Below are 55,827 nucleotides of genomic sequence, written 5' to 3' on the forward strand. Positions count from 1 at the left end.
GAGCCTAAAACGCAGCTTATGCGATGGGGCGAAGAAGGGCGATTTTACGAAGCCTCGGGCGTGGGTGAGCAACGGCGGGGCCTTGTCGCGCCAGTTCCGGGCCCGATCTCTTCACGCTTCGGCATGCGTCGCCACCCCATTCTTGGCATTCGCCGCCTTCACGCTGGCATGGATTACCGAGCCCGTCATGGAACGCCGATTGTCGCGGTGACTGATGGGCAAGTGACGTCTGCTGGTCGGGCCGGAGGCTGCGGGATCACAGTTCGCCTTCGTCACGGAGGCGGGCTTGATACACGTTATTGCCATATGAGCCGGATGGCGGTGCGTCGGGGCCAACAGGTTCGCCGGGGTCAGGTGATCGGCTATGTCGGTTCAACCGGCCTCTCAACCGGGCCGCATTTGCACTATGAGATGTATCGCAATGGCCGTGCGATTAACCCGGCTAGCGTCGATTATGTCACGCGCGCAGTGCTTTCTGGCACCGAACTTATTGATTTCCGGCGGCAGCTTATCGAGCTGCGCGGGGTTGAGCCGGGCGTTGCACTGGAAGATTTGGAGCAGCTTGCAACCGAGATCGAAGAGCCAGTTCGGGAGATCGAGAAGATCGCACCGGGCGCGGCTTCCGATTGAATTTCACCTGACAGATCTGCGCGTCAACATGCGTTGATTGCTTAGGCAAATTCGGGCAACTACCTCTTCCATGAATGCAAGCTATCCCAACACTCGCCTGCGCCGCACTCGGGCCACCTCGTGGAGCCGCTCTCTTCACAGAGAGTACCTAGTCACACCCGCTGACCTGATTTGGCCGATGTTTGTGACCGAAGGGCAGGCGCAAGAAGAGCCTATTGGTTCTCTTCCTGGCGTCTCTCGCTGGTCAGTGGATGGCATTGTGGCGCAGGCCAAAGAAGCGGTGGCGCTCGGCATCCCGGTGGTCGCGCTGTTCCCCAATACGCAGCCCGATCGGCGGTCGGATGACGGGGCTGAGGCGCACAATCCCGACAACCTTATGTGCCGAGCTATCGCCGCGATTAAAGATGCATGCGGGGATGAGCTGGGCGTCCTTACCGATGTAGCGCTGGACCCATACACCAGCCACGGGCAAGACGGGCTGCTTGATGATTCGGGCTATGTCGCCAATGATGATACGGTCGCGGTGCTGGTTGATCAGGCCTTGAACCAAGCGGCAGCTGGCGCCGACATTATCGCCCCATCGGACATGATGGATGGACGGGTTCACGCCATTCGCATGGCCTTGGAGATGAACGGTCATCCCAACATTCAAATCATGAGCTATGCCGCCAAATACGCTTCTGCCTTCTATGGCCCTTTCCGCGATGCCGTGGGATCGGGAGGATTGCTGAAGGGCGACAAGAAGACCTACCAAATGGACCCTGCGAATGGCGAAGAGGCTTTGCGCGAGGTTGAAATGGACTTGGCCGAAGGCGCAGACAGCGTGATGGTCAAACCCGGCCTTGCCTATCTCGACATTGTCCGCCTTGTAAAAGAGGCGTTCGGCGTTCCGACCTTCGTGTACCAAGTGTCCGGCGAATACGCGATGATTGAGGCGGCTGCTGCGGCTGGCGCTGGCGACCGTGATGCGCTTGTTTTGGAGACATTGCTCGCCTTCAAACGCGCCGGAGCATCAGGTGTGCTTACCTATCACGCGCCGCTTGCCGCGCGCCTTCTCAATGGTTGAGGATTGTCAGCCTTTTTACCATGAGACGGATCGCCTGATCCTACGCGATTGGCGCGAGGGGGATTGGGGACCGTTCTGGGAAGGCACGAACACGCCTGCGGTCATGGAATGGTTGGGCGGACTGGCAGACGAAGAGACCCGCAAGAGCGCTCAGGAAAGGCTCGAAAGTTATCGCCGCGATCACGGCCACACCTTTTGGCCGATTGAGCGCAAAGAGGATGGCGCGATCCTTGGCTTTTGCGGCCTCAAACGGTGCACCGATAAGAACGGGCCCTTTGGTATGATGGAGGCTGGATGGCGCCTGCGTGAAGATGCATGGGGCAAAGGCTACGCCAAGGAAGCGGCGATTGCGACGCTGGATCTGTCTTTCGTTCGCTTTGGCGCGGATCAAACCATCGCCATGACGGTGGAAGGCAATACCGGGAGTTGGGGGTTGATGTGCCGTCTAGGCATGGAACGGCGGCCTGACCTTGATTTCCCTGAGACCTTTTGGTCGCAGGACTACGGCATGGTCATCGTCTATTCGATCACGCGCGCGGCTTGGGAAGCACACCGCTTGACGTTAACGAGCGCGAATTGATGGGCGACATCGTCCTTGATTTCCTCACCAAAGCTCAATGGGAACACAAACAATGACTTCTTATCCCGGCGTAAACATCGTGCCGATCCACGGCAAAACGCCCAAGATTCACGAAACCGCCTTTATCGCGCCCGGATGCACGATCATTGGCGATGTTGAGATCGGGGCGGGCTCCTCGATCTGGTACAATTGCGTGGTGCGCGCTGACGTCTACAAAATCCGTATCGGCGAACGCACCAATGTCCAAGACGGGAGCGTCTTGCACTGCGATCCGCCCCGCCCGGGAGATGAGGACGGCTCTCCGCTTATTATCGGTGATGATGTGCTGATCGGCCATATGGCGATGGTTCACGGATGCATCATTCATGACCGCGGCTTTGTTGGGCTTGGCGCGATAGCGATGAACAAATCGGTGATCGGGTCAGATGCTATGCTGGGCGCAGGTGCAATGCTCACCGAACGTAAAGTTATGGGCGAACGCGAGCTTTGGGCAGGGCGTCCGGCAAAGAAGCTCAAAGAGCTGAATGATGCCGCGATTGCCGGAATGCGCATCGGCGTTGCACATTATGCTGAGAACGCAAAGCACCACGCGGACGCGGTGGCAGAAGCTTTGAATTAAGAAGGAGATTTCGGATGACGTTCAATTACATCACATTGGGGTCCAATGATCTCGACAAATCGCGCGGCTATTATGACGCGGTCATGGCGGAATTGGGTGCAAAGCTTGAAGCCGAATATGAGGGCATGACCTTCGCCTATAAACTCGCCGATGGTTTTACGGTCTGGGTGACCAAGCCCCAAAACGGCGAAGCCGCAGCCGCTGGTAATGGCCACACGGCTGGTTTCTTTGTCGCAACCCCTCAAATGGTCGATGCAGCCCACGCCGCAGCCCTTGCCAACGGGGGCAGCGACGAAGGCGCACCGGGGCCAAGGCCGTTATACGGCCCTGACTTTTACGGCGCCTATGCCCGCGATCCCGACGGCAACAAGATGAGTTTTGTGACCTCGGTTAAATCAGACGGCTAATCGATCAGCTGGGCGCTTTGAAATAGGCCATCATGTGCGGAATGAAGTCCGCCTTGCCAATTTCCAAACCCTTCATGCGTAAAATCGCATAGGCCATCGAGAGATGGAAATAGAAATTGGGCAGCGAAAACTCGCGTACATATTCCTCGTCGCTCATCTCGAAATTGTAGGCGCCATCGCCGATCGAAAACTCCACCCGCGCGTCTGGTGAAGGCAGGTCTTCGCGGGAAATCCCATCAAGCATCTCAGATGTTTGAGCGATAAGCGCCTTCGCCTCAGAAAAAGAGGTCGGCGGCTCCATGCTCCAATCGTTATCGGCAAGGCCCAAACGTTTCGCCGTGTCACCCGGAATGTTGGTCACAAACTTAATCTGCATCGCTAAAGGGTGCATATCATCAGACAGCTTCGCCTGAAGCAGCGCTTCTCCAGCCTCGTGCGCCTCGGCTTTTGCGAGCATCGCGGACAAAGTGCTTAGGCGCGAGCGGTAAGTGGCAACAGATTGATCGTATAGGTTCATGGATTGTCTCTCCTCGAGATCCCCCATAACGCCTCCCACGCAGGTGCCAACCCAATCCCCTACCAGCGGGCGCAAAGCCTCCGTTCGGCCGGCTTCATCGCAGTGACAGGTGCAATCCCTAAAGGACTGTGCCAAGATACAATTTTTTGCCTATTCTTTGAGGAATCCAACATCATGAAAATGCTTCACGCTGCCGCCTTGGCGATTGCTCCTGTTCTCGCCTCTGCCGCTGTTTTTTCGGCAACCCCCGTTTTGGCCGAGGACGGAAAGAAGGCGACTCTTTCCATCGAAAGTTCGATTGAAACGCTGATGGCGAATGAAGCGGCGAAAGCGGTTGTGCTCAAACATCTTGGCCCGCTGGATCAGCATCCCTTCTACGACCAGATCAAGAACATGACTCTGCCACAGGTACAGCCGATGTCTGGTGGTCAGATCACCGATGATATGATCGCCAACATTACAAAAGACCTCGCAGCATTGAGCTAAAGTTGGTCGGTGGGGACGATTTGCGCGCCCTAGAGGTGCGGTTTCGTCCGTGAAAACGGCGCGCTCATTGCTGGCATAAACCGATGAGCGCGCTGACCGGTCGCAACTATTCAGCTTCCTTGCCGGTTCGATATTTGTCGAACCAAGCAATCACGCTCGCCGTGCGCGCAGCCTGTTGGCTGGGGCTTTGCGAGAGGTTGTTGTGGCTGGAATCGGGGGTGACAACCAAAGCGGTGTCCACGCCCACCAACTTAAGCGCGGCGTAGAATTGCTCCGCCTCGCTGCGCGGTGTGCGGTAATCATCAGCACCCACCAAAACCAGCGTTGGCGTGGTTACATTGGCCATATTGCTCAAAGGTCCGCGCTCCCAATATTCCTCTGGCTTTTCCCATGGAAGGCCGCCCAGCCAATAACGCGGGATGAGGGTGGGCAGGTCAGACATCAGCCCTTGGCTCACCCAGTTGATGACAGGTTTGTGCGCAGCCGCGGCTTTGAATCGGTCGGTCTTGCCCACGACATAAGCGGTGAGAATGCCCCCGCCAGAACCGCCTGTGACAAACAGGTTTTCTTCGTCAGAGAACCCTTGAGCAACCGCTGCATCAACCACGGCCATCAGTTCAGGCACATTGCTGATCGGGTAATTGTCTTCAATCCGGTCGGCAAATTCCTCGCCATAACCGGTTGAGCCGCCCGGATTGGCAAAAACAACAGCATAGCCCGCCGTCCCATAGAGCTGATAATCGATCGAGAATTCAGGGCCATAAGCGGCATAGGGTCCGCCGTGCATCTCAAGGATGGTGGGGACTTTATCGCCCGCCTTATATCCCGGTGGCAGCATGATCCATGCAGGGATGACGGTGCCATCTTCCATAGTGACCGCAAGTTCGCGGGTTTCACCCATTTCCTTGCCGCCAAGGCTGACGGCGTTGAGCGAGGTGAGGGTGCGGATACCGCGCCGGGTTTGTACGGCCACATCCGGCGGTGCAACGGCGCTTTGGGTGGTAAATGCAAGGCTGCCATTGCCGCTCACCGACCATTCGCCGCCCGTATAGGGAAGCGCGACATAACCGCTGCCAACACGCGCATCCAAAGGCGTGGCGGTGGAGGCATTGAGGCCGATGCGGGCAACGCGGTGCTCGCCATCATCCTCATAACTGGCCAATAGGCCCGCCTCGGTCCATTCCACCGTATCAAAGCTGCGGTCGAGCGATGGTACAAGCTGGCGCGAGCCGCTGCCATCGGCGTTCATCACATAGAGATTGGTTTGATCGAACGCATTGCCTTGATCATCAAAACCTAGATAGGCGATTTTTGAACCATCGGGTGAGACTTGCGGCGCGCCATCTGGGCCATCGCGGGCCGTGAGCGCAGTGATTTCCCCGCTTGCAACATCGAGAGAGTAAACCTCGCTGCCAAAGATCTGAAGCTCCCAATCTTCGCGGCGATTGGCCGAGAAATACAAGGTTGATCCATCGGGTGACCACTCCACCGCACCGCCATTGGAGTATTCGCCAAAGGTAAGCTGGCGAGGGGCTCCGCCGATTGCACTGACGACGAAAAGCTGCGCCGTGCCGGGTTTCACATAAGAGCCGCCATCGCGGCGATAGACCAAACGGTCGATCACTTGGAGCGGTTTGCCCCACTGTGCGCCTTCGGGTTTTGCAGGGGGGCTGCCCAAAGTGAGCCCCTTGCCCGGAACGCGCGCCGTGTAAGCGATTTGGTTGCCATCGGGCGACCAAGCAATACCGCCGGGACCTTCGGCAAGGGCAGTGATATTGGCGCTTTCCCCGCTGTCCATCCAGCGCACATGCAATTCAGGTCCGCCGCCGCTTTCGGTCGAGATATAGGCAAGCCGGTCCCCATTTGGCGACCAACGCGGGGACACATGCGTGCCCGCACCCGTCACCAATGGGGTTTCTGCCCCCGAGCTTACATCAATGAGCCAGATTGAGGAGACCGCGCGGTCGGTCATAATGTCATTGGTGCGCCGCACGTAAGCGATTTTAGAGCCATCGGGACTGATCTGCGGGTCAGCTGCGACAGTGAGGCCGAAAATATCGGCCCCGGCAAAGTGCTTTTCAGGACCGGATGCCTCTGTAGCCATATCGTCCGCTGCCAAAGGCGGAACCAGCGGCCCAGCCAACGTCAAGGCGCTTACTGCCCAAAGCGATCTAAGTCCAAAATTGTGAGGGATCATGTTCGGCTCCAAACAAGAATATTGGAGCCGAACAATGACGGTTTTTGAAAGCTTGTCCAGCGCTAGTCGAAAGCGCCGACCAAGCAGAGGCGATTAGCCTTCTTTATCGCTATCCGATGCCTCGGGCTTTGGATCGTCCTTCTTTGCAGGAGGCGCCTTTTTCGCAGCCGGTTTGCGCTTGGGCTTTGGCTTGGCTCCTGAAGCTTTTTGGGTCTTTGGCGCAGCTGGCGTGAGTTCGAACGAGGGTTTGCCGTCCTTCATCGTCACCGACACCTCGCCGCCATCGGCAAGCTTACCAAAGAGCAATTCTTCCGCGAGCGGCTGTTTGATCTTATCTTGGATAAGGCGGCCCATTGGGCGTGCACCAAAGAGACGATCATAGCCTTTGTCCGCGAGCCATCCACGTGCCTCGCTGTCGAACTGGATGTGGACGTTTTGTTCGGCCAATTGCAGTTCAAGCTGAAGGATGAATTTGTCGACGACGCGCGCGACGGTGTCTTTGCCAAGGTAGGCAAACGGCACAATCGAATCCAAACGGTTGCGGAATTCTGGGGTGAACATCTTGTTCACGGCCTCGGTCCCGGCATCCTCTTTGGAGATATCGCCAAAGCCGATGCCGCTCTTCGCCATGTCCGCCGCGCCCGCATTGGTGGTCATGATCAGCACGACATTGCGAAAATCGACCGTCTTGCCGTGGTGGTCGGTAAGGCGGCCATTATCCATGACTTGGAGCAAGATGTTGAAGAGATCCGGATGCGCTTTTTCTATCTCATCGAGGAGCAGAACACAGTGCGGGTTCTGATCGACGGCATCGGTCAATAGACCGCCCTGATCGTACCCTACATAGCCCGGAGGCGCGCCGATCAGACGGCTAACCGAGTGACGCTCCATATATTCGGACATGTCAAAGCGCTTGAGCTCAATCCCCATGATCGAGGAAAGCTGACGTGCAACTTCCGTTTTACCCACACCCGTGGGGCCGGAGAAGAGGAAAGAGCCGATGGGCTTGTCCGGATCGCGAAGGCCAGCGCGCGATAGTTTCATCGCGGTGGCAACGCGGGTGATCGCCTCATCCTGACCAAAGACAACGTGTTTCAGATCGCGGTCGAGGTTTTCGAGTGCTTTCTTATCGTCCTTGCTCACAGACTTTGGCGGGATGCGCGCCATGGTTGCAATGACCTGCTCGATCTCACGCGCGGTGATTTTCTTTTTGCGGCGGCTGGGCGGGACCAGCATTTGCATCGCGCCCACTTCGTCAATCACGTCGATTGCCTTGTCGGGCAATTTGCGGTCGTTAATGTAACGCGCGGACAGCTCGACCGCGGTTTTCAGCGCGTCGGGCGTGTATTTCACGCCGTGGTGATCTTCGAATGCTGTGCGCAGGCCTTTGAGAATTTTGATCGTATCCTCAATCGTGGGTTCGTTCACATCAATCTTTTGGAAACGGCGCAGCAAAGCCCGGTCTTTTTCGAAGTGATTGCGGAATTCTTTGTAAGTGGTCGAACCCACACAGCGGATCGTCCCGCCCGAAAGTGCCGGTTTCAAAAGGTTTGAGGCATCCATAGCCCCGCCGCTGGTCGCGCCTGCGCCAATAACGGTGTGAATTTCATCAATGAAGAGAATGGCATCAGGCATCGCTTCAAGCTCGGTGACAACCTGTTTCAAACGCTCTTCAAAATCGCCGCGATACCGCGTGCCAGCCAGCAATGCGCCCATGTCTAGCGAGTAGATCACCGCAGGCTCAAGCACTTCTGGCACATCGCCTTCGACGATTTTGCGTGCCAGACCTTCTGCAATTGCGGTTTTACCAACGCCGGGATCACCGACATAAAGCGGGTTGTTCTTTGAACGGCGGCACAGGATTTGGACCGTGCGGTCCACTTCTGGCCCGCGGCCAATCAGCGGGTCGACTTTGCCGTCTTCTGCCTTCTTGTTGAGGTTGACGGTAAACTGGTCGAGCGCGGTTTCTTTTTTGTTGCCACCATCCTTGGCTGCTTCTGCGTCGTTTGGCGCGCTCTCTTCGCTGCCGCTCGCATTGCTCGATTCGATCTGGCGACCGCCTTTGCCGATGCCATGGCTGATGTAGCTGACGGCATCGAGGCGGCTCATATCCTGTTGTTGCAAGAAATAGACCGCATAAGAATCGCGCTCTGAGAACAGGGCAACCAACACATTGGCGCCTGTTACAGTGTCTTTGCCCGAAGATTGCACATGTAAGATCGCGCGTTGGATCACCCGCTGGAAACCGGCGGTCGGTTGCGGATCGGCGTCTTCTTCGGTCTTAAGTGATTGATATTCCTGATCAAGATATTGCTTCACCACCTCACCAAGCTCGGCAAGGTCCACACCGCAAGCGCCCATAACTGCGGCGCCGTCCTCATCATCGATGAGCGCGAGCAGCAAGTGCTCCAAGGTCGCATATTCATGGCGCCGCTCAGAGGCATGAGCGAGCGCATTGTGAAGTGTGCGTTCCAGATTCTGGGCAAAACTAGGCATGTGAAATCTCTACAGGGGGTGAGAAATGCGGCGGGACACCGCTGGGTTTACCGCAATATGGGGCGCTTTTGTCTAAATACGACTCCGAATTGGCCATAGATGGTAAGCCGATCATGATGGCGAACCCTTAAACAATGCATCTGCTGCGGCACGGTGCTTTGCGGCGCTTTCGCTATGTGATTGAACACGCGCAATTTCCGCCTCAAGCAATGCGATACGATGCGCCAACTCATCTTGAGAATAAGGTGCGAGATCTTCGCTTGCGAGCTTGCTCGCAGCGTCTCCTTTTGTTCGTGGTAGATCGTGTTCATCCATTGATTGGCATGATCACTCGCTGTTCCGCTTGCTGTCAATGCTCAACGCAGGTATTTGCGCCAATAGATTGGACATGGCGCATTTGTGCCATGAAATGCGCAGATGCGGATCTTGGGGAAGAGTGAATGGTCGGGGCGACTAATCCAGAACTACCAAAAACGATGCAGGCAATAGGCTTTGCTGCGCCAGGTGGACCAGACGTGCTGAAGATCGAAGAGGCCGAGACGCCTCAGGCCAGTCCCTCAGATGTCCTTATTAAAGTGGCATTTGCCGGGGTCAATCGCCCCGATTGCATCCAGCGCGCGGGCAATTATCCAGCGCCTCCGGGGGCATCTCCGATCCTAGGCCTTGAGGTTGCAGGCGAAGTGGTCGCCGTGGGCAGCGATGTGCCGCGCGAAATGTTGGGTAGTGTGGTCGCGGCATTAACACCGGGCGGTGGTTATGCCGAATATTGCACCGCGCCTTGGCAGCATTGCCTTCCCGTTCCCGAAGGCATGGATTTAAGACAAGCCGCGGCCTTGCCAGAGACGCTATTCACAGTGTGGCATAACGTGTTTGAGCGCGGCCTTGCCCGTGATGGAGAAACGTTGCTCGTCCACGGCGGTACCAGCGGCATTGGCACGATGGCTATTATGCTCGCTAAAGCGTTTGATCTCAAAGTCATCACGACTTGCGGCGACGAGGCTAAGTGCGAGGCAGCTCGTGGGTTGGGCGCTGATGTTGCAATCAATTATCGCGAGGATGATTTTGTCGCAGCGGTCAATGAACATACAGGTGGAAAAGGCGTCGATATCGTGCTCGATATGGTCTCGGGCGAATATGTACCTCGCAATCTTCAATGCCTCGCCGAAGATGGCCGCCATGTAACTATCGCTGTGCTGGGCGGCGCCAAAGCTGAGCTCTTTATTCCCTTGGTGATGATGAAGCGGCTGACCCTAACCGGCTCAACCCTTCGTCCGCGTACTGATGCGTTCAAGGCCGCCTTGGCCGATGAGATCGCTGACAATGTTTGGGACCTGTTTACCGGCGGAGAACTTGCGCCGGTCATGGATCAGACCTTCCCTCTGGCCGAAGCGGCAGCAGCCCATGCGCGGATGGAATCATCGGCGCATATCGGCAAAATTGTGCTGGAGGTCGCTGGTGCCTGATAAGCTCACCCTCCATGAATATTCAAAGAGCGGGAATTGCTACAAGATAAGGCTTACCGCTGCCATTCTTGGTGTTCCGCTTGAGACCAGGCAATATGACATTCTCAAAGGCGAAACCCGGACGCCCGAATTCCTCAAAAATGTGAACTCCAACGGGCGCATCCCGGTCCTTCAGATCGGTGAGGGTGAAGACGTGCGCTTCCTGCCGGAAAGCAATGCGGCGTGCTGGTACCTTGCCTCGGGCTCTGACCTGATCCCTCAAGACCGGTTCGCTCAGGCGGATATGCTTCGCTGGATGTTCTTTGAGCAATACAACCACGAGCCGAATGTTGCGACATTGCGGTTCTGGCTGTGCTTTGTGGGTGACGACAACCTATCCTACGAACAGCGCGCGCAAATACCCACGAAACGCGCCAATGGTCTGGCGGCGCTCGAACTGATGGACGGTGAGCTGGCGGATCGACCGTTTTTATGCGGTGAGAATGCAACGCTCGCGGACATTACGCTATTTGCGTACTCCCATGTGGCGCATGAAGCAGGCTTTGAGCTGAACGCCCTAACCAACCTGAGTGCATGGATCGCGCGCATGAAAGCAATGCCGGGTTTTACCCCGATGGATTGATCGTGGCGATGCTTTGCGCGGGCCTGCAAGCATTTCCTTGCCCCGCGCGCGACTATCGCCTATCAGAATCCTCGCAACGGCCGCTCCGCAAGGGGCGGCCCTTATTATTTCTGATGGAGATTTCACCCCATGGCTTCCAAGGAACAGCCAAAGCCGCTGATGCCTCACGCCACCGCGACCTGGCTCGTTGACCACACCGGTCTTTCTTTCGAGCAGATCGCTGAATTTTGCGGCCTTCACATCCTTGAAGTGCAGGCAATGGCCGATGACCTTGCAGGCAGCAAATACACTGGCCGTGACCCTGTGCACGCAGGTGAGCTGACGCTTGGAGAGATCAAGACGGGCGAAGAAGACGCCGAGTATTCTCTCAAAATGCACAAGGCTCCGGTAGAAGTCACCCGCACCAAGGGTCCGCGCTACACGCCAGTGTCCAAGCGCCAGGATAAGCCGGATGGCATCGCTTGGCTCTTGCGCAACCACCCAGAGGTGTCTGATGCGCAGATCGGCAAGCTGATCGGCACAACGCGTAACACCATTGGCGCTATTCGTGAGCGGTCTCACTGGAACATCCAGAACATTCAGCCAAAAGATCCTGTGACCCTTGGCCTTTGTGCTCAGCGTGAATTGGACGCGGTTGTCGCCAAGGCGGCGAAGCGTGCAGGTGTTACCGAAGATGCACCTGTCGCCGACGAAACGGTGCTCGACACGCGTTCTGATAAAGACAAATTGATCGAAGAACTGCGCGCTGAACGTGCAGCAAACGAAAAGGCTGCCGCCCAAGCTGCGCAAGAGGCCGAAGCCGAAGCGTGGCTGGCGGATAAACGTGCGGCTGAAGAAGCAAGCGCAGAGGAAGTTGTGGACGTAGAAGCGGCATTCGCGGCTCCCGAATCGGCACCTGCTGAAGAAGAAGCCGAAGCACCCGCCGAAGGTGCAGAAGGTGATGACAGCCAAGGCTAATACCTGGTTGAAAAGCAAAGATGGGCGGCCTGCATTCGTGCAAGGCCGCCTTTTTTGCGTCCGCTTGCTATGTTTCAGGGCCAATCTCCCTTGCACCATGCTCTCGTTTCGCGCATTCTATTGACATGTATGTAAATAGCGCCGCTTACCACCACCCCACTGCGTGGGACACGACGTTTGAGCCTCTGACGCTGCCGGCGTTGTTAGAGCGCACACTCACCCATGATCCAGACGCACCATTCCTGCACTTTATGGGCCGCACCTTCTCCTATCGCGTGATGCACGCAGAAGCGGTGAAGTTTGCGAGCGGCCTGATCGAAATGGGAGTGAAGCCTGGCGATCGGGTAGGTCTATTCCTCCCTAATGTGCCCATCTATGCCTCCGCCTATTACGGCGCGATGATGGCCGGCGCAGTGGTCGTCAATTTCTCACCGCTTTACTCGGTCGAAGAACTCGCCTGGCAAGTGGCTGATAGCGGCACGCGCGCGCTTGTGACTGTCGATGTGCCAGAGCTTTATGAGACGGCTTCCAAAGTTCTCGAGGCATCTGAACTTGAGACTCTGATTGTGGGTTCATTGGGCTCAATGCTGCCCTTTGCCAAAAGCATCGCTTTCAACCTATTCAAACGCAGCCAGATCGCGAAGGTCGCGTGGAGCGGTTCGGTGCGCCGCTGGGACGATGTGCTGAGCGATGAGGGGGTCGATCTTCCTGCGATCACCTCAGATGACCTCGCATTGCTCCAATATACCGGCGGCACCACCGGCCGTCCTAAAGGCGCCATGCTCGGGCACAGTCAGTTAACTCAGAACGCGCAACAAGTCGCCGCGATCAATCCATTCGATAATCCGCGTGATGAAGTGTTGATGGGGGCGCTGCCGTTCTTTCACGTCTTCGCTAATACCGCGCTTTTGAACCATGCGGTTGCCGCTGGCGCCTCGATTGCGATGCTTCCGCGTTTCGAAGCCAAGCAAGTGCTACAGATGATTGAGAAATACGGTGCGACGGGATTCCCTGGTGTGCCCACGATGTTTCAGGCCTTGCTGGATCATCCCGACCTTACAAAAACTGATCTTTCGAGCCTAAAGGTTTGTATTTCGGGCGGCGCTCCGATGCCCGCACAGGTCCACACACGGTTTGAGGAAGTGACCGGTGTGCGGCTTGTCGAAGGCTATGGCCTGACAGAAAGCTCTGGTGTGGTTTCTGTCAATCCTTATGCGGGCACACGCAAAAAGGGCACGATCGGACAGCTTGTCGCAGGCACGCAAGTCATTCTTCTCGACAAGGAAGACCCTGCCAAATTGGCCTCTGAAGGTGAGCCAGGTGAACTGGCGATATGTGGGCCGCAAATCATGCGCGGCTATTGGGAACGTCCCGAAATCGACGCTGATATTTTCGTCGAGCGTGACAACAATCGCTATCTTCGCACCGGCGATGTCGCAGTGGTGGATGCAGACGGCTTCCTCAGCATTGTTGACCGGATCAAAGACATGATCGCGGTCGGCGGCTTCAAGGTCTTTCCAAGCGTTGTTGAGGACGCGATCCTCAAACATGACGCAGTCAAAGAAGCTTTGGTGATTGGTGTTCCCGACGATTATCGCGGAGAGGCGCCGCGCGCCTTTGTTACGCTAGAGGGCGAGGTGGGCGCTGATGAGCTAAAGAACTGGCTCAACGAGCGTATCGGAAAGCATGAGCGGGTCGATGAGGTGGTAATCCGTGAGGAGCTGCCAAAAACGATCATCGGTAAGCTCGACCGTAAAGCCTTGCGCGCCGAAGTCCTCTAATCGATAAAAGAAAAACGCCGCCCCGCCCAAGATGCCGCGGCGTTTCAAATTTGGAAACGATGGCGCGTCTTAGTGCTCAGCTCGCGATGAGCGGTTCTGCACCTTTCTTGGCCGGTTCAGCTGGCTTTGGCGTTGCAACTGGAGCAGCAACGGTTCTCGCATTCGGCGCAAAACGCCCGTCAACTTGTGCACCCTGCTCAATGGTCAGCGCATCATAATGCACATCGCCGTCGATCTTAGCCGTTTTGAGAATCACGAGCTCTTTTGCCGTGATTGACCCTGTAACTTTGCCTGACATGCGTGCACTTTCAGCGGTCACAGCGCCGCTGATCGAGCTTGATTCGCCTTGAACAATGCTGGCGCATTTAATGTCGCCTTCGATCGTTCCATCGACATGAAGATCAGCGGATGCAGCCACATCACCTTTGATGATGACGTCTGAACCAATCACGGAAAAGGTTGAGTTGTTAGCCATCCCTCGTCCCTTCGGCTTAGGGCTGGGCACCGAAGGTGCGGGCTGAGTCTGTTCCGCGGGCTTCTTTGAGAACATGAGGTGCGGTCTCCAGGAAAGGACGCGGATTGACCGCACGTCCATTGATACGAACTTCGAAATGCAGGTGCGGACCTGTAGACCGGCCAGAGCTGCCAAGGCCACCCAAGACTGCTCCAGGCTCGACAGCTTGACCCACGCGCACGCCGATCCGCGCTAAATGCGCATAACGGGTAACGATGCCATTGGTGTGAGTGACCTCCACCGTGCGGCCATAACCGCCCTTCCAACCAGCGAAAGTAACCTCGCCTTTGGCAGCAGAGTAGATCCCAGAGCCGTAAGGACCTTTGAAGTCGATGCCATTATGCATCGCGCCGCGGCGATTGAACGGGTCGCGCCGATAGCCAAAATTGGACGAGATGCGCGTGACCGCAGCGGGAACCACACGCGGCACACCTTCAAGTGCAAGCTCTAGCGCTGACATACGTTCCAAACTCAGTCCAAGGCGTTCAAAACGAGGATCGAGATCGCCATTGGCCGACGTTGCTAGCAATTCAAGCGGACCACCCACGGCGCTTTGCGCTTCGGCGCGTGCCGCACGTTCCATCGCACGCGGATCAAGGTTCAGCTTGCGCAGCGCCTCTTCTGCTTTGCGCGCGCGCCAATCCGCATATCGCGTCATGTTCTCAACATAGGCAAGCTGCCGCGCTTCGATTTTCGCGAGGCCTCTGGCCTGAGGGAAAAAAGCTCCGACTTGCTCAACTGTTTTCGAGGTTTCTTCGGAACTGTCGGTTACATTGGTGTCGACTGTCTTGATGTCATCAGGCAACATTTCCGACATCGCTTCGAGCGCCTGTTGGCGCACTTCGAGGTCGGCAACCACATTTTCGATATTGCCGCTGTAAGCATCAAGCCGCTCTTGCGCTTGGGCGACTTCGGCTTTCTCTGATTGGAAGGAAGCAATTTGGAGTTCGGCGGAATATTTGTTCCAACCCATAACGCTCATCGATCCAGCCCACCCCAGAGCCAAGACGATTGCGGCAGTGACAGCGCCTTTTTGCAAGCGCGACGACACCTTAATGAAGCGCACTTGTCCTTGCGATCGCATGAAGAACTCGCGGTCGGGGAACCAACCTTCGAGCCTTTCTGCGAAACTGCGCTTACTGTTTTTGCCTGACAATGTGCGTCTAACCCGATTGTTTTGCTTTTTTATTTGGAGCTGACGCTAGCGATGGAAACGCGAATAAGCGAATCTCCGGCCCTCTTGAAGGGTTGAATCGAAGTCTTAGCGCGATGAGTCGTTCATCCTAGAGCAATCCCCTATAGGCGGGTTTGTAACATGGACGCTCCAAGCTGAGTGGTACCCCTCAGGATTGTCCCGAGGAGGCACAGATTCGGGCGTCGCTACGCACCGATTCGCAACGAAGAAGTGACCATGGAGTCTCCCTGATTCGCGATATTTCGCGACTTTTTGGCAACAGGCTACTCGGGCAAACCGAAGGGATTGGACGCGCTGTGCCTTCGATCCTGACAGGTGTTCACCCAAGTGCTAATGCGACATTCCTATGAATGAGATTTCTTCAATTACAGAATCGCAATTGGTTAGCGAAATGCCCGCGTCTCCGGACGAGCTGATAGCTCAACTTGCGAGCATTGGACGCGCCGCACAAAGAGAATGTGCCGCGATGGATAGCGCTTCGCGTGCTGCGGCTTTGCAAGGCGCGGCGACGCATATGCGCAAGGGTGCAAAGGACATTCTCGCAGCCAATGCCAAGGACGTCGAAGCGGCCCGCGCCAATGGTCTTTCCAGTGCGATGATCGACCGCCTCACGCTTGATGAGGGGCGGCTGGAAAGCGTTGCGAGCGCCGTTGAAGCGGTTGCAGTCTTGCCCGATCCCGTGGGTGAAGTCATTGACGAGGCCGTCCGTCCAAACGGGCTCAAACTGTCGCGTGTGCGGGTGCCGATCGGGACGATTGGGATCATTTATGAAAGCCGTCCCAATGTGACCGCCGATGCCGCCGCCCTTTGTGTGCGGGCGGGCAATGCGGCCATCCTTCGTGGCGGCAGCGAAGCCGTTCATTCCAACCGCGCAATCCTCTCAGCTTTTGCGGCTGGCCTTGAGGAAGGCGGGGTTCCGGCAGGTTTGGTGCAGCTTGTGCCGACGCAAGACCGGGCCGTGGTCGGGGCGATGCTCACTGCAAGCGGGATGATTGATATGATTGTACCGCGCGGCGGCAAGAGCCTTGTCGCGCGGGTGCAGGCCGATGCGCGTGTGCCGGTTCTGGCGCACCTTGACGGGGTCAATCACACCTATGTGCACAGCATGGCCGATCCTGCGATGGCTCGTGAAATTGCCGTTAACGCCAAGATGCGCCGCACCGGCATTTGCGGGGCAATGGAGACCTTGCTGATCGATGCACAATTTGCCGATGCAGCGGGACTGGTCGCTCGTTTGATCGAGGCCGGGGTGGAGCTTCGCGGCGACGGCCGTGCACAGGCGCTTGACGACCGGATTGCAGAAGTAAGCGACGACGATTGGGGTACAGAATATCTTGATGCCATTCTCTCTGTCGCCATCGTCGATGGGATCGAGAGCGCGTTGGCTCACATCTCGAAGTATTCTTCTGCTCACACCGATGCGATTATCACCGATGACCTTGCAGCAGCCGAACAATTCCTCACCTGCGTAGACAGCGCGATTGTGATGCACAATGCATCCTCTCAATTTGCCGATGGGGGCGAATTTGGGCTTGGCGCAGAGATTGGGATTGCCACCGGAAGGCTCCATGCACGCGGCCCGGTCGCGCTTGAGGGGCTCACCACATACAAATGGCTTGTTCGTGGGTCCGGGCAAGTCAGACCATGAGAAGAACCTCCTAAATGCTCACCGGACTTTTAGGCGGCAGTTTTAACCCAGCGCACGGCGGGCATCGGCGAATCACGAAGTTCACGATCAATGCGCTTGGGCTTGATGAGGCATGGTGGCTGGTCTCGCCCGGCAATCCTCTAAAACCCAAGGCGGGTATGGCACCTTTGGCCACTCGGCTGCGTTCTGCGCAAGCACAAGCTAGCCGCGCGCCAATCATTCCCACCACAATCGAACGCGAGCTTGGCACGCGTTACACCGTCGATACCCTTCGTGCGCTTCAACGTCGGTACAAATCGCGCCAATTTGTGTGGCTTATGGGCTCTGACAATCTGGCGCAATTCCACCGATGGAAGGATTGGCGCGCCATCGCGCGAACTATGCCGATTGCAGTCATCGCGCGTCCCGGCTATACCAGAGAGGCTATGACGAGCCCCGCCATGGCTTGGTTCAGACGCAATTGGGTGTCTGTGGCTGACTTTCGAACCATGGGGCAGACACGCTTGAGGAGAGCACCGGCACTGGTGTTATTGCGCTTTGATCCTGACCATCGCTCTGCCACGGCCATCCGCCGAGGCAATGCTGATTGGGCAGATGAATACGGCGCACCGGACACTTCTGCTCTCCGCGACAGGCTGACTTTTAAGCAAATCAGGGAAATTGATGCATGAGGGCGCTTTACTGCCCCTTGCAATCACCCCTTGGTTGCCAAACATGCAGCACATTCCCATTTCCCATGCACATTCAGGAGACATCCAACGGCCTATGACACAGGCACACACCGCCCCATCGAATGGGGCCACTTCGCCCGACTTGTCGGTGGTTTCAACCATGGCTGAGGGCGACAAAGCAGACGAGCTTTACGCGCTGGTCATGCAGCAATTGGATGACGATCAAGCACAAGAGATCGTCGCCATCCCGCTTGAGGGTAAGAGCTCGGTCGCCGATCATATGGTGGTCGCCAGCGGTCGTTCGTCCCGGCAAGTTGCGGCAATGGCGCAAAAGCTTGGCGAAAAGGTCAAGCAGGCTGGCTTTGGCCCGGTCCGCATCGAAGGTCTGCCGCAGGCGGATTGGGTGCTTATCGATTGCGGCGATGTCGTCGTTCACCTCTTCCGCCCTGAAGTGCGCAGCTTTTACAACCTTGAACGTATGTGGTCGTTCGAAGGCGGCGAACTGAAGCAAGGCCGTACTTAGCTTGGTTTTCGCTCGCCCATCCGGGCGCGTGTCCTTGATAGACGTCCTGCGCTAGGCTGCGGACGGGTGGTCGCCCTTGTGGTCCCGCCGGAACCGTTCATTGCAATCAAGCCGAGAGGGTTCTTCTCTTGCTTCTTCATGTCATAGCCCGAGGCAAAATTGCTCGCTCGCCCGAGGCTGAGCTTGTTGCGCGCTATGAAAAGCGGCTGACTTGGCCTGTGAAGCTTACAGAATTGCCTGAAACGGGGGGGAAGGTGCCTCTCCCGCAATCTCCGCACAAAACCGTCCTTCTGGACGAGCGCGGGAAAGCGCTGGCATCGGAAAAACTTGCCGCCACGCTTGAGAATTGGCGCGACACGGGCACGCGCGAAGTCCGTTTTGTGCTGGGCGCAGCCGATGGTCACAGCGCGGCCGAACGCGCCGAAGCTGACCTGCTTTACGCCTTTGGCCCCGCCACTTGGCCGCATCTTTTGGCGCGCGCGATGTTGATGGAACAGCTCTACCGCGCAACAAGCATCCTTGCAGGTCATCCCTATCATCGGGCAGGGTAGTACTCGATGCGCAGATCAATTGCCTTTTGTGGAATTCTAGGAACCGCCAGCGCCGCCCTGCTTCTTGCTGTGCCGCATGGTTGGGCGCAGCGCGAAGTGACTTTGCTTGAACCCGATGAGGCGCAAGCAGAGCTGACAAGAGCAACGCGCGAAAGCCAGCGCGCAGAAGCGCGCGCCGACCGCTTTCTCCAAGAGGCAGAGGAGGCAGGTGAGGCAGCAGACAAGACCGCTCGCGAGACAGCCGCCTTGGCGGCTCAAATCCAGGCATCTGAGGCCAAGATCACTGCCGCGCGCGCCCGCTTTTCTCTTCTGCAGAACGATCGGGCAGAACTTGCCAAGCGATTGTCCGATAGGCGCGAGCCCTTGGTGGGATTGACCGGTGCTTTGCAGACCACTGCGCGCAGGCCTTTGGCATTGTCTGCGCTCCAGCCCGGGTCATTGAAAGATCTGGTCTATGTGCGTGCAGTGCTTGCCTCTGCCGTGCCCGAGATCCGAACGCGTACTGCTGCCTTGCGCGCAGAGCTTGAAGAAGGAGAGCGGTTGGAGCGCAGAGCGGCGCGGGTCGTGGAAAATCTGCGTTCTTCTGAACAAGAGCTCCAATCTCGCCGTACGCGGCTTTCTCAGCTCGAAACACAGCAACGCCTTTCCTCTACCGAAGCGCGCAGCAATGCTGTGCGAGAAAGCGAAAGGGCACTGGCTTTAGCCGAAGAGGCGCGCGATCTTGATGGCCTGGTGGACATTTTGGGGGAAGCCGCCAAATTACGCGCAGAGTTGGCGGCGCTTCCCGGCCCAATTGCGCGGCCAAGCGATCTGTCTGCAACGGTTGTAGAGTTCGATCCCGTTCCAACCACATCCTCCAATTCCAGCGCCCGGCCGCCTGGCTTCCAACTGCCCGTTCAAGGGCGCACTTTGGCCGGCTTTGGTGAACTGCGCGACAGCGGCCTTCGATCGAAAGGCCTCACACTATCGCCTGCGCCGTCTGCCCAAGTGGTTGCGCCGGGCGCAGGGCGTATCGCCTTTTCCGGGCCTTATCGCGGCTTTGGGCGAATCGTCATTATTGAGCACCCCGGAGGTTGGACCAGCCTTGTGACAGGGCTCGCGCGTACAGAGGTCGAAGTGGGCGATGAGGTCATTGGCGGCGCGCCCTTGGGTGTTGCTGGCGGGGGTGAGGAGCCTGTCAGTCTTGAATTGAGGCGCGATGGAGAGCCCGTTAACCCGCTCAATTATCTTGGCTAATTCCTCAGCGCTGTTAACACTTCTTATCGCTGACTGCCCCGCACAGGGACGGTAAACTCCGCGATAGGCCTCTCATCTGGCGTTCAGACCCCGCTTCCTATACGTTTGCTTGCACATACAAAGGAGCATCTCGTCCATCATGAAAATCGCCGCTCTTCCCATCTCCTCACTTTTGCGCAGCGCTGCATTGGTCACCGCTGTTGCGCTTATTCCAGCCACAACCGCCACCATGGCTCAGGTCGATGGCCGGGCAGGTCCGGAACTCGCCAAAATCTTTGCGATCATGCAGCGCGTTCAGGCCAATTATGTAGAGCCGGTGGAGGATGATGTACTGGTTCGCGGCGCGATTGATGGGATGCTCTCTGCGCTCGATCCGCATAGCGCCTATCTTGATGGAAGCGATCTTCAGCGGCTCAACACCTTGATCGACGGCAATTATTCGGGTCTTGGCCTTTCCGTTGTTCAAGAAGAGGGCGCGGTCAAAGTTATTTCGCCATTTAAGGGCAGCCCGGCAGACAAGGCCGGTATCAAAGCCGGCGACTTTATCACCCACCTTGAAGGCCAGTTGATTGTTGGCGGCGATCTGGATGATGCGGTTGCCCAAATGCGCGGGGTCGCGGGCACGTCCATCAACCTCACCGTTTTCCGTCCAGGCCGCGATGAACCGCTTGAGCTTTCCGTGACGCGCGGGGTTATCGAACTTGAGCCGGTGACGCATGAACTTAAACCCGGCAACATTGGCCATATCTCGGTCAACGAGTTTTCCGCCGATGTGGGCGCCGACGTATATAACGCTTGGGCTGCGCTACAGACTGAAGCCACAGGCCGGATGAGCGGGCTTGTGCTTGACCTTCGATCGAACCCCGGCGGCAGCTTGGACGAAGCGGTCGCTCTGACGGATCTTTTCCTCGAAACGGGTGAGATCGTGTCACAGCGCGGGCGTTCATGGAGTGAGACCTTTGAATTCCAGGCCGATGATCTTGATTATTACGTGCGCCGCCGTAAGAGCCGTTCGCAGGCCCAGATATTCATGGGTGAGATTGCGAAAAATGTGCCGATGATTGTGCTGATTGATGCAGGTTCTGCGTCGGCTTCTGAAATCGTCGCTGGCGCTTTGCAAGATCACGGCCGCGCGCTCATCATGGGGCAGCGCAGCTTTGGCAAAGGTTCGGTCCAAACGCTTCTTCCACTGGGGCAGGATTCCGCACTTAAATTGACAACGGCGCGCTATTACACGCCTAAAGGCAAATCGGTACAAGAAGGCGGAATTGCGCCTGATATTCGCGTGCCGCAACTGTCCGATCCGGATTTTGCCCTTCGCGAAAAATACCGCACACGTGAAAGCGATCTTCGCGGGCACTTGGTCAATGAAATCGGCATCTCTGATGAGGAAATGGTCGAAGACACGATTGCCGATCCGCGCTTCCAGCTCACAAGTGAGGAATTGGAAGAACAAGGTGTCGAAGACTTCCAGCTGCATTACGCGCTTGAGACCCTGCGCCGTACCACGGCAAGCTCGGTTGCGTTGAGCCAGCGCGGCTCGAAATCTGGCGGCTAGTCAAACGTCTTGTGCATCCCTAAACCGCAATCATGACCGGTCTTTCCCAAGCGCGCACGCTCGCTGTGTTTATTCCCGCTGCTCTTTTGGGCGGCGCTTATATCTCGCAATATGGCTTTGACCTTTACCCTTGCGAGATGTGCTGGTGGCAGCGCTATCCGCATTTCGCAGCTCTCGGGTTTGGTCTTGCGTCCTTTGCGATCCAGCCCAGCCGGGTCTGGATCGCGCTGGCAGGCCTTGCGATCATCACATCGGGTCTAATCGGCGGCTTTCATGCTGGCGTCGAATATGGTTGGTGGGAGGGGATCACAGGCTGTTCCACTCTGCCTTCTGAGATAGACGTGATGGACATCAATGCCGCTCCTTTGGTGCGCTGTGATGTGGCCCCGTGGGATCTGTTTGGTGTCTCGCTTGCTGGCTGGAACTTTCTGATTTCTTGCCTTGGCGGTGTAGCTGTTGTGGCAATGGCCACGTATAAGAAGTAGAGTTACGTTCAGTACCCATTTGAAAGACTCCGTCATGGACCGTGATGAACTGCACCGTATGATCCGCGTCGATCAGGCTGGCGAATTTGGCGCAACGCGCATTTACGAAGGCCAGCTTGCCGTGATGGGCGACCGCGGCCCGCAATCAGCCGAAATCCGCCAGATGGCGGAACAGGAGAAGGTCCATCGAGCCAAGTTTGATGAATTGATGGCCGAGCGCGGCGTACGTCCAACCGCCTTACATCCGTTTTGGCATATGGCCGGATTCGCACTTGGCGCAGGCACGGCGTTGATTGGTCCAAAAGCTGCGATGGCGTGTACCGCTGCTGTTGAGGAAGAAATCGACAAGCATTATTCTGATCAATTGGATCGCCTTGCTGAAACCAATTCGGAACCAGAACTCGCTGAGATGATTGACCAATTCCGCGAGGAAGAACGCGAGCACCGCGATGCTGCGTTGAAGCATGGAGCGGAGCAAGCCCCCGCCTATCCGCTGCTTTCAGGTGCCATCCGTTTGGGCTGCAAGATCGCGATTCGGGTAAGCGAACGGGTTTAAACCGCTTCAGTCGCGGTTCAGTGACTGCTATCTAGTTCGTGACGAACCACTGCTCCGAATAGGGGCTACCCCAATAGGAACCACCATGTCCAAGCTCTCGCGTATTGCTCTTATCGCCCCTTTCGCAGCCCTTATGGCAGTGCCTGCTGCTCCAGCTGCAGCGCAGGATCAGGCCGGAGACCGCGTGAACATGGTCATCGCCCATAGCGAAGACGAATGTCCGGAACAGACGGCAGAGAACGAGATTGTGGTGTGCCAAATCGTGGTTGAAGCAGACCGCTATCGCATTCCTTCTAATCTCCGTACGAGCAGCGCGCAGGGCAACCTTACCCAATCGCAACAGTTTGAAAAGGTTCGCTATATCGGTGAATTCGGGGCGTTTTCATGCAGCCCAGCGGGGGCCGGCGGCTTCACAGGATGCACGCAGCAATTCATCGATGCCGCTTACGCAGAGAGGGATCAGGCTGAAGGTATCCGTTTTGGTCAGCTGATTGAACAGGCGCGTCAGGATCGCCTGTCGACGATTGATGGCGATGCAGCTGCTGAACAAGGGCGCGTTGAGCAGATCGAACGCGAGTATCTTGAGCGTTTAGAGCGTGAACGCAGTGCCGTGCTGCCGGGTGAAGAATCGGGCGAGCAGGCCTTGCCGAATCCTGAACCTGCTCCAGGCGGCTCTAACTAAACCTGATAATAATCGCGGTACCACGCCACGAATTTAGCGATGCCTTCGCGCACGTCGGTTTTGGGCGTGTATCCGGTTAATTCCTTCAAGAGCGTCGCATCGGCCCATGTTGCGGGCACATCGCCTTTTTGCATTGGCATGAAATTGCGGATCGCTGCGCGGCCACACTCTGCCTCAATCGCATCGACAAAGTCGGTGAGCTTCACCGTGTCGCTATTGCCGATATTGACCACGCGGTAAGGCGCGGCCGGACTGAGGGAATCCCATTCAGGAATATCATCAGGCGTCTCAGGTCGTTCTGGCCTTGCGTCGATCAACAAGTGAATTCCGCGCACAAGATCAGTTACATAGGTAAAGTCGCGGTGCATTTCACCCTGGTTGTAAATGTCGATGGGATCGCCGTTTAGAATGCCCTTAGTGAATTTGAACAGCGCCATATCCGGGCGGCCCCATGGGCCATAGACCGTGAAGAAGCGGAACATGGTGGTGGGCAGATTCCACAGGTGAGCATAGGAATGCCCCATCGCTTCATTCGCCTTTTTGGTGGCGGCGTAAAAGGTAAGCTGATGGTCGCTCTTTTGTTGCTCGTGGAAGGGCATATCGGTGTTGGCGCCGTAGGCTGAGCTGGTGGACGCCATCAGCAAATGCTCAACCTCCAGCTCGCGCGCGCATTCCATCACGTTGAACGTGCCAACCAGATTGGAGTTGAGATAAGCGCGCGGGTTTTCGAGGCTGTAGCGCACACCCGCTTGGCCTGCCAAATGCACGATCACGTCGGGCTTCTCTGCCATGGCGAAAGCATGGAGCGTCTCCATATCCTCAAGCATTCCGACTTTGCAGGAGAAATTCGCGTTTTGCAGCAGCATTTGATGCCGCCGCTCTTTCAGTGCGACCTCGTAATAGTCGGTCATCGCGTCATAGCCGGCGACGCGAAAGCCTTGGTCAAGCAGGGCTTGCGACAGATGGTAGCCGATAAACCCGGCAGATCCGGTGACGAGGACGGTGCGCACTGGGGTTAGGCCACCGAAATATCAGGAGCGTCCACCTGCTTCATGCCAACGGTGTGATAGCCACTATCGACATGATGCACCTCGCCTGTGACACCTGAAGAGAGGCTCGAAAGCAGGTAGAGGCTCGACCCGCCAACATCTTCCAATGTGGTCGTGCGGCGCAGAGGCGAGTTATACTCGTTCCACTTCAAGATGTAGCGGAAGTCGCCAATTCCGCTGGCGGCCAATGTCTTCACTGGGCCAGCGCTGATCGCATTGATGCGGATGTTTTTGGGGCCAAGGTCATTGGCGAGGTAGCGCACGCTAGTTTCAAGCGCTGCCTTAGCGACGCCCATCACGTTATAATGCGGCATGACTTTTTCAGCGCCGTAATAGGTAAGCGTAAGAATGCTCCCGCCTTCTTCCGGCATCAATTCCGCCGCGCGTTTTGACACTGCGACAAGCGAATAGGCCGAGATGTTCATCGTGACGAGGAAGTTGTCGAGGCTGGTATCGAGATATTGGCCGCGCAGTTCGTTCTTGTCGGAAAATCCAATCGCATGGACCACAAAATCAAGCGTGCCCCAACGCTCTTTGATCGCGTCAAAGCCTGCGTCGAGTGAGCCCATATCCGACACATCGCACTCAAATGTGAAATCGCTACCGAGCTTTTCGGCGAGAGGTTTCACCCGCTTGGCCAAAGCATCGCCTTGGTAGGAAAAAGCGAGTTCAGCGCCGTGTTCGGCCAGCTGTTTTGCGATACCCCAAGCCAGCGACTTATCGTTGGCGAGGCCCATGATCAGACCCTTCTTGCCTTCCATGAGTTTGGTCATGCCGCGGTTCCCTCTTCCAAGTTTGCGTTTGTGTGTTGCTCATTTTCTGGCTCTGCCAGCGCAGCGTTCAATTCTGCTCCGATAACGAGCCCAAGCCCAACGAGCCAGAAAAAGAACAAGGCGATGATGATCCCGGCCATGCTGCCATAGATCAGATCGTAGGTGAATACGCCGCGCAAGATGGGCGGCATGGCGGCTGTGACACTCAGCCACCAAATCGCGGTGAAGGCGGGTCCGGGCCATTTGGGATAGGCCTTGCTGCGGTACGCGACCGGCGTCAGCGTGTAGAACAAAAGGTAGAGCGACACCCCAAGGCCAAGTGCTGGAACGATGCGAGAAATGCGCAAATCGCCGACAGTCGCCAGGAATTGCGGAAAATAGCTGAGGATCATTTGTTGGACCGTTCCGATTAGAACGCTCGCGAAAAGTGACACCATCAAGACTACCACGGCCCCCAGGATAAGTGCTGCGGCAAATAGACGCGCCTTCCAAAAGGCCAAAAGCGGCTGCGTCCCATAAGCACGGCGAAGGATGTCGCGAATGGTTTCGACCAAATTGGACACCGTCCAGAGCGCAACACCGGCACCCAGCCACAAGAACCAGCCTTGGGGGGCATCGACAATTTCCTCGGCGACCGGTCCGATTAGGCTGCTTACTGTGGGCGGCATCGCGGCAAGAACTGTTATCACCAATTCCAAAGCCAGCTCGCGTCCTCCAACAAGATCAAACAAAGCGGCGCCGATAATGAAGAACGGGAAAATCGCGAGCATCGAGAGATAGGCAAGGTTTCCGGCATGGATAAAACCGTCCTGCCACGTCCCGACAAGAGTGCGGCGCACCGTTTCAAACAGGCGCGTACCGGGCCCCGCGTAATGGGCGATAAATCCGAAAATGCCGGGTTGAGGGGAAGCCGCTGCATCCAAACCGGAAAACCGCACTGGCTGCCGCAACGCCCTTAACCGCCGCGCTTCGGGGGAAAGCGAGCGTATTTCCATGCCTCGACCAGAGGGATCAAAACCTTGACGGGGAGGGGGTTGTCTATCCAAGTGCAAGCTCAATTGGGACGGCCTAAAGGCCGAAGACGCTGCGCGGTTTGGCGGGGTCATTCCAATCGCCCAACTTTTCTTTGAGGCCATCCAGATCCTCAGGCATTTGAATCTCCAACGTCACCAATTGGTCGCCGCGCGCCGGTTTGTTTGCGCTGCTCGAGTTTTTGGTCCAGCCTTTGCCCGTCAGGCGCATAACCGTGCCGCCATTGGCTCCGGGTTTCAAAGTCAGCATTACCGGTCCATCAACGGTGGGGCATTTCACTTTGCCTCCATTGATCGCCTCATCAAGTGTGATTGGCAAATCCATGCGAATGTTGTCGCCATCACGCCGGAAAAATGGGTGGGCGGCGACTTCGACCATGACGATCCCATCACCGTGCCCCCCGGGCCCGGAATGCCCCTTACCTTTAAGACGCATTTGTGTGCCGTCTTCGACCCCTGCGGGCAATTTTAGGCTGATCGCTTTGCCATCTGCCAAGGTGATCCGCTGATCTTGGCCGGAGGCTGCATCCACGAAGGGAACAGCCAAACGATATTGAATGTCTGCGCCTTTCTTGGGTGGAGGCGTGCCACGCCCACGGCTCCCAAAACCGCCTTTGGGCGGAGGTTGTGCCGTGCGATTGCGCCCGCCGCCGAAAAGGCCTTCGAACAAATCGCCCAAATCCATGTCGTCTGCGCCAAAGCCTTGGAATTCAGAATCGCGAAAACCACCGCCACGTTGCGCTCCGCCGCTATACCCGCGAGGACGTCCACCTCCCATGCCTGCAAACGGGTTTAAGGGGTTGCCTTCTGCATCAATTTCCCCGCGGTCAAACTGGGCGCGTTTGCCCTTGTCAGACAATAGGTCATACGCCTTGGTTGCATCCGAGAATTTCTCAGCCGCATTGGGATTGTTCTTGTTCTTGTCAGGATGCAGCTCTTTTGCGAGCTTACGATAGGCGCTCTTGACCTCTTTTTCAGAAGCCGTTCGGGCAATGCCAAGGGTGGAATACGGATCACGCATGGTGTCTTAGCTAGGTGAGACGGTTGGTAGGCGCAAGCACCTAACGCCGATTGCTTCTGTAGGGAATATCTTTCCTACTCACTCACCAGCGCCTATTGACCGCCGCATGACCTATTGGAACTCCTTTTTGGAGCGCGTTTTGGCCTGCGTTTCGACCTGCATTCCGACCTGTATTCTGGGTTGGCCGGTTTTTTGCCCCTGAACAGTGTGTCAAGTGTGTCAAAATTCTCGCCAAACGTCTGACAAGGAACTCTTTTCATGATTAAGTCCAACCCGCATAGCGGAGCGCAATTGGTCGACAGCGTGATACCTTCAGGCGCGGACCCTTATGCATTGTTCGACATTTGGTTTGCCGATGCCCAGCAATCTGAACCCAATGATCCCAACGCGGTGGCTTTGGCAACAGCAAGTGCGTCCCTTATGCCTTCGGTGCGTATGGTGCTTTTGAAAGGGCATGGGCCGCAAGAGAGTGAGACGGGGGGCTTCACCTTTTTCACCAATGCTGAAAGCCGCAAGGGCGGCGAAATCCGTGCCAATATGCAGGCGAGTATGTTGTTCCATTGGAAGAGCCTTCGCCGTCAGATTCGTATCGAAGGTCCATTGGAAGAGGTGATCCCGGCACGCGCCGACGAATACTTCCATTCGCGCCCTTACAAAAGCCAGATTGGCAGTGCGGCAAGCGATCAGTCGCGCCCTATGGAGACGCGGCAGGATTATCTCGACCGGGTGGAAGCGCTTTGGACGGAGCATGAAGCAGCTGGCAAAGTGCCGCGACCGGCGCATTGGACGGGCTTTACCCTCCGCCCGAGCCGCATTGAGTTTTGGATCGACCGCGACAACCGCCTGCATGACCGGCGCCAATTTGACCGCACCGCAGACGGCTGGTCCGACACGCTGCTTTACCCGTGACGACGGCTATTCCTTATTGGCACATTGATGCCTTTAGCGCTGAGGCCTTTGGCGGCAATCAGGCGGCGGTGATGGTGTTGGATGCGTGGCTAAGCGATAAGGTGCTCACCCAGATTGGGGCCGAGAACAACTTTGCTGAAACGGCCTTTTTGGTGCGCGATGAGTCTGGCGAGGCGGATTGGGAACTGCGCTGGTTTACCCCCACTTCGGAGATCCGCCTGTGCGGCCATGCGACCTTGGCGAGTGGGCATATGCTGCTGATCCGTGACGGGGGCACTAAGGTCACTTTTCGCACCCGCGAGGCGGGCATTCTCGAAGTTTCGCGTGTTGGCGGCGCATATGAAGTGGGCCTTCCCGCAATCGAGACCAAGCCGAGTGAATGGGAAGAGGCCGCGCGCCTTCTTGGTGGGTCGCCAATTGAAATGCAGAGAAGCGAGTTAGGCTACAATCTCTTCCTTTATGAAGACGAGGCGGCAATCCGCGCGTTGGATCCTGATCATCGCGGGCTTGCCGCTTTGGGAGGCGAATTGTTCGTCTGCACTGCACCCGGTTCGAAACGGGGCACTGGCAGCGACATTGTCAGCCGAGTCTTCGTGCCTGCTTATGGGATTGACGAAGACCCCGTAACAGGCGGCGCGCATGCGGTGTTAACGCCGTATTGGACAGACAAATTGGGGCGCGAGAGCTTCACAGCCCATCAGGCGAGCGAGCGAGGTGGCGCGCTCACCTGCCGGATTGATGGGGACCGTGTATGGCTGGGCGGCCCGTGTGTCACTGTCGTTGAGGGCCATTTTTATCTCTGACTAGCGCTCCGGATAGAGCACGAGCACATCGGCTACTTCATTGAGCATCGGTGGCCGCTCTTCTCTATTGGAATGGCCAAGCCGTACCAAAGTCAGCTTTTGATCGGGAGAGACCAGAACATATTGACCCATATGGCCGATCAGCGAAAACAGGTTGGCAGGGGCCCTATCCGGGAACAATGGGTGCGGCGACTCGAGTTTCGGATTGGGCCGGTTCAACCAGATTTGATAGCCGTAATGCTGGGACGCTGGGCTTGGCTTAAGCATCTTTGCAACCCAGCCGCTTGGAACCAATTGCTCACCGCTAGGCGCTTGCCCCCCCGCGCGCAGGAATTCGCCAAACTTGGCATAATCGCGTGCACTGGCATGCATAAGACTACCGCCGATCAACGTGCCCGAGGCATCGTATTCTGGAACCATGGAGGTCATACCAAGGGGACCAAACAACCGTTCCTCAAGATAGTCCGCAACCGCCGTGCGCCGTGCATCAGGGTCATCGCTGTCTGTCAGGGCGCTTGCCGCAATATCGGCAAGGATCACAGTCGTGTTGGAGGAATATTCAAACCGTGCCCCAGGCTCATCCTCGAGCGGCTGTTCTTTGGCCCACTTCGCCATATCGTCGCGCCCATCCAGAAAAAGCATGCGCACTTCGGACGACTCGTAAGGTGGATCGCCCGCTTCTGTGTGACGCAAGCCAGAGCGCATTTGAAGGAGGTGTTCCAAAGTGACGTCAGCACGCGGATCGCCGCTCCGTTGCCAGGCGGGGATGGGGGCAGGGGCTTCTTCATTGAGAAGGCCATCCGCCACCAACATGCCAACAAGGACTGCGGTGACGGTCTTCGCCATGGACCAACTGATATGACGGGTTTCGCTATCATACCCATCGGCGTAGCGTTCAGCCGCGATCTTGCCATCCGCCATCAGCACAACGGCGCGAGTCTCTCCCAGCCCATCCTTAGTGAACAGCTCGTCGATTTGGCGCGCGAGTTGGTCCATCGGCGCGCCGGCGTCTTTGGAAACGGAGTCCAATGCCTCTTGGCTAAGTGGCGGCGGAGCATCCGGCGACGTCTCGGTGCACGATGCAAGGGCTGGCAAGAGCGCGATAGCGGCGATAGAAGCTTTTAAACGAGCGGTCATGGACCCTCAATCTAACAAGGACACGACCAAAGCAATGGCAAAAACAGCAGGAGCCAAGCGCTCATCCCTATCGCGTACAATTCTGATCGCCGTGCTGCTTGTCATTGTTGGGCTCGCCGCGCTTGCCTGGTTCAATCGCGGACCTATTCAAGGTTACACCACTGCGGCGACCACCTATTCGGCGCGCGTGGCATGTTCGTGCCGCTTTGTCGCAGGCCGTGATCTGGAGGATTGTGCAAAGGACAAGCTTGCCGGAATGGAGATGGTGTCCTTAAGCGAAAATCCGGAAGCACAAAGCGTTACTGCCAGCATTCCGTTCGTAAATACGGCAATTGCGACGAATCGCGAAGGCTATGGATGTGTGCTCGAAAGCTGGGGCAGTTAGGAAGCGACAGACGTAGTTGCGTCGATCCAGCCGCCGCCGATCACGCGTTCGCCATGATAGATGACTGCTGCTTGGCCGGGTGCGACGCCAAATTCTGGCGTTTCAAAACGGATCTGCGTCGAAGCCCCATCGCCCAAAGGCCCATTGAGTGTGATAGGCACAGGCTTTGCTAAACTGCGGACCTTAGCGGTGAGTTCTGCGCCATCTGGGATAATGCCAATGCAGTTGGTCTCAATCACTTCAGCACTTTCGACCGCCAACATCCTCTTCGGCCCAACGCGCACTTCGCGGGTATCGGCATCGAGGTTGATCACATAAAGCGGTTCAGGCTGCCCACCGATATCAAGACCTTTACGTTGACCCACGGTGTAGTGAACAATGCCCTTGTGCTCGCCCAGCAACTCTCCTGTTGCCGCATGAACGATTGCGCCGGGAACTCCGCCCTCCGGACGCAGCTTGGTCACGATCTTTGCGTAATTGCCATCGGGCACAAAACAGATGTCTTGGCTGTCAGGCTTCATCGCGTTGCGAAGGCCGGCCGCTTCGGCAAGCTCGCGCACCTGTGTCTTGGGAAGGCCGCCTAGCGGAAAACGGATGTAGTCCAGTTGTTCCTGAGTGGTTGCATAAAGGAAGTAAGATTGGTCGCGTGTCGGATCATTCGCCCGGTAAAGATGTGGACCAGGCCCCTCTTCGCCTGCAACATCTTCGCGGCGCACATAATGCCCGGTCGCCAAACAATCCGCGCCAAGCTCGCGTGCCATACGGAACAGGTCAGTGAACTTGGGCCCCATGTTACAGCGGATGCACGGCACCGGGGTGCGGCCGGCCAAATACTCATCGGCAAACTGATCGACAACGTCTTCGCGAAAGGCGCTTTCGTGATCGAATACATAATGCGCGATGCCAAGCCGGTCTGAAACTGCCCGCGCATCAGCGATATCATCACCTGCGCAACACGCTCCTTTGCGGCCGGTTGCGGCGCCATAATCATACAGCTGCAATGTAATGCCAATGACCTCAGCGCCAGTGTCCGCAGCAAGCGCTGCGACAACAGACGAATCAACCCCGCCGCTCATCGCAACGACGATTCGGCACTCAACTGCGGGCTTTGTTAGGTTAAACAAAGCGGCCGTATCGAGCCTAAAAGTGGGGCTGAGGGTGGTGGTTTCAGGCGGTTTCATGATCGATTGGGCATATAGTCGCGAAGGTATGGAATGGCCATAGCTGCGCAGTTTTACGCAAGAGCATATTGATTTTACACGTATTTCTTGGCCATTAACTTGGAACACCACACGGTTTAGAGCGGCCTCGGCACATATCCTAAGCAGTAGTAAAGCTGCGTTTTACCACATCTTGACAACCGCTCCTTATAACAAAGGGCATGTTCGAAAAGGCCAAGCCTCCTTCTATTGCTTCTGCGCACAGCAGCCATGTGCAAGATAGTTCAAACCTCGATCAGTTCTCGGACTGGTCGGGCGTCTTGGATGACTGCGCCGAGGCGACCCCTTTGCGTACGATTGAATGGAGCGAGCTGACTGCACGTTTGGCGGCAGCGCGCGACCTCAGGCAGCTTCTACGCGAAGATGCCGGAAGCAAGCTGAGCGCTGGGAAACAAGGCTTTGCCAATGCCGCAGCGCAATTTTTCCGCGCATGTGAAGAAGACGAACGCGGTGTTAACCCTAATGCTTTAGAGGCCCGAAAAGCCTCATCAGTTAGATCCCATGATGCAAGTCGCGGGGGTTCATGTGAGGACCTTTTCGCCGATGAAAAGTGCTCGGACAAATCGCATTCAATGCGAGTGCAACCGAGTTATACGAGAGAAGAGCAATGATTGAGAATCAGGATATCAAACCTGCACGAGTAATTGGCCCGCTAGGCGAGCCTCTAACCATTGACGATTTGCCTTCTCCTTCAACGAAGCGTTGGGTCGTGCGTCGCAAGGCAGAAGTTGTGGCTGCGGTAAATGGAGGTTTGCTGACTATTGATGAAGTGCTTGAGCGCTACGGTCTTACTCTTGAAGAGTTCGCCGGGTGGCAGCGCGCAGTGGACCGTTCAGGCATGCAAGGTCTGCGGGTGACCCGCATTCAGCATTACCGCGACCTCTACGAGCGCCAGTTGAAGTATTAAGTCCCAAAAAGCCCAAAAAATTGTAAAATCTGTGCAGCTTGCGGCTCTTGGAGTGTTGTAAGCTTCTCCCGCGCGTCATCTTGCGGTAGTCCTTTGGCAGACCGATCTTGTGTCATGCACTCAATTTCCGGTCCAAAAACTGCTAAAAGGGGAAGAATAAATGATGGGATTTATCTGGTTTATCATTATGGGCGGCCTCATCGGCTGGGTTGCTAGTATGATCATGAATCGTGATGCAGCTATGGGCAAGTTTTGGAATGTCGTGGTAGGCATTGTTGGCTCATTTATCGGCAACACACTGTTTTCATTTATCCTAGGCACAGGCGATATCGGTAGCTGGCCCCCTGATCTCATGGGTATTGCTTCGGCTCTTCTGGGGGCGGTTGTCCTGCTTGGTGTGCTTAACTTGATCCAGCGCGGAAACGTTCGCGGGGAATAAGGCAAAGGGCTGATGAGGTCATAAACCTCCGGCCCTTCAAAAGCGGCGTAAACCTAAGAGGGTTTGCGCCGCTTTATTGTTTGATAACTGCAATGGCTCACTGACGACTTTCGTCTAGACCTAAAGTCATCGGTCGAGATACGGATTGCCCTTTTTCTTGCTATAGCTAAGAGGGATTGCAAGGGGGTGAGTTATGTCTATAATACACCCTGTGTTGAATAAGTGTGGATTCTCCGTCCGCAAGCTTCACCGCTAGAAGGCAAATGGCATGAATTACGCGACCACCGTCACTGCTGAGGAAACGGAAGGCAATCCGGCCGACGCTCTGGAGCAGTATCACGAGCAACAAGGTTCCTCGATCAGCCGTAAACTGTTGATTGCCGGAGGCGTGCTTTTGGCGTTTCTCTTGGTAATTGCCGCATATCTCGCGCTGACAGATGATGAGCCGGTGAGCACAGGCGATGACAATGCGCAAGCGCCAGTCGTCACCGTGATTGCGCCTGGGAAAACCACCGTAAACGGCCGAGTTGAGGCGCCGGGCACCATTGAGGCGCGGCGTCCTATGCCAGTTGGCGTGGTGGGCGAGGGGGGGCAGGTTCTCTCCGTTCGGGTTGATGCAGGCGATTGGGTTGGTCAGGGCCAAGTTCTTGCGATTATCGATCGTTCTGTTCAAACCCAACAAGCCGCTGCGCAAGAAGCGCAAATCGGTGTTGCGCGTGCAGACGCTCAGTTGGCGCAGTCCAATCTTGACCGCGCGCTTCAACTGGTTGAGCGCGGCTTTATTTCGACAGCGGAGATTGACCGTCTTACCGCAACAAGAGATTCGGCAATGGCTCGCATTGAAGTGGCAGAAGCGCAATTGGCTGAGCTTCGCGCCCGTAACGCGCGGTTGAATGTCACTTCGCCAGCATCAGGCTATGTCCTTGAGCGCAACGTTGAACCGGGCCAAACTGTGGGCGCAGGCTCTGGCGCGTTGTTCACAATTGCACGTGGCGGTGAATTCGAAATGCTTGCGGACATCAGCGAAACGCAGCTTGCAACACTTTCAACCGGCGTTTCAGCAAGTGTTGTGCCGGCAGGTTCTGACAAGAGTTTCGAGGGTCAAGTGTGGCAGCTTGCGCCAGTGGTCAATCCGCAAACCCGTCAAGGAACGGCGCGTATTGCGTTGTCGTATCAACCCGAACTTCGCCCCGGCGGTTTTGCAACAGCCATCATCAGCAGTGGAACGGTCACCGCAACCGTCTTGCCTGAAAGTGCTGTTCTTGCAGACGATGAGGGCAGTTATGTCTATGTTGTTAATGAAGAAAATAAGGCGACCCGTACACCTGTTGTGACCGGGATGGTCACAGCTGACGGTATCGCAATCACCGAGGGCCTGACAGGCACGGAAGCGATTGTCTTGCGCGCTGGTGGTTTCCTCAATCCGGGCGAAACCGTCAGCCCACGGCGTGAAGAGAGCTGATTGGCATTTGATGGAGTGTATAAGCCGTATGTCTAATTACCCTTCATCGCTGCGCCACCTAGAACAAAGGCAGGCAGGAAACCCATGAACTTCCGTAATCTCTCGGCCTGGTCGATCCGCAACCCGGTGATCCCTTTGGTCATGTTTACCGCTCTGCTGTTTGCAGGGATGGTGAGCTTTGTGAACATGGACATCACCAACAATCCGGACATTGAATTTCCGGCGGTGACGGTTAATATCTCTCAACCCGGCGCTGCGCCAAGCGAGATTGAGAACCAGATTACCCAGCAGGTTGAAAGCGCTGTGCGTTCGATCAATGGGGTGAAACAGATTTCTTCGACTGCCAGCGAGGGCTCTTCAAACACCTTTGTCGAATTTGAGGTCGGGACCGATCCCAACGTGGTTGTGTCCGAGGTGAAGAATGCTGTGGACCGCATTCGAGGCAGCCTGCCCGATGGCATTCAAGAGCCGCGCGTAAACAAACAGGAAGTCGCTGGCGGTTTCCTCGGAATTTACGCGGTTCAAGCCAATGATATGACCATTGAGCAGTTGAGCTGGTTCATCGACGATACTGTCGCCAAACGTTTGCTCGATGTGTCCGGCATGGCTGAAGCTGGCCGTTTTGGAGGAGTCGATCGCGCGATCGAAGTGATATTGGATCCGGCCAAAATGCAGGCGTTCGGTGTCACCGCATCGCAGATCAACGGCGTTCTCCGCCAAAGCAATGTGAACGCGGCCGGGGGATTGGCCGAAGTGGGCGGGACGCGCCAATCATTGCGTGTTCTGGGTAATAACGAAACAGCCTATGAGCTTTCCCAGCGCCAGATTCAGTTGGGCAATGGGCGCACGATCCGGCTAGCGGATGTCGCACGTGTTCGCGACGGTCACTCGGATCGCACTTCAATCAGTGAGGTAGGCGATAAGGAAGTTGTCAATTTCTTCATGAGCCGCGCAAAGGGCGCGTCAGATGTCACTGTCTACGAAGATGCCCAAGAGATCATCGCTGAGATCGAGGCTGCCAATCCCGACCTCAAATTCATCGAGCTGTTCAACACAGTCAAGTACACCAAAAGCCAATATGCAAGCTCAATGCAGGCCCTGATTGAGGGCGCGGTTCTTGCGGTTGTAGTGGTGTTTTTATTCCTGCGCGATTGGCGCGCGACCTTTATCAGCGCGGTCGCCATTCCGCTCTCGGCTATCCCGACCTTCTTCTTTATGGATTTGCTTGGGTTCAACCTGAACTTCTTGTCCTTGCTGGCCCTTGGTCTAGTGGCGGGTGTTCTGGTGGACGATGCGATCGTGGAGATCGAGAACATAGTCAGGCACATGCGAATGGGCAAAACCGCCTACCAGGCGAGTATTGATGCCGCCGATGAGATCGGACTTCCGGTGGTTGCGACCAGTTTTTGTATCGTCGCGGTCTTCCTTCCCGTTGGCCTCATGCCGGGCATCTCTGGGCAATTCTTCCAAAACTTTGGCCTGACCGTGGTGGTCGCAGTGCTAATGTCGCTTGCGGTTGCGCGGATGATCACCCCTTTGATGGCCGCCTATTTTCTCTCTGCCAAAGGTCATGCAGACCATGGCGGCGGCAAGTGGATGGAACGCTATCTGCGCGTGCTCGAATGGACCCTTGATACGAGCACTATGAGAGCGCTTCGATCCAATGTCGAAGGCCCGCGGCGGCGCTTCTTTTACGTAATTTCTCTTATCCTTGCCTCCGTGCTCATGTTGGCCGTGCCCGCCCTTGTGCTTTTTGCCCTTTGGGACGTTATTGGCAAAATCGGGCTCCACTCTCAGGTGGCAGGACTGTTTTCAGATGACCAATATGGATTTACCTTCAAGGCCATCTCAAAAGTGTTCGAAGTGGCGCAGCTTGTGTGTGCCACTTTCGTCTCCGGCGTGGCGGCATGGCTAACACTTAAATTCCTTGAGCTGTTTGCCGGCACCGGTTCACGCCTGCGTCAATCTATGCGCTACCTCACTGCCCGTTTCCGTGATCACCGCGTTTGGATGCTGGGCATGGGTTGGATGTCACTTTTGGTGACTGTGGTCCTGTTCGGAACTGTTCCAGGTCAATTCCAACCTGACATTGATGATACGAATGCGGAAATTGCGATTGAGATGGTGCCAGGCACCACGCTTGAGGGAACTAAGCGCATCGTCGACCAAGTGACTGCCCTTCTTATGGCAGAACAAGAAGTCGAACTTACGCTTGAACGCATCCGAATTGGCCAAGCGACCATCTATGTGACGCTTAAAGAGGATCGCGAACGCACTTCGATTGTGTTCCAACGCGAGATGGCGCCGGTTCTAAACACGGTTGCGGACGCGCGCGTTCGTTTCGTCGCCGAATCATTCGGCGGCGGCGGTTCGGGGCGCGACATGACGGTTATGCTTGCTGGCTCCGATCCGGTCCTCTTGAATGAAACAGCGACCCAGATCGTCGAAGAGATGAAGGGGCTCAACACGATTGTTGCGCCGCGCATCGGCGCTGATCTTCGCCGTCCGGAAATCATTATCACGCCAAACGAGCAATTGGCCGCAGAATTAGGCGTGTCGACGCTTGCTCTGGGTCAAGCGGTCCGGATTGCGACCCTTGGCGAGATCGAACAAAATGCAGCGAAATTCTCGCTGTCTGATCGTCAAATCCCGATCAATGTGAAGCTTGGCGAAGATGCGCGCAGTAGGCTGACCACAATCGAAAATTTGCCGATTCAAACGTCGACAGGCGGAACGGTTCCGCTATCGCGCGTTGCAACGGTTGAGTTTGGGTCGGGTCCAACCTCAATTCAGCGCTATAATCAAAACCGCCGCGTGCTTATCGGCGCAGACCTTGCCAGCGGTGTTCTGAGAGGGACAGCACAAGAGCAGATACAGGCTCTGCCGACACTGCAAAACTTGCCTCAAGGCGTGATTCAGGACGCGGTGGGGCAGGATGAGATCCAGGAAGAGCTGATGAGCAACCTCATGGTTGCGATCTTTTCTGGTGTGCTGCTTGTGTTTGCTTGTTTGGTCCTTCTCTATAAGCGTTTGATGAGCCCGCTGGTGAATATGACGTCATTGGCGCTGGCACCGCTTGGCGGCATCTTGCTGATCTGGTTGGTTGGTATGCCGCAATCGATGCCGGTCTATATCGGCACGCTGCTATTGCTTGGGATTGTGTCCAAGAACTCGATTCTTCTAATTGATTTCGCAATTGAGGAGATGGAGAGGGGTACGCAGAAACTGGAGGCCATTATGGAAGCCGGACACAAACGTGCTCAACCGATTGTGATGACCACTGTTGCTATGACTGCGGGTATGGTTCCAACGTCGCTCTCGCTCGCTGGTGATGGCGCTTGGCGTCAGCCAATGGGCATTGTGGTGATTGGCGGACTGGTCTTGTCGACCTTGCTCACACTTCTAATCGTGCCTGCTGGCTTTAGTTTGGCTGATGGTGTGGAGAAGCGTGTGGGCCCATGGCTACGTAAGACGCTGCTCACCTATAAGCCGGGTGATGACGGTCAACCAGTGCTTGAGCCGCCCGTTCCAGCGCCAGCCCAGTCTAAGCCGCAAATCCCGCCTCCGGGAGCACAGCCTGCTGAGTAAGCGGCGCCTTTTGCCCCAAGCCTCGCGTGCCTTTGGTCTTTTCAGAGGGTGTGAGAGCGGGCACAAAGAATGGGTCTATGGCTGATATACAAAGCTCCATCCCGCTGAAATTTGGCGGAGAACCGCTGGGCGTCGACCGTGCGCGGCGTATGCGTTGGACGGCGACGGGCCTGCTTGTCGCGATGGGCGCGTTGTTTTTCACAACCCACGGCCTTAGCCACGGCAGCGTGTCTGCACACCCGGCCTGGGGCTATGTCAACGCTTTTGCCGAAGCGGCAATGGTTGGCGGATTGGCCGATTGGTTTGCGGTGACGGCTCTTTTCCGTCACCCGCTCGGCCTTCCTATACCGCATACAGCGATCATCCCTTCCAACAAGGACCGCATTGCGGACACGATGGCGCAATTCCTGCGGGAGAATTTCCTGACCCCTGCTGTGGTCGCGAGACGCATGGCGGGTATGAATGTGGCGCGCGCAATCGGTGATTTTTTCGCGGTTAGTCCGCAGGACGAGGGCGCAGACACTCGCTCCCGCATCACGGGAGGTGCAGCCGAGCTGCTAGCCGAAGTCCTCGAATCGCTCGATCCGGATCGTTTGGGCAATCAGGTGCGCTCTGGCCTCGGTCGCCAACTCTCGAAGATTGAAGTGTCGCCGCTTGCTGGCCGGATGCTCGAAAACACCATGGCCGATCAGCGGCACATGCCTTTGATCAACGGGTTTGTCCGCTGGGCTGGCCTGACGCTTGAGGACAATGAAGAAACCGTTCGCACCATCATTCACGAACGTGTGAATGGCGTCATGCGCTGGGCAGGTCTTGATAAGACCATTTCTTCGAACGTGCTCGATGGTCTCTACAAACTTCTTGCAGAAGTATTGGTCGATCCAGAGCACCCATTGCGCGGCAAAATCGAAGAGGGCTTGAAAGAGCTTGCCAATGACCTGCGCAACGATCCGGAAACCCGCCAACGGGTCGAGGATATGAAGAATGATCTTCTGGAAAACCCCGCGGTTGCTGAATGGTGGATGGGTGTGTGGGAACGCATTCGTCAATCGATGATCCGGCGCGCCCGCGATCCCAATAGTGAACTTGGCAATGACATGCGGGTGGGGCTGTCTGACTTGGGCGAGGCATTGAAACAGGACGCGCGGTTGCAGACACAGATCAACCGTTTCGCTCGCCGCACGGCGGTTGGCATTGCCACGCGCTATGGCAGTGAAATCGTGACCCTTGTGTCAGAGACGGTAAAGCGCTGGGATGCGACCACAATCACAGGCCGCATCGAAAGCGCGGTTGGCCGCGATCTGCAATTCATCCGCGTCAACGGCACGATTGTCGGCGGCCTTGTCGGCATGACGCTGCATTTTATTGTGAGTTTTCTTTAGCGCTGAACGCTTACCCAAGCTGCATATCCCGCAAAAGAAGAAGGCCCCGGCGAGGGTACGCCGAGGCCTTTCGTTTTAAAACTACGACGGTTTAAAGCGCCCCGGTCAACTCCGGAACTGCATTAAAGAGGTCCGCGACAAGACCAATGTCCGCGACTTGGAAGATTGGTGCATCTTCGTCCTTGTTGATCGCGATGATGACTTTGGAATCTTTCATGCCGGCAAGGTGTTGGATCGCGCCAGAGATGCCGATGGCGATGTAGACTTCAGGAGCCACGATCTTGCCCGTTTGGCCGACTTGATAGTCGTTAGGCACATAACCTGCGTCAACCGCTGCGCGTGACGCGCCGATGGCTGCGCCCAGCTTGTCAGCAAGCGGGTTGATCACCTGTTCGAAAGTCTCGCTATCCTTGAGTGCGCGTCCGCCAGATACGATGACCTTAGCAGCGGTCAGCTCTGGACGGTCGCCGCCGTCGGCAACTTCGCGGCTTACGAAGGTTGAGATGCCAGCATCGCCGCCGCCGCTTGCGTCTTCAACAGAAGCCGAACCGCCTTCGGTCGCTGCCTTTTCAAAGGCAGTCCCGCGAACGGTGATGACGAGTTTCGCATCCGAGCTTTCGACGGTTGCGATCGCATTGCCTGCGTAGATCGGACGGGTGAAGGTCTTTGGACCCTCGACCGAGAGAATGTCCGAGATTTGCATCACGTCGAGCTGAGCTGCGACGCGCGGTGCGATGTTCTTGCCAGAGGTCGTCGCAGGCGCGAGCAGCGCGTCATAGTCAGCCATAATGCCAGCCACGAGAGGGGCGACGTTCTCGGCGAGACCTTCGCCGTAAGCTGCATCGTCGGCTTTGAGCACTTTCGAAACGCCAGCGATTTTCGCCGCCGCATCTGCTGCGCCGCCGCAGTTTGAGCCTGCGACCAGAGCCGTGACTTCACCAAGTTTGGCAGCCGCAGTTACCACTGCAAGCGTTGCATCGCCTACCGATGCATTGTCGTGTTCGACCAGAACCAGAGTGTTCATGATTGTTCGTCCTTTTCCTAAATGCTGGGCCGCTTAAGCGATCCCCAGATCCTTAATCTTGGCGACGAGAGCGGCGACGTCCTCGACCTTTTCACCAGCTTGGCGAACGGGGGGTTCAGCCACATTGGTGGTGGTGAGACGCGGAGCAATATCTACGCCGTAGTCGGCAGGCGTCTTCGCATCCAAAGGCTTCTTCTTAGCCTTCATGATGTTGGGAAGCGAAGCATAACGCGGCTCGTTCAAACGAAGGTCGGTGGTGACAATCGCTGGCATGGTGAGTTTCACCGTTTCAAGGCCGCCATCAATTTCACGCTTAACAATGACCGCATCGCCGTCGACTTCGACCGTGTTGGCAAATGTGCCTTGCGGACGGTTCATAAGGGCGGCGAGCATTTGACCCGTTTGGTTGCTGTCGTCAGAAATCGACTGCTTACCAAGGACCACAAGGCCGGGCTGCTCTTCGTCAGCGATGGCTTTGAGGATTTTGGCAACTGCGAGAGGTTCAACTTCCTCGTCGGTTTCAACGAGGATCGCACGGTCAGCGCCCATGGCGAGCGCAGTACGCAGGGTTTCTTGAGCCTTTGCAGGGCCCACAGAAACAGCGATGATTTCTTCCGCTTTGCCCGCTTCTTTGATGCGGATCGCTTCTTCGACAGCAATTTCGTCAAATGGGTTCATGCTCATTTTGACATTGGCAAGATCAACGCCTGTGCCATCGGCCTTAACCCGCGGTTTGACGTTATAGTCGATCACCCGTTTGACGGGGACGAGGATTTTCATGGGTTTTCCTTCCTGTCTAAACTCTTAGGCGCGCCCTAACTTGCGTTTACGTAAACGTCAAGTTGGGGCAGGCTGGATTCTTTAGTGCTTTTGTCGAGTCTGGGTCTCGCGATACGTCTTTGCTACGTCAACCCTCTGCATCCAGAGATTGCGCTTTAGTTGCGCTAGGGCGACCCTATTGAACGGGAGGACTGCAATGTTTGCAATTGTGAGAGTTTTGGGGGCGACTGCGTTCGCAACTTTGTTGGCGGGAACAGCGCTCGCGCACGGGTCAAAGGCTGAAACACACCTTGGCGAGGAGGGTTTCGAATCGCCTCCGGCAAGCCTTGCGCAGATGGACTGGCTGGTCGGCCAATGGGTGGGCGAGGGTATTCAAGATGCCCCTGCGATGGAGAGCTGGTTGCCACCAACCGGACCCACGATGGTCGGCACCTTTGTCCAAGAGACCACCGAGGGCGCCATCATGTTCACTGAGCATATGTATCTGATGGAAGAAGAGGGCACTGTGGTGCTGCGGCTCAAGCACTTCAACGCCGATCTCACTGGGTGGGAGGAGAAGGACGACATGCTAACCTTCCGTCTTGTCGCGCTTGAAGAATGCGCCGCCTATTTCAACGCGCTAACCTTGCGGTGCGCGCACGCGGATAGGCCGGGAGAAGGACTGGTCGCGGCGGTGCGGATGCAGTCTGGCGAGGAGTTGGTGTTCCGGTTCAAAGGGCAGACGCGATCACAACATTCGGGATTTGCCGATGATGACTGCGCGGACCTGACTATGCGCGGATTGGAGCAGTGTTTCTTAGAAAAGGGCGCCCTTATCGAGCAGCGCCATGCTGCCTATCTGGAGTCTGCAAAGGCTCGCCATGGTGACGATCCCGATTTAGTGGAGGCCATTGATAAGAGTGAGGCCGCATTCCGCGAATATCGAGACGCTGAGTGCAGCGCAGTCTATGAATCGTACGGCAACGGCTCAATCCGTGTGCTCGAAAATGTCTTGTGCAGCAATAAGTTGACGCAAAGGCGTACACATACCGTCTGGCAACACTGGCTGACTTTCATGGACAGCAGTCCCCCAATTTTGCCAGAGCCCAGCACGGCGCGCTAAACAAAGAAGGCCGCCCCGGAATTATCCGGTGCGGCCTTACTAAAAACCGGTGGCGAAAAGGCTTAAGCTGCCTTCTTCACCTCAGCGACGATCTTCTTAGCGGCATCGCCAAGGTCATCCGCGGGCACAATCGCAAGGCCGGAGCTTGCAAGGATTTCCTTGCCCGCCTCAACATTGGTACCTTCAAGGCGAACCACCAGTGGAACCTGAAGGTTTACGTCCTTGGCTGCCTGAACAACGCCATTGGCGATGATGTCGCATTTCATAATGCCGCCAAAGATGTTGACGAGGATGCCTTCAACCGCAGGGTCTTTGAGGATGATTTTGAATGCCGCCGTCACTTTCTCGGTTGTAGCGCCGCCGCCTACGTCGAGGAAGTTTGCCGGGAATGCGCCGTTGAGCTTGATGATATCCATCGTCGCCATCGCAAGGCCAGCGCCGTTCACCATACAGCCGATGTTTCCATCAAGTTTGATGTAGGCAAGATCATATTCGGATGCTTCGACTTCTGCGGGATCTTCTTCGGTTTCGTCGCGCATCTCTTCGATCGCTGGGTGGCGATAAAGGGCGTTTGAATCGAAGCTCATCTTCGTGTCGAGCACGAGGAGTGATGCATTGCCGTCCGCGTCTTTCTCGGTTTCAACCAGCGGGTTGATTTCAAGCATGTCGCAATCGCTTGCGGTGAAAGCTGCATAAAGCTGCTTTGCCAGTTTCTGACACTGCTTGTTGAGGTCACCGGTAAGGCCAAGCGCAAATGCAACCGAGCGTGCGTGGTGCGGCATAAAGCCTTGCGCAGGGTCAATCGTGATCGTGGTGATCTTTTCAGGCGTTTCATGGGCAACATCTTCGATGTCCATGCCGCCTTCAGTTGATGCCACCATAGCAACGCGGCCCGTCGCGCGGTCCACGAGCATTGCAAGGTAATATTCGCTCTCAATGTCGACGCCGTCGGTGACATAGAGGCGGTTCACTTGCTTGCCTTCTGCGCCGGTCTGGATTGTCACCAGAGTGTTGCCGAGCATTTCTTTTGCGTGGCTTTCCACCTCATCAAGCGAAAAGGCGAGGCGAACGCCGCCTTTTGCGTCTTCAGGAAGTTCTTTGAATTTACCCTTACCACGGCCGCCTGCGTGGATTTGCGCTTTCACAACGTAAAGCGGACCGGGGAGTTTCTTCGCACCTTCAACGGCTTCTTCTACCGTTAGTGCAGCGTGGCCAGCGGGAATGGCAATCCCGTGTTCTTTAAGCAGTTCCTTGGCCTGATATTCATGGACATTCATGAGAGCATGATCCCTTTGGTGTTAATCCAGTAACAAAAGCTGTTTGCACATGGCCTAAGCATGGTTTGGTCCACTTGAAAAGTACTCAAAGTGCGAGCACGAGGGAGCAAGGCAGGAAACACGCTCAATGATCGATCAAAACCAGTTTCAAGAGATTGTCCGAGAAGCGGGGCGCATGGCCTATGCCCGTTGGCCCGGCGCAGGACATGAACTTGATTCGTGGGAGAAAAAACCTGGCGATCCGGTGAGCGAGGCTGATCTTGCGGTCGACAAATTCCTGCGCCGCGAGTTGGCAAGACTGCTTCCAAGTGCGGCATGGCTTTCTGAAGAATCCATCGATGACCCTGTTCGAGTGGGTCAGGATCTTATCTGGCTTGTCGATCCAATCGATGGAACCCGCGATTTCGTTAAAGGGCGCAAAGGTTGGGCGGTGTCTGTGGCACTCGTTAGCGCGGGCAAGCCGCTTATCGGTATGCTTAGCGCACCAGCCCGCAAGGAAGAGTGGTTCTCTGTTGCAGCTCGCGGGGCCACGTTGAATGACATCCCCTTGATTGCGAGCAGTCGCCAAGAATTCTCTGGCGCGCGTGTTCCAATCGATCAGCTGCCGAGCGCTGATTCGGACTTGGTGGTTGTCGAGAAGCCCAATTCGATTGCGCTGAGAATCGCGATGGTTGCCAATAATCAGGCGGATCTGGTCGCCACATTACGTTGGGGCTTTGAGTGGGATATTGGCGCCGCCGCGTTGATTGCGCGCGAGGCTGGCGCACGTGTCACCGATGCATTTGGCAAACCGCTTGCTTACAATAAACGCGATCCGCGCGATTTTGGTGTTCTGGTAAGTGCGCCTGCTATTCACTCCGATGCCGTTGCGCGAATCGCTGAACGGGCAGAGATGCTCAAACAGAACAAATAGAATGTTTAGGAGCCGCGCCATCGCACGGCCCTTAAACCTCTTCACGCTGCCAAATTATTGGGCGCGTGCTTCTTGCACTTGATCTTGGCTGATCGGGATAATCTTGATCTCAACCCGGCGGTTCAACGGCTCATCCACACCATCAGCAGTTTTCACGCGAAGGAAGTCGTAGCTTTCGCCGTAACCGCGCGTTGCAAACCGGCTGCGGGCTACACCGCGAGCTGCAAGATAATTGGCGACAGCCTCGGCGCGCTGTTCTGACAGGCGCTGGTTCAACGCATCAGAACCTGTTGTGTCGGTAAAGCCGTACACATCGACGAGGCTGTTCGGGTATTGCACCATGCTATTCGCGATAGCGTCGAGCGAGCTGTAGAAACCCGGATTGATATCAGCTGAGCCGCGTGCAAACGTCACGCCGTCGGGCAGCCGCACAAGAATTGCGTCCTGATCGCCGACTTCTTCAACATCAACACCGGTCCCCTCGAGCTCCTCGTCAAGTTCGCGGATTTGATCGTCGAAGCGTTTGCCGATCAACGCGCCAGCTGAACCGCCGATCCCTGCGCCGATGATGCGTGCTGCGTCGCCGCCAATAACGCCGCCCAATACGGTACCCAGAACGCCGCCAGCCACAGCGCCGATCCCTGTGCGCGACACTTTTTGTTCGCCAGTATTGGGGTCGGTCACACAGGCGCTTGTGCCAAGTAATGCAATTGCTGCGGTGCTCGAAAGCAAAATGCGTGAAACAGTCATATCATCCTCCCATCGCGATGTATTTCCGCATACTATACCCTGTGGGGTTTCGAGCGCTAGCCGCCCGTTTCGGGAATTTACATCGTTGATCGCATCAGAGCCTCTCCCTGACCCTGTTCGACTTGCGATAGGCTGAACAGATGCGTGGATGCTTGCGATAGGTGACGTCAAGGACTGGCAACCCGTGAGAATTATGCTAGCGCTGTAGGCGTGACACCTTTTCCCTGGACCGAACTCTTCATCATCTTTGGGCTGATTTTGCTCAATGGCGTTTTTGCCATGTCCGAGCTTGCCATTGTCTCAGCCAAGACCAGCCGCCTTCAAACAAAGGCGGAAGAGGGGTCGGCTGGCGCACGCACAGCTCTGGAACTGGCAGCAGACCCGGGCAAGTTCCTGTCGACGGTTCAGATCGGCATCACTTTGATCGCGATTATCACCGGCGCCTATTCCGGGGCGAGCCTTGAGACGCCTGTGGGTGAGCGTTTGGCTCTCTTGGGTGTTCCAGCGGATATGTCGGGCGAAGTTGCCTTTGTAACGGTGATCGCCCTCACAACCTATCTCAGCGTTGTGGTGGGCGAGCTTGTGCCTAAGCAATTGGCCTTGCGCGCTGCGGTTAGGATTGCCGTTGTTATGGCGCGCCCTATGGCGATGCTGGCGGCGATTGCCGCGCCGCTTGTGTGGCTGCTTGATAGCTCGTCTGCTGGGATCATTCGCCTGTTTGGCATCCGCTCGGGCGGCGGGTCTTCTGTAACCGCAGAAGAACTGCAGATGATCTTTGCCGATGCGACCCGTTCGGGCGTTATTGAACAGGACCAACATCAAATCCTGACCGGCGTTGTGCGTTTGGCAGAACGTCCCGTGCGCGAGCTTATGACCCCGCGTACCGAGCTCGATTGGTTAGACGCAGATGCTGATATTTTGGCTATTCAAAAGGTAATTGAGGATAGCCCCCATTCGCTTTTGCCTGTGGCAGAGGGTTCGCCCGACAGCATTCTGGGCGTTGTTAAAGTGCGCGAGCTATTAGCCGCAATGGTTGCGGGTGACCCGGTCAATGTCCGCGATATGATGCACAAGGCCGAGGTCGTTCCCGATCAATTGGACGCAATGGACGCTCTTCGTGTGCTGCAATCAGCCGAAATCGCGATGGCGCTGGTCCATGATGAGTACGGGCATTTCGAAGGCGTTGTGACCCCGGTCGATCTGCTGACTGCGATTGCCGGTACCTTCCTAAGCGATCAGGATGAGGGCGATACGCCCGAGGTGATTGAATGCTCAGATGGTTCAATCCTGATCTCAGGCACGCTTTCTGCCAATGGCCTTTCGGACCGTTTGGGCCTTACTTATGGCGAGGATCGCGAGTTCGGCACGGCGGCTGGCTATGTGCTCTATGTGCTCAAACGCCTTCCAGCAGCCGGTGACCAATTCACCGATCAAGGATGGGAGTTCACAGTCACAGAAATGGACAACCGCCGGATCGATAAGATCTTGGTGCGCAAATTACCCGATGAGGGTGTCTAGCGCCTCAAACGGCGCCCGGCGCCGCCAGGCCAAGTGGCCGCCCGCAGCTTGCCTGCCCGTCTAGCGAGAATGCTCACCCAGATGGGTGAGCGTACCCAAATTAGCTAGGAATTACCGTGCTGGCGTTTTGGCCGTCGCCTTCGGGCGCTGCGATAATGTCGCGGGTCACGCGGCCTTTGGCGACTGTATTAGTGCCTTCATCGCCGATCAAAGAACGGATGCTGGGAGCAGCAGCTCCTGCCCGGTCGAGCGCACTGGTCTCAATGTCGCTGCGAGGAGCCGGACCGCCGAACAATGCGTCGAGCGCTTGCTCTTGCGCTGTGCCCTCTGCGGCGCGCGGCGCGCCAGGTGCAGGCGGCGTCAATGTGAAGTCAGGCGGAATCACGAGCGGCGCTTGGCGCTGCACAGCAAATTCATCGGGACGGTCACGGTTGAAAATTCCGCTGCCCCCGCAAGCGGCGAGCATGGCGCTGCCGGACACAAGAAGAATGGCGGTCTTTACGTTACGCATTATGAATTCTCCGCTTGAGGCTCTGCGGCCTCCGTCTCGTCATCCTTTTCGCGCACGAAGAGGCTTCGCGCAAGGATGATTACAACGCCGATGGTAATAGCTGCATCGGCGATATTGAAAATAAGAAAGGGTCGAAATGTTGCCCCAGACACTTGAACGTGAAGGTCAGCATAGTCGATCACATAGCCAAATACATAGCGATCATAAATATTGCCAATCGCGCCCCCAAGGATGAGCGAGAGGCCTAGAATGTCACCGAGGATCTTCTCGCGCATCATCCAAACGAGCACGACCAGCCCGATAAGTGCGGTCATCCCGACAAGCAACCACCGCATCTCCATATTGGTCGCTTGCAGCATGCCCAAGGAAATGCCGCGGTTCTCGACATAGGTCAGATCGAAGAACGGCAGGAGTTCGATATTGCGCACATTGCGCAGGTTCAACGGGCCGATCACATACCATTTCACCAACTGGTCAATCGCAGCGATGAACACCGCAAAACTAAACCCAATCAGGCGGTTGCGGGTGAAAAGGTTACTCACCAACCACCTCCGCACAGCGTCCGCACAGATCGCCATCCGCTGCCACATCGGGCAGCAGGCGCCAGCAACGGCCGCATTTGTTATCGGATGATTTGGTCACGGTCACTTCGCCGCCTTCACTAGAACGTGTGACTGTCCCCGTGATGAACAATTCGGCAAGCTGTTCGTCGGTGACGCCCTCGGGCACGGCCGACGCGGGAACGGTGACGACCGCCTCATTGCTGGAGCGGATCACCTTTTCGCGGCGCAGCGGTTCGATTGCCTCGGTTACCCGTTCACGAAGTGCGCGCAAGCTTTCCCACTTGGCGCGGTCGGCGGGGACTTGGGGTACGCTCGGCCATTCGAGCAGGTGAACGCTGCCCTCTTGCTCGCCGTCTTCGGGGTAGCGGGTTTGCCACACTTCTTCAGACGTAAAGACCAGAACCGGCGCGGCATAGCGGACAAGCGCGTGGAACAAGAGGTCGAGCACTGTGCGATAGGCATTGCGCGCCGTACTATCATCGCCATCGCAATAGAGCGTGTCTTTGCGAATATCGAAGTAGAAGGCGGAAAGGTCTTCGTTGCAAAAGTCCACCAACAGGCGGGTGTAAGTGTTGAAGTCGTATTCGGTCGCGGCCTTTTTGAGCTTCGCGTCTAACTCCGACAAAAGCGAGAGGACATAGAGTTCCAGCTCAGGGATTTCGCCCCCATCACCCATATCGCCGATAAAGCCGTCCAGCGCGCCAAGCAGATAACGGAATGTGTTGCGAAGGCGGCGATATTGGTCGCCTACGCCTTTGAGGATTTCATCGCCGATCCGGTGATCCTCGGTGTAATCCACGCTTAGCGCCCACAGGCGGATGATGTCCGCGCCCGTTTGCTCCATGATTTTGAGCGGGCTGACTGTATTGCCGAGCGATTTCGACATCTTCTTGCCCTTGGCGTCCATGGTGAAGCCGTGGGTGAGGACTTGATCGTAAGGCGCGCGGCCTCGCGTCGAGCAGCTTTGCAAAAGCGAGGATTGGAACCAACCGCGGTGTTGGTCTGAACCTTCGAGGTAGAGGTTGGCGGGCCATTGGAGGTCCGGCCAGCGCCCCGATTCCAGCACAAAGGAATGGGTGCAGCCGCTATCGAACCAGACATCGAGAATGTCTGTGACCATCTCGAACTCGTCCGGATTATGCGCATCGCCAAGGAATTCAGCCTTGCGCGCCTCTTCCCAAGCATCGACGCCTGCCTCGGCAATCGCTGCGACAACGCGCGCGTTCACTTCCGGGTCTTGCAGATACGTGCCGTCTGGGCGCACGAACAGGGTGATGGGCACACCCCATGCACGTTGGCGTGAGAGCACCCAATCGGGCCGTCCTTCGACCATAGAGCCCAATCGGTTTTCGCCTTTGGGCGGGATAAATTCGACCCGGTCGATCTCCGCCATGGCGCGGGTTCTCAAAGTGTCCCGTTCGTCCTGAGCCTGCCCAAGGGCCGCGCCGTCTTTCGCTGCCGCCTCAATATCCTCAAGGCTCATGTCATGCAGAGCAGAGGGTTTGGCACCGGGAACAGGCTCTAGCTCTTTATCCATCGGCACGAACCATTGCGGCGTGCAGCGATAGATCACCTTGGCTTTTGAACGCCATGAGTGCGGGTAGGAGTGCGCATAGTCGGCGCTTGCCGAAAGCAGCGCGCCTGCTTCGCGCAGGTCCGAGCAGATCGGGCCTTCGGGTGAGTTGAACGGTTTGTTGATGACAGAGCGGCGGCGTTCTTTGCCATCTTCGTCCTTGTCATCCGCGCCCAGCCACAGCCAATCGTCGCGGTAACGCCCATCGTCCATCACCGCGAAAACGGGATTGAGGCCGTTGGCTTTGCACAGGTCAAAATCGTCCTCACCGTGGTCGGGCGCCATATGGACAAGGCCGGTGCCTGAATCGGTGGTGACAAAATCGCCTTCGAGGAAGGGGCGTGGGGCGGCGTAGAACCCGCCCAAATGGTGCATCGGGTGGCGGGCCTTGGTGCCGGCTAGCTCGAAGCCTTTGACGTAGAGATTTGGCCCTGTACCTGGATAGTCTAAGACAATGCCAACCTTTTCTAGACCAAGGTCAGATACGTCGACTGCAGCGGCAGCCTTAGTCAGACGCGAAGCGACGGCTTCTCCGAGGTCCTTGGCAACCAAGAGCCGTCGACTTCCGGACATCCATGGTAGATGCTCGACCAAGCGCTTCTCTATGGCAGCAGATTGTTCTGGGGTAAGGTAAGGATTCGAGAAATACGGACACGCCTCAACGATTTCGTACTCAACATCCGGCCCGTAAGCCAAAGCTTGGTTCACCGGAATCGTCCACGGCGTCGTAGTCCAGATCACGGCGTGCGCACCGACGAGCTCTTCAATCGGGCTTTCGGTGATCTCAAACGCAACATCAATCTGCGGGCTGTCGGTCAGGTCTTCATACTCAACCTCAGCCTCGGCCAGCGCGGTCTTCTCCACCGGCGACCACATGATCGGCTTTGACCCGCGATAAAGATTGCCGCTTTCCGCAAATTTGCAAAGCTCAGCAACAATTGTCGCCTCGGCAGACGCATCCATGGTGAGATAGGGATTGTCCCAATCGCCCATAATGCCAAGGCGCTTCAGCTGCTCGCGCTGGGTGTCGACCCACTTTTGAGCGTAAGCGCGGCATTCGGCGCGAAATTCCTTCGCTGGAACCTCGTCCTTGTTCTTCTTCTTCTTGCGATATTGCTCTTCAACCTTCCACTCAATCGGAAGGCCGTGGCAATCCCAGCCCGGCACATAAGGCGCATCTTTGCCCATAAGGTTCTGCGTGCGGCACACCGTATCTTTAAGGATATGGTTCAGCGCGTGGCCGATATGCATATCGCCATTGGCGTAAGGGGGGCCATCGTGAAGAATAAACTTTTCACGGCCAGCGCGCGCCTCGCGCAATTTGCGGTACAGATCAATCTCGCGCCAGCGCGCCTCAATGCCCGGCTCCTTCTGCGGAAGGCCAGCTTTCATTGGGAACGGCGTCTTCGGCAGGAAGACGGTGTCTTTATAGTCGCGTTTTGCTGTGTCGTCTGTCATTATGGAAGCGCGCTTAATAGGCGGCGGGCCTCGGCGCAATCCTTCTCCATCTGAACGATCAAATCTTCGAGGCTGTCAAACTTCGCCTCGCCGCGCAGGAAATGGTGAAAAGCGACCTCGATCTCTTGGCCATAAAGGTTGCCAGAAAAGTCGAAGAAATAGGGTTCAAGCAGTTCCTTGGGCGGCTCAAACTGAGGGCGGATGCCGATATTTGCTGCGCCTTTAAGCGTCTCTCCGGTGGAAAGCACTGTGCCCGTCACAGCATAAACGCCGTATTTGGGGCGCAAATAGGTGTCGATCGCAAGGTTTGCGGTGGGATAGCCAAGCTTGCGCCCATTCTTATCGCCATGTTCGACAATGCCCCGGATCGCAAAAGGCCGGGTGAGGAGCGAGGCTGCAAGCTGAGGATCGCCATCACGCAGAGCATCGCGAATGCGGCTGGAGGAAATAACGCCTTCTTCCTCCACCGCTTCTACCACGCGCGATTGGAGCCCATGTTCAGCGCCAAAGGTTTGCAGCAGCTCCACATTGCCGAGCGCCTTCTTGCCAAAGCTAAAATCGCCGCCTGTGACGACGCCATGCGCGCCGAAACGCTTGATCAGAATCTCGGTGACGAAATCCTCGGCACTGGTCCCGGATAGCTCTGCATCAAAATGGAAGACCAGCATCGCGGTCGCGCCTGCTTCAAGGTAAAGCTCTTGGCGCTGCTCCAATGTGGTCAGACGAAAGGGCGGCACATCGGGTTTGAAATGGCGCACTGGATGCGGGTCGAATGTGGCGATGATCGAGGGGCGACCCTCTTCCTGCGCCCAGCGAATCGCTTCGCCCGCGACGGCCTGATGCCCTTTATGAAAGCCATCAAAATTGCCCAGCGCGATTATTGCGCCGCGCAGAGCTTGGGTCACATCTTCCCGGTGATCGAGCCAGCGCATCAGCCCTCGCTTTCAGTGTGGGTATAGGTCACAAACGAAAAAGCGGGCTTGTCGCCATCGGCTTCGTGGTCTTCGCGCGCCACCTCGGCCCACTCATCCCCAAGCGGTTTCATAAACACATCGCCTTTGTAGTCAGCGTGAACCTCCGTGACTTCGATGCGGGCTGCCAAAGGGCGAAAGACATCATAGATCGCCGAGCCGCCGACAACCGCGATTTCGCCAGTATCATTCCCAGAGCGCGCGGCTGTCAGAGCTTCATCGACAGAGTGCACGACCTCTGCGCCTTCGCTGTCCCAATCGTCATGGCGGGTCAGTACGATGTGTCTGCGACCGGGAAGAAGGCCGGGCAGGCTTTCAAACGTCTTGCGTCCCATAATCATAGGAACGCCAAATCCCTCTTGGCCCATGGTCATCGCTTTGAACCGCTTGAAATCGGCGGGGATGTGCCATGGCAGACGGTTTTTAAACCCAATCGTGCCATTGGCTGCACGCGCGTAAATAAGGAAGATATCGTGCGAAGCCATCGCGCTCAATCGGCAGAGTTCGAGACGCGGGTAACATGGCCCATCTTACGGCCCTCACGCGCTTCTTTTTTGCCGTAGAGATGCAAGTGCGGTTCGCCTTCTTCGGCGAGGATTTGGTGTGCGGCAAGAGCATCTTCGCCCACGATGTTGCGCATCTCAATCTGGGCAAAGCGGGTTTCAGTCCCGCCCAATGGGAGACCTGCCACCGCGCGAATGTGGTTTTCAAATTGGCTGGTGGCCGCGCCTTCAATCGTCCAATGCCCCGAATTGTGAACCCGGGGAGCCATTTCATTGAAAATCGGGCCCTGCTTGGTTGCGAAAAACTCTAGCGTGAGCACGCCCACATAACCAAGTGCATCAGCGGTCTGACCGGCAATGTCGCGCGCCTCCTCAACCTGGGCTTCGATCAATTTGCCTGCGGGAAGGGCAGAGCGCACAAGCATCCCGCCCTCATGTCTGTTCGACGTTGAATCCCAATATTTCACTGCGCCGTCTTTCGAGCGCACCAAAATGACGGAAAATTCAGTCTCGAACTCGACCAGCCCTTCGTAAATGCAAGTGCGGCCCGGAAAACGGATGCCTCCGGCCTCATGCGCCGACGCGATGCGCCATTGCCCTTTGCCATCATAGCCATCGCGCGCGGTTTTTAGGATGCCGGGCGTGCCAACTCGGTCGGCAGCTCTTTTGAGGTCGTCTTCATTATCGACCCGCATGTGCGGAGCGCAGGTTGCCCCCAGCTCTTCGACGAAGAGCTTTTCATTGAGGCGATCTTGCGCGATTTCTAGGGCCCGTTTGCCGGGAACGACGCGTTCAGCGGGGAGTGCATCGAGAACAGACAAAGGCACGTTCTCAAATTCCCAAGTGATGACATCGCACTTGGCTGCGAATGCCGCGAGCGCTGCTTTATCGCCCCAACCATTTTCGAAGTGATCGACGCAAACATCGGCCGCGATATTGTCACCGGGAGGCGCATAGCAAACCGCGCGGTAGCCAAGCTGGACCGCCGATTGAGCCAGCATGCGCCCCAATTGGCCGCCGCCAAGAATGCCTATCGTTGATCCGGGCTTGAGCGAGCTCATTGCGCCACCGGCCGCTCTGTTACGTCGGCGGTGCGCGCTCCGCGCCAGTCCTGAAGCCGCTGTGACAATGCTTCATCTTGAAGCGCAAGAATGCTTGCCGCCAATAATCCGGCATTCTTTGCGCCTGCCTCACCAATTGCAAGAGTACCAACAGGCACGCCGCCGGGCATTTGCGCGATTGAAAGAAGACTGTCCCAGCCCGACAAGGCTTTGGATTGAACGGGCACGCCCAGCACGGGCAAATGCGTCATCGCCGCAACCATTCCGGGCAAATGCGCGGCACCACCAGCACCGGCGATGATAACATCGAAGCCTTCATCTGCTGCGCCCTTGGCGAAGCTGTACATGCGGTCTGGTGTGCGGTGCGCCGACACAATTTGAATGTCGTGCTCAACATCAAGCTCGGCGAGCACTTCGGCGGCCTTTTCCATCGTCGGAAAGTCCGATTGGCTGCCCATGATGATTGCGACTTTTGGGGCGACTTTACCCATTTAAGCGTCCTTCAGATAATACCGCTGGCCCGGCACCATATTGTCATCGAAGTCATAGATAATCGGCTGACCGGTGGGAATCTCCAGCCCGGTGATATCGTCGTCCGAGATTTGGGAGAGGTGTTTGACCAAAGCGCGCAAGGAATTGCCGTGAGCCGAGATGATGACCGTCTCACCGCTGGTAAGCACTGGCAAAATGTCGCTTTCCCAATAGGGGAGCACCCGCTCAATCGTAAGCTTCAGGCTTTCTGTATTGGGCACGTCGATCCCGTCATAGCGCGGATCTGCGCCCGGATCATATTCACTTCCCAGCTCCATCGCAGGGGGCGGTGTATCAAAGCTGCGGCGCCAAATGTGGACCTGCTCGTCCCCATGCTTGTCACGCGTTTCTTGCTTGTTGAGGCCGGTGAGTCCGCCATAATGGCGTTCATTCAAGCGCCAATCTTTGATCACTGGCAGCCAAAGTCGTCCTGCCTCTTCCAAAGCGAGGTTCAGCGTCTTGATCGCACGGGTTTGCAGCGATGTGAAACAGGCGGTGGGCAGAACATCTTTTTCCTGCATCAAGACGCCTGCCGCCTTGGCTTCGGCGACGCCTTTTTCGGTGAGATCTACATCCCACCAACCGGTAAATCGGTTTTCGAGGTTCCACTGGCTCTGACCGTGGCGGACGAGAATGAGTTTAGGCATGTTTTCTCCGGGCGATGTTGGCCCAACGGATTAAGGCAAGAAGTTAGGAACGCGTCGTTAGCTTTCCGTGCCGTGATTGGGAAGGTCTCCTGCGTCCGATTCGCGCATTTGTCGCCCTTGCGCCTTCCTTCGGCGCAGGTTTTCACGCAGTTTTGCAGCCAACCGGTCTTCACGCGATGAATCATTGGATTTGTCTTCACTCATATTGAACGCTTTGCCCTTACTGGCTCTTTTGCTCAAGAGGGGCCGGGTGCAGCAAATGCCCCAGCCATTGCAATAGCCATCCCCGCTTGACATTCATGGTTGACTTTCAGAGGCCATCTGACGATAGGCGCGCCTCGGTTAGCTGCTGTAGCTCAGTGGTAGAGCGCACCCTTGGTAAGGGTGAGGCCGAGAGTTCAATTCTCTCCAGCAGCACCATTCGTTTTCAGGAAAATCCGAGCAGTTCGTCCAGTTCATCCCATGCGAGTGGAAGATCGCCGCGACGCAGAAGATGCCGTCCAGCAAGGCTAGGATGCTGCCGACCGTATCGAATAGCTTGATTGATATCTGGAGCGAGCAAGGACAAGCACGCCATCCACGTCAACGTGTTTCACCTCGTGACCACGCTGGGTGATCTTTGTCTCTACCACGAGCTCAGGAGGATCGGGGTTACACACTAAGCCGAGAGCGATCATCAACTGTTCGTTGTGCAGTCGGACGGCGGAGCCAAGCTCAATCAGCGCTTCGCGCTGGTCGGACGGAGCTCTGCAGTCCCACTCATGGCAAAACAGGTAAGGACTAAGAGGGCTATATTTTCCAATGCAGTCAACCACTATCAGTGTCTTCTAGTTTTCAGCAACTTAGGCCTTACTCTCGACCTAAACGCTTACCAAAACCCCCACTCCAATCGCAAATAGCAAATTGATCGATGCCATGCCGATACGCTGATCGTTAAACCAAAGGGTAGGCAGACTTACAAGACCGCCCGCTCAGCCGCACTGGCTGAGTGGAAAAACCTAATGGTTTGAACTCACATCCGCGCGAATTTGCTATCGATTTTCGCCGATTATCGATCATTATCGCGACACCATCTCATATCTACCGGCGTTATATGCCC

At 56.5% G+C, this 55,827-nt stretch carries 56 protein-coding genes and 1 tRNA gene (1 of these 57 only partly in view); 32 read left to right on the plus strand and 25 right to left on the minus strand.

The window, feature by feature from the left end; translation table 11 throughout:
* The 5 genes from ABJ205_RS09300 to ABJ205_RS09320 all read left to right on the plus strand — a co-directional run.
* Positions 1-630 carry the end of a peptidoglycan DD-metalloendopeptidase family protein gene (locus tag ABJ205_RS09300; RefSeq protein WP_348154952.1) on the plus strand. 1,122 nt of this gene lie to the left of the window's left edge, so only the last 630 of its 1,752 coding nucleotides appear in the window; its start codon lies beyond the left edge, outside the window; it ends in the stop codon at positions 628-630.
* Positions 631-700: 70 nt separating this feature from the next.
* Positions 701-1,696: a porphobilinogen synthase gene (gene hemB / locus ABJ205_RS09305; protein WP_348154955.1), complete on the plus strand. Its 996-nt coding sequence runs from the start codon at positions 701-703 to the stop codon at positions 1,694-1,696.
* Positions 1,689-2,276 (plus strand): GNAT family N-acetyltransferase, encoded by a 588-nt coding sequence (locus tag ABJ205_RS09310; protein ID WP_348154958.1) that lies wholly within the window; start codon positions 1,689-1,691, stop codon positions 2,274-2,276. Before hemB ends, ABJ205_RS09310 begins: the two co-directional genes overlap by 8 nt.
* 52 nt (positions 2,277-2,328) lie before the next feature.
* Positions 2,329-2,895: a gamma carbonic anhydrase family protein gene (locus ABJ205_RS09315; protein WP_348154961.1), complete on the plus strand. Its 567-nt coding sequence runs from the start codon at positions 2,329-2,331 to the stop codon at positions 2,893-2,895.
* A gap of 14 nt (positions 2,896-2,909) precedes the next feature.
* The gene (locus ABJ205_RS09320; RefSeq protein WP_348154962.1) at positions 2,910-3,302 is read left to right on the plus strand and encodes a VOC family protein; all 393 of its coding nucleotides are present in this window, start codon (positions 2,910-2,912) and stop codon (positions 3,300-3,302) included.
* A gap of 4 nt (positions 3,303-3,306) precedes the next feature.
* Here ABJ205_RS09320 and ABJ205_RS09325 read toward each other — a convergent pair whose 3' ends face one another.
* Entirely contained in the window at positions 3,307-3,819 is a 513-nt protein-coding gene (locus ABJ205_RS09325) for a DUF1993 domain-containing protein (RefSeq protein WP_348154964.1), read from the minus strand.
* A gap of 174 nt (positions 3,820-3,993) precedes the next feature.
* On the opposite strand from ABJ205_RS09325, the gene ABJ205_RS09330 reads away from it, so the two are divergent.
* Complete coding sequence (locus ABJ205_RS09330) at positions 3,994-4,305, plus strand: hypothetical protein (protein WP_348154965.1); 312 nt, start codon at positions 3,994-3,996, stop codon at positions 4,303-4,305.
* Positions 4,306-4,411: 106 nt separating this feature from the next.
* Here ABJ205_RS09330 and ABJ205_RS09335 read toward each other — a convergent pair whose 3' ends face one another.
* The 3 genes from ABJ205_RS09335 to ABJ205_RS09345 form a co-directional block, all read right to left on the minus strand.
* Positions 4,412-6,502 carry a S9 family peptidase gene (locus ABJ205_RS09335; protein WP_348154968.1) on the minus strand — a complete coding sequence of 697 codons (2,091 nt, stop codon included), beginning with the start codon at positions 6,500-6,502 and terminating at the stop codon, positions 4,412-4,414.
* 93 nt (positions 6,503-6,595) lie between these two features.
* On the minus strand, positions 6,596-8,998 hold the full coding sequence (gene clpA, locus ABJ205_RS09340; RefSeq protein ID WP_348154971.1) for an ATP-dependent Clp protease ATP-binding subunit ClpA: 2,403 nt from the start codon (positions 8,996-8,998) through the stop codon (positions 6,596-6,598).
* Between the two features lie 111 nt (positions 8,999-9,109).
* Positions 9,110-9,313, minus strand: a complete 204-nt coding sequence (locus ABJ205_RS09345) for a DUF1192 domain-containing protein (RefSeq protein ID WP_348154973.1) — start codon at positions 9,311-9,313, stop codon at positions 9,110-9,112.
* 125 nt (positions 9,314-9,438) lie between these two features.
* On the opposite strand from ABJ205_RS09345, the gene ABJ205_RS09350 reads away from it, so the two are divergent.
* The 4 genes from ABJ205_RS09350 to ABJ205_RS09365 all read left to right on the plus strand — a co-directional run bounded on the left by ABJ205_RS09350 (position 9,439) and on the right by ABJ205_RS09365 (position 13,821).
* A complete protein-coding gene (locus tag ABJ205_RS09350; RefSeq protein ID WP_348154975.1) occupies positions 9,439-10,461 on the plus strand; it encodes an NAD(P)H-quinone oxidoreductase in 1,023 nt (340 codons plus the stop codon).
* Entirely contained in the window at positions 10,454-11,083 is a 630-nt protein-coding gene (locus ABJ205_RS09355; protein ID WP_348154978.1) for a glutathione S-transferase family protein, read from the plus strand. The genes ABJ205_RS09350 and ABJ205_RS09355 overlap by 8 nt, the downstream gene beginning before the upstream one ends.
* Before the next feature lie 129 nt (positions 11,084-11,212).
* Complete coding sequence (locus ABJ205_RS09360; protein ID WP_348154981.1) at positions 11,213-12,040, plus strand: DUF1013 domain-containing protein; 828 nt, start codon at positions 11,213-11,215, stop codon at positions 12,038-12,040.
* Positions 12,041-12,165: 125 nt separating this feature from the next.
* Positions 12,166-13,821: a long-chain fatty acid--CoA ligase gene (locus tag ABJ205_RS09365; protein WP_348154983.1), complete on the plus strand. Its 1,656-nt coding sequence runs from the start codon at positions 12,166-12,168 to the stop codon at positions 13,819-13,821.
* Between the two features lie 76 nt (positions 13,822-13,897).
* Here ABJ205_RS09365 and ABJ205_RS09370 read toward each other — a convergent pair whose 3' ends face one another.
* Positions 13,898-14,296, minus strand: coding sequence for a polymer-forming cytoskeletal protein (locus tag ABJ205_RS09370; protein ID WP_348154986.1), 399 nt, complete (start codon positions 14,294-14,296; stop codon positions 13,898-13,900).
* A gap of 16 nt (positions 14,297-14,312) precedes the next feature.
* Positions 14,313-15,491 (minus strand): peptidoglycan DD-metalloendopeptidase family protein, encoded by a 1,179-nt coding sequence (locus tag ABJ205_RS09375; RefSeq protein WP_348154989.1) that lies wholly within the window; start codon positions 15,489-15,491, stop codon positions 14,313-14,315.
* A gap of 385 nt (positions 15,492-15,876) precedes the next feature.
* Here ABJ205_RS09375 and ABJ205_RS09380 point away from each other — a divergent pair, with 385 nt between their 5' ends.
* The 9 genes from ABJ205_RS09380 (at position 15,877) to ABJ205_RS09420 (ending at position 23,440) form a co-directional block, all read left to right on the plus strand.
* Complete coding sequence (locus ABJ205_RS09380; protein ID WP_348154992.1) at positions 15,877-17,178, plus strand: glutamate-5-semialdehyde dehydrogenase; 1,302 nt, start codon at positions 15,877-15,879, stop codon at positions 17,176-17,178.
* 14 nt (positions 17,179-17,192) lie between these two features.
* Positions 17,193-17,849, plus strand: a complete 657-nt coding sequence (locus tag ABJ205_RS09385) for a nicotinate-nucleotide adenylyltransferase (RefSeq protein WP_348154995.1) — start codon at positions 17,193-17,195, stop codon at positions 17,847-17,849.
* Between the two features lie 160 nt (positions 17,850-18,009).
* Positions 18,010-18,372, plus strand: coding sequence for a ribosome silencing factor (gene rsfS, locus ABJ205_RS09390; protein ID WP_348155053.1), 363 nt, complete (start codon positions 18,010-18,012; stop codon positions 18,370-18,372).
* A 128-nt stretch (positions 18,373-18,500) separates the two neighbouring features.
* Positions 18,501-18,923: a 23S rRNA (pseudouridine(1915)-N(3))-methyltransferase RlmH gene (locus tag ABJ205_RS09395; RefSeq protein ID WP_348154998.1), complete on the plus strand. Its 423-nt coding sequence runs from the start codon at positions 18,501-18,503 to the stop codon at positions 18,921-18,923.
* A gap of 6 nt (positions 18,924-18,929) precedes the next feature.
* Positions 18,930-20,159, plus strand: coding sequence for a peptidoglycan DD-metalloendopeptidase family protein (locus ABJ205_RS09400; protein ID WP_348155001.1), 1,230 nt, complete (start codon positions 18,930-18,932; stop codon positions 20,157-20,159).
* 139 nt (positions 20,160-20,298) lie between these two features.
* Positions 20,299-21,717 carry a S41 family peptidase gene (locus ABJ205_RS09405; protein WP_348155004.1) on the plus strand — a complete coding sequence of 473 codons (1,419 nt, stop codon included), beginning with the start codon at positions 20,299-20,301 and terminating at the stop codon, positions 21,715-21,717.
* Positions 21,718-21,749: 32 nt separating this feature from the next.
* Positions 21,750-22,202, plus strand: coding sequence for a disulfide bond formation protein B (locus ABJ205_RS09410; RefSeq protein ID WP_348155007.1), 453 nt, complete (start codon positions 21,750-21,752; stop codon positions 22,200-22,202).
* Between the two features lie 34 nt (positions 22,203-22,236).
* Positions 22,237-22,758 (plus strand): demethoxyubiquinone hydroxylase family protein, encoded by a 522-nt coding sequence (locus ABJ205_RS09415; RefSeq protein WP_348155009.1) that lies wholly within the window; start codon positions 22,237-22,239, stop codon positions 22,756-22,758.
* A gap of 85 nt (positions 22,759-22,843) precedes the next feature.
* The gene (locus tag ABJ205_RS09420; protein WP_348155012.1) at positions 22,844-23,440 is read left to right on the plus strand and encodes a hypothetical protein; all 597 of its coding nucleotides are present in this window, start codon (positions 22,844-22,846) and stop codon (positions 23,438-23,440) included.
* Here ABJ205_RS09420 and ABJ205_RS09425 read toward each other — a convergent pair.
* The 4 genes from ABJ205_RS09425 to ABJ205_RS09440 form a co-directional block, all read right to left on the minus strand.
* Positions 23,437-24,450 carry an SDR family NAD(P)-dependent oxidoreductase gene (locus tag ABJ205_RS09425; RefSeq protein ID WP_348155015.1) on the minus strand — a complete coding sequence of 338 codons (1,014 nt, stop codon included), beginning with the start codon at positions 24,448-24,450 and terminating at the stop codon, positions 23,437-23,439. The genes ABJ205_RS09420 and ABJ205_RS09425 overlap by 4 nt on opposite strands.
* Before the next feature lie 5 nt (positions 24,451-24,455).
* The gene (gene fabI / locus ABJ205_RS09430) at positions 24,456-25,262 is read right to left on the minus strand and encodes an enoyl-ACP reductase FabI (protein WP_348155017.1); all 807 of its coding nucleotides are present in this window, start codon (positions 25,260-25,262) and stop codon (positions 24,456-24,458) included.
* Positions 25,259-26,257: a YihY/virulence factor BrkB family protein gene (locus ABJ205_RS09435; RefSeq protein ID WP_348155020.1), complete on the minus strand. Its 999-nt coding sequence runs from the start codon at positions 26,255-26,257 to the stop codon at positions 25,259-25,261. The genes fabI and ABJ205_RS09435 overlap by 4 nt, the downstream gene beginning before the upstream one ends.
* A gap of 73 nt (positions 26,258-26,330) precedes the next feature.
* Positions 26,331-27,314 (minus strand): DnaJ C-terminal domain-containing protein, encoded by a 984-nt coding sequence (locus ABJ205_RS09440; protein ID WP_348155023.1) that lies wholly within the window; start codon positions 27,312-27,314, stop codon positions 26,331-26,333.
* Positions 27,315-27,572: 258 nt separating this feature from the next.
* On the opposite strand from ABJ205_RS09440, the gene pdxH reads away from it, so the two are divergent.
* Positions 27,573-28,223, plus strand: coding sequence for a pyridoxamine 5'-phosphate oxidase (pdxH, locus tag ABJ205_RS09445; protein WP_348155025.1), 651 nt, complete (start codon positions 27,573-27,575; stop codon positions 28,221-28,223).
* Positions 28,220-29,026, plus strand: a complete 807-nt coding sequence (locus ABJ205_RS09450; RefSeq protein ID WP_348155028.1) for a PhzF family phenazine biosynthesis protein — start codon at positions 28,220-28,222, stop codon at positions 29,024-29,026. The genes pdxH and ABJ205_RS09450 overlap by 4 nt, the downstream gene beginning before the upstream one ends.
* Here the strand turns inward: ABJ205_RS09450 and ABJ205_RS09455 are convergent, their stop codons facing one another.
* Positions 29,027-30,163, minus strand: coding sequence for a serine hydrolase (locus ABJ205_RS09455; protein ID WP_348155031.1), 1,137 nt, complete (start codon positions 30,161-30,163; stop codon positions 29,027-29,029).
* 34 nt (positions 30,164-30,197) lie between these two features.
* On the opposite strand from ABJ205_RS09455, the gene ABJ205_RS09460 reads away from it, so the two are divergent.
* Positions 30,198-30,548, plus strand: coding sequence for a hypothetical protein (locus ABJ205_RS09460; RefSeq protein ID WP_348311750.1), 351 nt, complete (start codon positions 30,198-30,200; stop codon positions 30,546-30,548).
* Here the strand turns inward: ABJ205_RS09460 and mnmA are convergent.
* Positions 30,545-31,729, minus strand: a complete 1,185-nt coding sequence (gene mnmA / locus ABJ205_RS09465) for a tRNA 2-thiouridine(34) synthase MnmA (RefSeq protein WP_348160486.1) — start codon at positions 31,727-31,729, stop codon at positions 30,545-30,547. The two genes, ABJ205_RS09460 and mnmA, sit on opposite strands and share 4 nt — an antisense overlap.
* A 200-nt stretch (positions 31,730-31,929) precedes the next feature.
* Between mnmA and ABJ205_RS09470 the strand changes: the two genes are divergently transcribed.
* The 6 genes from ABJ205_RS09470 to ABJ205_RS09495 all read left to right on the plus strand — a co-directional run bounded on the left by ABJ205_RS09470 (position 31,930) and on the right by ABJ205_RS09495 (position 39,546).
* Positions 31,930-32,379, plus strand: coding sequence for a hypothetical protein (locus tag ABJ205_RS09470; RefSeq protein WP_348160485.1), 450 nt, complete (start codon positions 31,930-31,932; stop codon positions 32,377-32,379).
* On the plus strand, positions 32,376-32,675 hold the full coding sequence (locus tag ABJ205_RS09475) for a DUF1153 domain-containing protein (protein ID WP_348160484.1): 300 nt from the start codon (positions 32,376-32,378) through the stop codon (positions 32,673-32,675). The genes ABJ205_RS09470 and ABJ205_RS09475 overlap by 4 nt, the downstream gene beginning before the upstream one ends.
* A gap of 160 nt (positions 32,676-32,835) precedes the next feature.
* Positions 32,836-33,114, plus strand: coding sequence for a GlsB/YeaQ/YmgE family stress response membrane protein (locus ABJ205_RS09480; protein WP_348160483.1), 279 nt, complete (start codon positions 32,836-32,838; stop codon positions 33,112-33,114).
* A gap of 268 nt (positions 33,115-33,382) precedes the next feature.
* The gene (locus tag ABJ205_RS09485) at positions 33,383-34,576 is read left to right on the plus strand and encodes an efflux RND transporter periplasmic adaptor subunit (protein ID WP_348510049.1); all 1,194 of its coding nucleotides are present in this window, start codon (positions 33,383-33,385) and stop codon (positions 34,574-34,576) included.
* An 84-nt stretch (positions 34,577-34,660) separates the two neighbouring features.
* The gene (locus ABJ205_RS09490; RefSeq protein WP_348155303.1) at positions 34,661-38,164 is read left to right on the plus strand and encodes an efflux RND transporter permease subunit; all 3,504 of its coding nucleotides are present in this window, start codon (positions 34,661-34,663) and stop codon (positions 38,162-38,164) included.
* A 77-nt stretch (positions 38,165-38,241) separates the two neighbouring features.
* Entirely contained in the window at positions 38,242-39,546 is a 1,305-nt protein-coding gene (locus ABJ205_RS09495) for a DUF445 domain-containing protein (RefSeq protein ID WP_348155301.1), read from the plus strand.
* 91 nt (positions 39,547-39,637) lie between these two features.
* Here the strand turns inward: ABJ205_RS09495 and ABJ205_RS09500 are convergent, their stop codons facing one another.
* Both ABJ205_RS09500 and ABJ205_RS09505 read right to left on the minus strand, forming a co-directional pair.
* Entirely contained in the window at positions 39,638-40,570 is a 933-nt protein-coding gene (locus ABJ205_RS09500; RefSeq protein ID WP_348155299.1) for an electron transfer flavoprotein subunit alpha/FixB family protein, read from the minus strand.
* 33 nt (positions 40,571-40,603) lie between these two features.
* Positions 40,604-41,350 carry an electron transfer flavoprotein subunit beta/FixA family protein gene (locus ABJ205_RS09505; RefSeq protein ID WP_348155296.1) on the minus strand — a complete coding sequence of 249 codons (747 nt, stop codon included), beginning with the start codon at positions 41,348-41,350 and terminating at the stop codon, positions 40,604-40,606.
* Positions 41,351-41,546: 196 nt separating this feature from the next.
* Between ABJ205_RS09505 and ABJ205_RS09510 the strand changes: the two genes are divergently transcribed.
* Positions 41,547-42,452, plus strand: a complete 906-nt coding sequence (locus tag ABJ205_RS09510; protein WP_348155294.1) for a DUF6265 family protein — start codon at positions 41,547-41,549, stop codon at positions 42,450-42,452.
* A 62-nt stretch (positions 42,453-42,514) separates the two neighbouring features.
* Here the strand turns inward: ABJ205_RS09510 and sucC are convergent, their stop codons facing one another.
* Entirely contained in the window at positions 42,515-43,729 is a 1,215-nt protein-coding gene (sucC, locus tag ABJ205_RS09515) for an ADP-forming succinate--CoA ligase subunit beta (RefSeq protein WP_348160112.1), read from the minus strand.
* Positions 43,730-43,856: 127 nt separating this feature from the next.
* On the opposite strand from sucC, the gene ABJ205_RS09520 reads away from it, so the two are divergent.
* Entirely contained in the window at positions 43,857-44,642 is a 786-nt protein-coding gene (locus tag ABJ205_RS09520; RefSeq protein WP_348160110.1) for a 3'(2'),5'-bisphosphate nucleotidase CysQ, read from the plus strand.
* Between the two features lie 54 nt (positions 44,643-44,696).
* Here the strand turns inward: ABJ205_RS09520 and ABJ205_RS09525 are convergent, their stop codons facing one another.
* Complete coding sequence (locus ABJ205_RS09525; RefSeq protein WP_348160109.1) at positions 44,697-45,392, minus strand: OmpA family protein; 696 nt, start codon at positions 45,390-45,392, stop codon at positions 44,697-44,699.
* A gap of 210 nt (positions 45,393-45,602) precedes the next feature.
* Between ABJ205_RS09525 and ABJ205_RS09530 the strand changes: the two genes are divergently transcribed.
* Entirely contained in the window at positions 45,603-46,910 is a 1,308-nt protein-coding gene (locus ABJ205_RS09530) for a hemolysin family protein (RefSeq protein WP_348160107.1), read from the plus strand.
* A 100-nt stretch (positions 46,911-47,010) separates the two neighbouring features.
* On the opposite strand, the gene ABJ205_RS09535 is transcribed toward ABJ205_RS09530, so the two are convergent.
* The 9 genes from ABJ205_RS09535 to ABJ205_RS09575 are packed head-to-tail and all read right to left on the minus strand — an operon-like array spanning position 47,011 to position 54,932.
* Entirely contained in the window at positions 47,011-47,421 is a 411-nt protein-coding gene (locus ABJ205_RS09535) for a DUF3035 domain-containing protein (RefSeq protein WP_348160105.1), read from the minus strand.
* On the minus strand, positions 47,421-47,963 hold the full coding sequence (gene lspA / locus ABJ205_RS09540) for a signal peptidase II (RefSeq protein ID WP_348160103.1): 543 nt from the start codon (positions 47,961-47,963) through the stop codon (positions 47,421-47,423). The genes ABJ205_RS09535 and lspA overlap by 1 nt, the downstream gene beginning before the upstream one ends.
* Positions 47,956-51,015, minus strand: coding sequence for an isoleucine--tRNA ligase (gene ileS / locus ABJ205_RS09545; protein WP_348160102.1), 3,060 nt, complete (start codon positions 51,013-51,015; stop codon positions 47,956-47,958). Before ileS ends, lspA begins: the two co-directional genes overlap by 8 nt.
* Positions 51,015-51,947, minus strand: a complete 933-nt coding sequence (locus ABJ205_RS09550; RefSeq protein ID WP_348160100.1) for a bifunctional riboflavin kinase/FAD synthetase — start codon at positions 51,945-51,947, stop codon at positions 51,015-51,017. Before ABJ205_RS09550 ends, ileS begins: the two co-directional genes overlap by 1 nt.
* Entirely contained in the window at positions 51,947-52,471 is a 525-nt protein-coding gene (locus ABJ205_RS09555) for a dihydrofolate reductase (RefSeq protein ID WP_348160098.1), read from the minus strand. Before ABJ205_RS09555 ends, ABJ205_RS09550 begins: the two co-directional genes overlap by 1 nt.
* A 5-nt stretch (positions 52,472-52,476) precedes the next feature.
* Positions 52,477-53,550 (minus strand): 5-(carboxyamino)imidazole ribonucleotide synthase, encoded by a 1,074-nt coding sequence (locus ABJ205_RS09560; RefSeq protein ID WP_348160096.1) that lies wholly within the window; start codon positions 53,548-53,550, stop codon positions 52,477-52,479.
* Positions 53,547-54,041, minus strand: coding sequence for a 5-(carboxyamino)imidazole ribonucleotide mutase (gene purE, locus ABJ205_RS09565; RefSeq protein WP_348160094.1), 495 nt, complete (start codon positions 54,039-54,041; stop codon positions 53,547-53,549). The genes ABJ205_RS09560 and purE overlap by 4 nt, the downstream gene beginning before the upstream one ends.
* The gene (gene gpmA, locus ABJ205_RS09570; protein WP_348160092.1) at positions 54,042-54,728 is read right to left on the minus strand and encodes a 2,3-diphosphoglycerate-dependent phosphoglycerate mutase; all 687 of its coding nucleotides are present in this window, start codon (positions 54,726-54,728) and stop codon (positions 54,042-54,044) included.
* Between the two features lie 57 nt (positions 54,729-54,785).
* Positions 54,786-54,932 (minus strand): hypothetical protein, encoded by a 147-nt coding sequence (locus ABJ205_RS09575; protein ID WP_348160090.1) that lies wholly within the window; start codon positions 54,930-54,932, stop codon positions 54,786-54,788.
* A 141-nt stretch (positions 54,933-55,073) separates the two neighbouring features.
* Here ABJ205_RS09575 and ABJ205_RS09580 point away from each other — a divergent pair.
* Positions 55,074-55,148, plus strand: a tRNA-Thr gene (locus ABJ205_RS09580).
* The last annotated feature ends 679 nt before the right edge of the window (positions 55,149-55,827 follow it).

It is taken from the genome of Erythrobacter sp., from assembly GCF_039988855.1.
Classification (GTDB): domain Bacteria; phylum Pseudomonadota; class Alphaproteobacteria; order Sphingomonadales; family Sphingomonadaceae; genus Erythrobacter.

Excerpts from the sequence above, each read along its gene's own strand:
- hemB (WP_348154955.1), top strand. The coding sequence starts at position 701 with ATGAATGCAAGCTATCCCAACACTCGCCTGCGCCGCACTCGGGCCACC.
- ABJ205_RS09310 (WP_348154958.1), top strand. The coding sequence starts at position 1,689 with ATGGTTGAGGATTGTCAGCCTTTTTACCATGAGACGGATCGCCTGATC.
- ABJ205_RS09315 (WP_348154961.1), top strand. The coding sequence starts at position 2,329 with ATGACTTCTTATCCCGGCGTAAACATCGTGCCGATCCACGGCAAAACG.
- ABJ205_RS09320 (WP_348154962.1), top strand. The coding sequence starts at position 2,910 with ATGACGTTCAATTACATCACATTGGGGTCCAATGATCTCGACAAATCG.
- ABJ205_RS09325 (WP_348154964.1), bottom strand. The coding sequence starts at position 3,819 with ATGAACCTATACGATCAATCTGTTGCCACTTACCGCTCGCGCCTAAGC.
- ABJ205_RS09330 (WP_348154965.1), top strand. The coding sequence starts at position 3,994 with ATGAAAATGCTTCACGCTGCCGCCTTGGCGATTGCTCCTGTTCTCGCC.
- ABJ205_RS09335 (WP_348154968.1), bottom strand. The coding sequence starts at position 6,502 with ATGATCCCTCACAATTTTGGACTTAGATCGCTTTGGGCAGTAAGCGCC.
- clpA (WP_348154971.1), bottom strand. The coding sequence starts at position 8,998 with ATGCCTAGTTTTGCCCAGAATCTGGAACGCACACTTCACAATGCGCTC.
- ABJ205_RS09345 (WP_348154973.1), bottom strand. The coding sequence starts at position 9,313 with ATGGATGAACACGATCTACCACGAACAAAAGGAGACGCTGCGAGCAAG.
- ABJ205_RS09350 (WP_348154975.1), top strand. The coding sequence starts at position 9,439 with ATGGTCGGGGCGACTAATCCAGAACTACCAAAAACGATGCAGGCAATA.
- ABJ205_RS09360 (WP_348154981.1), top strand. The coding sequence starts at position 11,213 with ATGGCTTCCAAGGAACAGCCAAAGCCGCTGATGCCTCACGCCACCGCG.
- ABJ205_RS09365 (WP_348154983.1), top strand. The coding sequence starts at position 12,166 with ATGTATGTAAATAGCGCCGCTTACCACCACCCCACTGCGTGGGACACG.
- ABJ205_RS09370 (WP_348154986.1), bottom strand. The coding sequence starts at position 14,296 with ATGGCTAACAACTCAACCTTTTCCGTGATTGGTTCAGACGTCATCATC.
- ABJ205_RS09380 (WP_348154992.1), top strand. The coding sequence starts at position 15,877 with ATGAATGAGATTTCTTCAATTACAGAATCGCAATTGGTTAGCGAAATG.
- ABJ205_RS09385 (WP_348154995.1), top strand. The coding sequence starts at position 17,193 with ATGCTCACCGGACTTTTAGGCGGCAGTTTTAACCCAGCGCACGGCGGG.
- rsfS (WP_348155053.1), top strand. The coding sequence starts at position 18,010 with ATGGCTGAGGGCGACAAAGCAGACGAGCTTTACGCGCTGGTCATGCAG.
- ABJ205_RS09400 (WP_348155001.1), top strand. The coding sequence starts at position 18,930 with ATGCGCAGATCAATTGCCTTTTGTGGAATTCTAGGAACCGCCAGCGCC.
- ABJ205_RS09405 (WP_348155004.1), top strand. The coding sequence starts at position 20,299 with ATGAAAATCGCCGCTCTTCCCATCTCCTCACTTTTGCGCAGCGCTGCA.
- ABJ205_RS09410 (WP_348155007.1), top strand. The coding sequence starts at position 21,750 with ATGACCGGTCTTTCCCAAGCGCGCACGCTCGCTGTGTTTATTCCCGCT.
- ABJ205_RS09415 (WP_348155009.1), top strand. The coding sequence starts at position 22,237 with ATGGACCGTGATGAACTGCACCGTATGATCCGCGTCGATCAGGCTGGC.
- ABJ205_RS09420 (WP_348155012.1), top strand. The coding sequence starts at position 22,844 with ATGTCCAAGCTCTCGCGTATTGCTCTTATCGCCCCTTTCGCAGCCCTT.
- fabI (WP_348155017.1), bottom strand. The coding sequence starts at position 25,262 with ATGACCAAACTCATGGAAGGCAAGAAGGGTCTGATCATGGGCCTCGCC.
- ABJ205_RS09435 (WP_348155020.1), bottom strand. The coding sequence starts at position 26,257 with ATGGAAATACGCTCGCTTTCCCCCGAAGCGCGGCGGTTAAGGGCGTTG.
- ABJ205_RS09440 (WP_348155023.1), bottom strand. The coding sequence starts at position 27,314 with ATGCGTGATCCGTATTCCACCCTTGGCATTGCCCGAACGGCTTCTGAA.
- pdxH (WP_348155025.1), top strand. The coding sequence starts at position 27,573 with ATGATTAAGTCCAACCCGCATAGCGGAGCGCAATTGGTCGACAGCGTG.
- ABJ205_RS09455 (WP_348155031.1), bottom strand. The coding sequence starts at position 30,163 with ATGACCGCTCGTTTAAAAGCTTCTATCGCCGCTATCGCGCTCTTGCCA.
- ABJ205_RS09460 (WP_348311750.1), top strand. The coding sequence starts at position 30,198 with ATGGCAAAAACAGCAGGAGCCAAGCGCTCATCCCTATCGCGTACAATT.
- mnmA (WP_348160486.1), bottom strand. The coding sequence starts at position 31,729 with ATGAAACCGCCTGAAACCACCACCCTCAGCCCCACTTTTAGGCTCGAT.
- ABJ205_RS09470 (WP_348160485.1), top strand. The coding sequence starts at position 31,930 with ATGTTCGAAAAGGCCAAGCCTCCTTCTATTGCTTCTGCGCACAGCAGC.
- ABJ205_RS09475 (WP_348160484.1), top strand. The coding sequence starts at position 32,376 with ATGATTGAGAATCAGGATATCAAACCTGCACGAGTAATTGGCCCGCTA.
- ABJ205_RS09480 (WP_348160483.1), top strand. The coding sequence starts at position 32,836 with ATGATGGGATTTATCTGGTTTATCATTATGGGCGGCCTCATCGGCTGG.
- ABJ205_RS09485 (WP_348510049.1), top strand. The coding sequence starts at position 33,383 with ATGAATTACGCGACCACCGTCACTGCTGAGGAAACGGAAGGCAATCCG.
- ABJ205_RS09490 (WP_348155303.1), top strand. The coding sequence starts at position 34,661 with ATGAACTTCCGTAATCTCTCGGCCTGGTCGATCCGCAACCCGGTGATC.
- ABJ205_RS09495 (WP_348155301.1), top strand. The coding sequence starts at position 38,242 with ATGGCTGATATACAAAGCTCCATCCCGCTGAAATTTGGCGGAGAACCG.
- ABJ205_RS09500 (WP_348155299.1), bottom strand. The coding sequence starts at position 40,570 with ATGAACACTCTGGTTCTGGTCGAACACGACAATGCATCGGTAGGCGAT.
- ABJ205_RS09505 (WP_348155296.1), bottom strand. The coding sequence starts at position 41,350 with ATGAAAATCCTCGTCCCCGTCAAACGGGTGATCGACTATAACGTCAAA.
- ABJ205_RS09510 (WP_348155294.1), top strand. The coding sequence starts at position 41,547 with ATGTTTGCAATTGTGAGAGTTTTGGGGGCGACTGCGTTCGCAACTTTG.
- sucC (WP_348160112.1), bottom strand. The coding sequence starts at position 43,729 with ATGAATGTCCATGAATATCAGGCCAAGGAACTGCTTAAAGAACACGGG.
- ABJ205_RS09520 (WP_348160110.1), top strand. The coding sequence starts at position 43,857 with ATGATCGATCAAAACCAGTTTCAAGAGATTGTCCGAGAAGCGGGGCGC.
- ABJ205_RS09525 (WP_348160109.1), bottom strand. The coding sequence starts at position 45,392 with ATGACTGTTTCACGCATTTTGCTTTCGAGCACCGCAGCAATTGCATTA.
- ABJ205_RS09535 (WP_348160105.1), bottom strand. The coding sequence starts at position 47,421 with ATGCGTAACGTAAAGACCGCCATTCTTCTTGTGTCCGGCAGCGCCATG.
- ileS (WP_348160102.1), bottom strand. The coding sequence starts at position 51,015 with ATGACAGACGACACAGCAAAACGCGACTATAAAGACACCGTCTTCCTG.
- ABJ205_RS09550 (WP_348160100.1), bottom strand. The coding sequence starts at position 51,947 with ATGCGCTGGCTCGATCACCGGGAAGATGTGACCCAAGCTCTGCGCGGC.
- ABJ205_RS09555 (WP_348160098.1), bottom strand. The coding sequence starts at position 52,471 with ATGGCTTCGCACGATATCTTCCTTATTTACGCGCGTGCAGCCAATGGC.
- ABJ205_RS09560 (WP_348160096.1), bottom strand. The coding sequence starts at position 53,550 with ATGAGCTCGCTCAAGCCCGGATCAACGATAGGCATTCTTGGCGGCGGC.
- purE (WP_348160094.1), bottom strand. The coding sequence starts at position 54,041 with ATGGGTAAAGTCGCCCCAAAAGTCGCAATCATCATGGGCAGCCAATCG.
- gpmA (WP_348160092.1), bottom strand. The coding sequence starts at position 54,728 with ATGCCTAAACTCATTCTCGTCCGCCACGGTCAGAGCCAGTGGAACCTC.
- ABJ205_RS09575 (WP_348160090.1), bottom strand. The coding sequence starts at position 54,932 with ATGAGTGAAGACAAATCCAATGATTCATCGCGTGAAGACCGGTTGGCT.